The 57,671-nt window shown below is 37.1% G+C and carries 47 protein-coding genes, 1 rRNA gene and 1 other RNA gene (1 of these 49 running past the window's edge); 20 read left to right on the top strand and 29 right to left on the bottom strand.

Annotation, left to right across the window (positions count from 1 at the left end):
• The 6 genes from C8J95_RS15290 to C8J95_RS18800 all read right to left on the bottom strand — a co-directional run.
• Nucleotides 1-142 carry the start of a toxin-antitoxin system YwqK family antitoxin gene (locus C8J95_RS15290; protein ID WP_107809612.1) on the bottom strand. 179 nt of this gene lie to the left of the window's left edge, so only the first 142 of its 321 coding nucleotides appear in the window; the start codon lies at nucleotides 140-142; its stop codon lies beyond the left edge, outside the window.
• Nucleotides 143-186: 44 nt separating this feature from the next.
• A complete protein-coding gene (locus tag C8J95_RS15285; RefSeq protein WP_107809611.1) occupies nucleotides 187-519 on the bottom strand; it encodes a hypothetical protein in 333 nt (110 codons plus the stop codon).
• A 1-nt stretch (nucleotide 520) separates the two neighbouring features.
• A complete protein-coding gene (locus C8J95_RS15280) occupies nucleotides 521-2,779 on the bottom strand; it encodes a zincin-like metallopeptidase toxin domain-containing protein (protein ID WP_107809610.1) in 2,259 nt (752 codons plus the stop codon).
• A gap of 69 nt (nucleotides 2,780-2,848) precedes the next feature.
• Entirely contained in the window at nucleotides 2,849-6,886 is a 4,038-nt protein-coding gene (locus tag C8J95_RS15275; RefSeq protein WP_107809609.1) for a hypothetical protein, read from the bottom strand.
• A gap of 169 nt (nucleotides 6,887-7,055) precedes the next feature.
• Complete coding sequence (locus C8J95_RS15270; protein ID WP_107809608.1) at nucleotides 7,056-8,810, bottom strand: hypothetical protein; 1,755 nt, start codon at nucleotides 8,808-8,810, stop codon at nucleotides 7,056-7,058.
• Nucleotides 8,811-8,946: 136 nt separating this feature from the next.
• On the bottom strand, nucleotides 8,947-9,123 hold the full coding sequence (locus C8J95_RS18800; protein WP_185124625.1) for a hypothetical protein: 177 nt from the start codon (nucleotides 9,121-9,123) through the stop codon (nucleotides 8,947-8,949).
• Between the two features lie 312 nt (nucleotides 9,124-9,435).
• Between C8J95_RS18800 and C8J95_RS15265 the strand changes: the two genes are divergently transcribed.
• The 6 genes from C8J95_RS15265 to C8J95_RS15240 all read left to right on the top strand — a co-directional run bounded on the left by C8J95_RS15265 (nucleotide 9,436) and on the right by C8J95_RS15240 (nucleotide 14,082).
• A complete protein-coding gene (locus C8J95_RS15265; protein WP_255412834.1) occupies nucleotides 9,436-9,804 on the top strand; it encodes a hypothetical protein in 369 nt (122 codons plus the stop codon).
• Between the two features lie 192 nt (nucleotides 9,805-9,996).
• Nucleotides 9,997-10,356 carry a hypothetical protein gene (locus tag C8J95_RS15260; protein WP_107809607.1) on the top strand — a complete coding sequence of 120 codons (360 nt, stop codon included), beginning with the start codon at nucleotides 9,997-9,999 and terminating at the stop codon, nucleotides 10,354-10,356.
• A 129-nt stretch (nucleotides 10,357-10,485) separates the two neighbouring features.
• Nucleotides 10,486-11,313: an MbnP family protein gene (locus C8J95_RS15255; protein WP_107809606.1), complete on the top strand. Its 828-nt coding sequence runs from the start codon at nucleotides 10,486-10,488 to the stop codon at nucleotides 11,311-11,313.
• Complete coding sequence (locus C8J95_RS15250; RefSeq protein WP_107809605.1) at nucleotides 11,297-12,382, top strand: cytochrome-c peroxidase; 1,086 nt, start codon at nucleotides 11,297-11,299, stop codon at nucleotides 12,380-12,382. Before C8J95_RS15255 ends, C8J95_RS15250 begins: the two co-directional genes overlap by 17 nt.
• Nucleotides 12,383-12,397: 15 nt before the next feature.
• Nucleotides 12,398-13,354, top strand: coding sequence for a hypothetical protein (locus C8J95_RS15245; RefSeq protein WP_107809604.1), 957 nt, complete (start codon nucleotides 12,398-12,400; stop codon nucleotides 13,352-13,354).
• Nucleotides 13,355-13,515: 161 nt separating this feature from the next.
• Nucleotides 13,516-14,082, top strand: a complete 567-nt coding sequence (locus C8J95_RS15240) for a DUF3575 domain-containing protein (RefSeq protein WP_185124624.1) — start codon at nucleotides 13,516-13,518, stop codon at nucleotides 14,080-14,082.
• An 87-nt stretch (nucleotides 14,083-14,169) separates the two neighbouring features.
• Here C8J95_RS15240 and ssrA read toward each other — a convergent pair.
• Nucleotides 14,170-14,569, bottom strand: a transfer-messenger RNA (tmRNA) gene (ssrA, locus tag C8J95_RS15235).
• Nucleotides 14,570-14,818: 249 nt separating this feature from the next.
• On the opposite strand from ssrA, the gene C8J95_RS15230 reads away from it, so the two are divergent.
• Genes C8J95_RS15230 through C8J95_RS15210 form a run of 5 tightly spaced genes read left to right on the top strand, consistent with a single transcriptional unit; the run spans nucleotide 14,819 to nucleotide 18,580 of the window.
• Nucleotides 14,819-15,559 (top strand): carboxypeptidase regulatory-like domain-containing protein, encoded by a 741-nt coding sequence (locus C8J95_RS15230; protein WP_255412833.1) that lies wholly within the window; start codon nucleotides 14,819-14,821, stop codon nucleotides 15,557-15,559.
• A complete protein-coding gene (locus C8J95_RS15225; protein ID WP_107809602.1) occupies nucleotides 15,546-16,319 on the top strand; it encodes a hypothetical protein in 774 nt (257 codons plus the stop codon). Before C8J95_RS15230 ends, C8J95_RS15225 begins: the two co-directional genes overlap by 14 nt.
• The gene (locus C8J95_RS15220) at nucleotides 16,316-17,041 is read left to right on the top strand and encodes a hypothetical protein (protein WP_107809601.1); all 726 of its coding nucleotides are present in this window, start codon (nucleotides 16,316-16,318) and stop codon (nucleotides 17,039-17,041) included. Before C8J95_RS15225 ends, C8J95_RS15220 begins: the two co-directional genes overlap by 4 nt.
• Nucleotide 17,042: 1 nt before the next feature.
• Nucleotides 17,043-17,828, top strand: a complete 786-nt coding sequence (locus tag C8J95_RS15215) for a hypothetical protein (RefSeq protein ID WP_107809600.1) — start codon at nucleotides 17,043-17,045, stop codon at nucleotides 17,826-17,828.
• Between the two features lie 20 nt (nucleotides 17,829-17,848).
• A complete protein-coding gene (locus C8J95_RS15210; RefSeq protein WP_107809599.1) occupies nucleotides 17,849-18,580 on the top strand; it encodes an SIMPL domain-containing protein in 732 nt (243 codons plus the stop codon).
• Nucleotides 18,581-18,641: 61 nt separating this feature from the next.
• Here C8J95_RS15210 and C8J95_RS15205 read toward each other — a convergent pair whose 3' ends face one another.
• From C8J95_RS15205 to C8J95_RS15180, 6 genes are all read right to left on the bottom strand, one after another.
• On the bottom strand, nucleotides 18,642-19,616 hold the full coding sequence (locus tag C8J95_RS15205; protein ID WP_107809598.1) for a ribonucleotide-diphosphate reductase subunit beta: 975 nt from the start codon (nucleotides 19,614-19,616) through the stop codon (nucleotides 18,642-18,644).
• 478 nt (nucleotides 19,617-20,094) lie between these two features.
• Entirely contained in the window at nucleotides 20,095-20,715 is a 621-nt protein-coding gene (locus C8J95_RS15200) for a hypothetical protein (protein WP_255412832.1), read from the bottom strand.
• A gap of 66 nt (nucleotides 20,716-20,781) precedes the next feature.
• Nucleotides 20,782-21,375: a Crp/Fnr family transcriptional regulator gene (locus C8J95_RS15195; protein WP_059325039.1), complete on the bottom strand. Its 594-nt coding sequence runs from the start codon at nucleotides 21,373-21,375 to the stop codon at nucleotides 20,782-20,784.
• 253 nt (nucleotides 21,376-21,628) lie between these two features.
• Nucleotides 21,629-22,573 carry a ketopantoate reductase family protein gene (locus C8J95_RS15190; RefSeq protein WP_107809685.1) on the bottom strand — a complete coding sequence of 315 codons (945 nt, stop codon included), beginning with the start codon at nucleotides 22,571-22,573 and terminating at the stop codon, nucleotides 21,629-21,631.
• Between the two features lie 66 nt (nucleotides 22,574-22,639).
• The gene (locus tag C8J95_RS15185; RefSeq protein ID WP_107809597.1) at nucleotides 22,640-23,215 is read right to left on the bottom strand and encodes a Crp/Fnr family transcriptional regulator; all 576 of its coding nucleotides are present in this window, start codon (nucleotides 23,213-23,215) and stop codon (nucleotides 22,640-22,642) included.
• Between the two features lie 50 nt (nucleotides 23,216-23,265).
• A complete protein-coding gene (locus C8J95_RS15180; RefSeq protein WP_107809596.1) occupies nucleotides 23,266-24,684 on the bottom strand; it encodes a PLP-dependent aminotransferase family protein in 1,419 nt (472 codons plus the stop codon).
• Between the two features lie 101 nt (nucleotides 24,685-24,785).
• On the opposite strand from C8J95_RS15180, the gene C8J95_RS15175 reads away from it, so the two are divergent.
• The 3 genes from C8J95_RS15175 to C8J95_RS15165 all read left to right on the top strand — a co-directional run bounded on the left by C8J95_RS15175 (nucleotide 24,786) and on the right by C8J95_RS15165 (nucleotide 26,524).
• Nucleotides 24,786-25,253 carry a cupin domain-containing protein gene (locus C8J95_RS15175; protein ID WP_107809595.1) on the top strand — a complete coding sequence of 156 codons (468 nt, stop codon included), beginning with the start codon at nucleotides 24,786-24,788 and terminating at the stop codon, nucleotides 25,251-25,253.
• A gap of 18 nt (nucleotides 25,254-25,271) precedes the next feature.
• On the top strand, nucleotides 25,272-26,183 hold the full coding sequence (locus C8J95_RS15170; RefSeq protein WP_107809594.1) for a dihydrodipicolinate synthase family protein: 912 nt from the start codon (nucleotides 25,272-25,274) through the stop codon (nucleotides 26,181-26,183).
• A 146-nt stretch (nucleotides 26,184-26,329) separates the two neighbouring features.
• On the top strand, nucleotides 26,330-26,524 hold the full coding sequence (locus C8J95_RS15165; RefSeq protein WP_107809593.1) for a hypothetical protein: 195 nt from the start codon (nucleotides 26,330-26,332) through the stop codon (nucleotides 26,522-26,524).
• A gap of 56 nt (nucleotides 26,525-26,580) precedes the next feature.
• On the opposite strand, the gene C8J95_RS15160 is transcribed toward C8J95_RS15165, so the two are convergent.
• A complete protein-coding gene (locus tag C8J95_RS15160) occupies nucleotides 26,581-28,908 on the bottom strand; it encodes a glycoside hydrolase family 95-like protein (RefSeq protein WP_107809592.1) in 2,328 nt (775 codons plus the stop codon).
• A gap of 139 nt (nucleotides 28,909-29,047) precedes the next feature.
• Here C8J95_RS15160 and C8J95_RS15155 point away from each other — a divergent pair, with 139 nt between their 5' ends.
• On the top strand, nucleotides 29,048-31,402 hold the full coding sequence (locus C8J95_RS15155; RefSeq protein ID WP_107809591.1) for a PDZ domain-containing protein: 2,355 nt from the start codon (nucleotides 29,048-29,050) through the stop codon (nucleotides 31,400-31,402).
• Between the two features lie 81 nt (nucleotides 31,403-31,483).
• On the opposite strand, the gene C8J95_RS15150 is transcribed toward C8J95_RS15155, so the two are convergent.
• The 5 genes from C8J95_RS15150 to C8J95_RS15135 all read right to left on the bottom strand — a co-directional run bounded on the left by C8J95_RS15150 (nucleotide 31,484) and on the right by C8J95_RS15135 (nucleotide 32,951).
• Complete coding sequence (locus C8J95_RS15150) at nucleotides 31,484-31,696, bottom strand: hypothetical protein (protein ID WP_107809590.1); 213 nt, start codon at nucleotides 31,694-31,696, stop codon at nucleotides 31,484-31,486.
• A 132-nt stretch (nucleotides 31,697-31,828) separates the two neighbouring features.
• A complete protein-coding gene (locus tag C8J95_RS15145) occupies nucleotides 31,829-32,068 on the bottom strand; it encodes a hypothetical protein (RefSeq protein ID WP_107809589.1) in 240 nt (79 codons plus the stop codon).
• Between the two features lie 23 nt (nucleotides 32,069-32,091).
• On the bottom strand, nucleotides 32,092-32,280 hold the full coding sequence (locus C8J95_RS15140; RefSeq protein WP_107809588.1) for a hypothetical protein: 189 nt from the start codon (nucleotides 32,278-32,280) through the stop codon (nucleotides 32,092-32,094).
• A gap of 44 nt (nucleotides 32,281-32,324) precedes the next feature.
• Entirely contained in the window at nucleotides 32,325-32,486 is a 162-nt protein-coding gene (locus C8J95_RS18795) for a hypothetical protein (RefSeq protein WP_185124623.1), read from the bottom strand.
• A gap of 18 nt (nucleotides 32,487-32,504) precedes the next feature.
• The gene (locus tag C8J95_RS15135) at nucleotides 32,505-32,951 is read right to left on the bottom strand and encodes a hypothetical protein (protein WP_107809587.1); all 447 of its coding nucleotides are present in this window, start codon (nucleotides 32,949-32,951) and stop codon (nucleotides 32,505-32,507) included.
• Nucleotides 32,952-33,120: 169 nt separating this feature from the next.
• Between C8J95_RS15135 and C8J95_RS15130 the strand changes: the two genes are divergently transcribed.
• Nucleotides 33,121-33,462, top strand: coding sequence for a helix-turn-helix transcriptional regulator (locus tag C8J95_RS15130; RefSeq protein WP_107809586.1), 342 nt, complete (start codon nucleotides 33,121-33,123; stop codon nucleotides 33,460-33,462).
• Here C8J95_RS15130 and C8J95_RS15125 read toward each other — a convergent pair.
• Nucleotides 33,459-36,872 carry a glycoside hydrolase family 2 TIM barrel-domain containing protein gene (locus C8J95_RS15125; RefSeq protein WP_107809585.1) on the bottom strand — a complete coding sequence of 1,138 codons (3,414 nt, stop codon included), beginning with the start codon at nucleotides 36,870-36,872 and terminating at the stop codon, nucleotides 33,459-33,461. The two genes, C8J95_RS15130 and C8J95_RS15125, sit on opposite strands and share 4 nt — an antisense overlap.
• 416 nt (nucleotides 36,873-37,288) lie before the next feature.
• Between C8J95_RS15125 and rpoB the strand changes: the two genes are divergently transcribed.
• From rpoB to C8J95_RS15105, 4 genes are all read left to right on the top strand, one after another.
• The gene (rpoB, locus tag C8J95_RS15120; protein WP_034870625.1) at nucleotides 37,289-41,113 is read left to right on the top strand and encodes a DNA-directed RNA polymerase subunit beta; all 3,825 of its coding nucleotides are present in this window, start codon (nucleotides 37,289-37,291) and stop codon (nucleotides 41,111-41,113) included.
• A 114-nt stretch (nucleotides 41,114-41,227) separates the two neighbouring features.
• Complete coding sequence (gene rpoC, locus C8J95_RS15115) at nucleotides 41,228-45,490, top strand: DNA-directed RNA polymerase subunit beta' (RefSeq protein WP_107809684.1); 4,263 nt, start codon at nucleotides 41,228-41,230, stop codon at nucleotides 45,488-45,490.
• Nucleotides 45,491-45,579: 89 nt separating this feature from the next.
• Nucleotides 45,580-45,885, top strand: a complete 306-nt coding sequence (locus C8J95_RS15110) for a DUF3467 domain-containing protein (RefSeq protein ID WP_009091273.1) — start codon at nucleotides 45,580-45,582, stop codon at nucleotides 45,883-45,885.
• Nucleotides 45,886-46,011: 126 nt separating this feature from the next.
• Complete coding sequence (locus C8J95_RS15105) at nucleotides 46,012-47,286, top strand: ectonucleotide pyrophosphatase/phosphodiesterase (protein ID WP_107809584.1); 1,275 nt, start codon at nucleotides 46,012-46,014, stop codon at nucleotides 47,284-47,286.
• A 144-nt stretch (nucleotides 47,287-47,430) separates the two neighbouring features.
• Here the strand turns inward: C8J95_RS15105 and C8J95_RS15100 are convergent, their stop codons facing one another.
• The 9 genes from C8J95_RS15100 to rrf all read right to left on the bottom strand — a co-directional run bounded on the left by C8J95_RS15100 (nucleotide 47,431) and on the right by rrf (nucleotide 57,501).
• Nucleotides 47,431-50,187, bottom strand: coding sequence for a hypothetical protein (locus tag C8J95_RS15100; protein ID WP_107809683.1), 2,757 nt, complete (start codon nucleotides 50,185-50,187; stop codon nucleotides 47,431-47,433).
• A 41-nt stretch (nucleotides 50,188-50,228) separates the two neighbouring features.
• Nucleotides 50,229-51,254, bottom strand: coding sequence for a hypothetical protein (locus C8J95_RS15095; protein ID WP_107809583.1), 1,026 nt, complete (start codon nucleotides 51,252-51,254; stop codon nucleotides 50,229-50,231).
• Entirely contained in the window at nucleotides 51,247-52,050 is an 804-nt protein-coding gene (locus C8J95_RS15090) for a molecular chaperone (protein WP_107809582.1), read from the bottom strand. Before C8J95_RS15090 ends, C8J95_RS15095 begins: the two co-directional genes overlap by 8 nt.
• A 68-nt stretch (nucleotides 52,051-52,118) precedes the next feature.
• On the bottom strand, nucleotides 52,119-52,667 hold the full coding sequence (locus C8J95_RS15085) for a hypothetical protein (RefSeq protein WP_009091284.1): 549 nt from the start codon (nucleotides 52,665-52,667) through the stop codon (nucleotides 52,119-52,121).
• A 254-nt stretch (nucleotides 52,668-52,921) separates the two neighbouring features.
• Nucleotides 52,922-53,773: an AraC family transcriptional regulator gene (locus tag C8J95_RS15080; protein WP_255412831.1), complete on the bottom strand. Its 852-nt coding sequence runs from the start codon at nucleotides 53,771-53,773 to the stop codon at nucleotides 52,922-52,924.
• Between the two features lie 179 nt (nucleotides 53,774-53,952).
• Nucleotides 53,953-55,428: an alpha-amylase gene (gene amyA / locus C8J95_RS15075; protein ID WP_107809581.1), complete on the bottom strand. Its 1,476-nt coding sequence runs from the start codon at nucleotides 55,426-55,428 to the stop codon at nucleotides 53,953-53,955.
• A gap of 82 nt (nucleotides 55,429-55,510) precedes the next feature.
• A complete protein-coding gene (gene dinB / locus C8J95_RS15070) occupies nucleotides 55,511-56,602 on the bottom strand; it encodes a DNA polymerase IV (RefSeq protein WP_107809580.1) in 1,092 nt (363 codons plus the stop codon).
• Nucleotides 56,603-56,648: 46 nt separating this feature from the next.
• Nucleotides 56,649-57,107 (bottom strand): GNAT family N-acetyltransferase, encoded by a 459-nt coding sequence (locus tag C8J95_RS15065; protein WP_107809579.1) that lies wholly within the window; start codon nucleotides 57,105-57,107, stop codon nucleotides 56,649-56,651.
• 286 nt (nucleotides 57,108-57,393) lie between these two features.
• Nucleotides 57,394-57,501: ribosomal RNA gene (rrf, locus tag C8J95_RS15060) — 5S ribosomal RNA — on the bottom strand.
• Nucleotides 57,502-57,671: the final 170 nt, after the last annotated feature.

Here is a 57,671-nt window from a genome sequence, read left to right as displayed (position 1 = left end):
CTCCAGCAATAATATTGGTTCCAAAAAAATAATCAACAATTATTCCTGTAAATAGTTTCCCTTGATAATGATAGATAGGTATTCCCCCTCCATCTATATCAATAAACTCTAAATCTTCTTCTTTCACTCTTAATGTTTTCATAATTAAAACTCTAAAAAGCAGCCATTTCTGACTGCTTCTATTATTTATTCATTTTTCCATTCATCCCCAATAACATATTTTCCATTCTTTTTTAGGATTTCTAAATCAGGAACCCTTCCTGGAGCTCCACCGTCATGAAATTTAAAAGGCTCCATTGTTTCATCTTTAAAGTATATCGAAAATACTCCTGTACCACCGAACTGTTCTTGAGGAACACGGATTAATATTTCCCAAACATCATAGGGATAAGTCCTGCTAAATTTTCTATTTTTTATTTCTTCAGGCTTAAAAATAGTAAATGAATCTTCTTCATATTCTCTATTAAAATCTTTCAATATTTTTTTTGAAATTTCTATTATTTTTTTTGTTTTATCCATTTTATTTAAATTTTAATAATTCTTGTTGTAAATTCCATTTTTTAAAATATTCCAATTCAACTGTTGGAAGATTATTTTCTCTTCTTAAGCTATTTATGTTTTCCAAATCATTTAATAAATCAGCTTCACTCCATTTATTTGGGTTTTTCATAAACTCCGCTAATACATATTCTTCATGAAACAAAACATTTTCTCTACCCAAAGTCTTTTGAAAAAGCGGTTGTAACTCCGAAAATTCCTTTGTCATTTTGTACCATAACTTCATGTGGAACATTTCGTGCTGTACAGTATAAGCTGTTACACTTTTTCGCAGATACATTTTGCCTTCTAGCATATTAAAGGAACCGGCAACCCTCCTTGCTGTCCAATCTTTTAGCTTTGCTTTCAAAGCAGGGTTTTGATCTACAAATTCTAAAGCTACACCAAACGTTTCTTTTAATAATCTTCTTAATGTTTTAATATCATTAGCAGATAATATTTCCTGCCCTGCAAGATTAAATTTCTTTTCAATCTTTCTGAAAAACTCTTCTGTTTTTCCCTCTTTGGACAAATATTGTTTTATTTTACTCGCCCATCCTTCAACTAATTCTTTATTCTTCAAAAGCCATTCTGCAATCTCTTTCCAAAGCTTCTCTACAAAATCCTGTAGTTTCTTGCCACCCTTGGCAAACATTTCCAGCAGTTCCTGTAATACCTTGCCAGCTTTTTGGTAACCTTCAGCAGTTTTGTTTTTAACAAAGTTAGTTGTTTGAAAAATAGCCTCGCTCACTTCTTTATTTAATTTTGCTAAAATGTCGCCCACATTTCCTACTTCAGAAAATTTCGCAACATCGGCTATCGGAATAAAGAAGGTGCCTATAAAGGATATGGTAAATCCTGCAATATAATAAACCCTTACCCAGTTGACATCTTCTGAATTTTTTTCTTTAAGATTGGCCATTATGTTCTTCACAGCTTCGGAGGCTGCATTATCTACATTCTCCCATAACTTTTCATCGTTTAGTAATGCTAAAAAGTTATCAACCAGCTCCAATGTGTACTGGAAATCTTTACTGATATCGAAAGGTGCCTCCAGTAAACTGCCCAGGAATTTAAAAATTGAGGACACAAAATCTACCAATCCGTTCCAGAGGCCACAGACAAGTGCAATTCTTTCTGCCAGGTCCTCGGTTTGCTGCTGGGTATGTGGATTTTCTATGTCTTTAAAAATACCTTCTATCTTAGCCTTCACATAGCTGTTATAGTTCCCAATGAATGCTTCTATTGTCGCTATTTGTTTAAGGATAATATCATCCACCAATTGTGGCGTTATGTCGGTAAGGTTAAAGCCTTTTTTGTCTGTAAACAGATTCTTGAGTGTATTGAGCTTATCTGTAGGAATGCTGAGATTCTCAATTAGCGTATCTTTCTGGAAATAATAACCTTCACTTTCTGTATCCCAGAACTTATCCGGTATTTTTAAGAAATCTATCCCATCGCCTATTTTGTTCGATACCCAACCCAATGCTTTTGCAGGTGCTGAAACGCCCATCATTACATATCTCAGAAATATGAAAAAACCTTTGGTAATGATTTCATCCTCAATATACCCGTTTTTCATCAGTTCCGTTATAACCTCCTGGTTGATGTCGGCATGCATTCGTACGCTCTTCATAATCTCATTGTCAAACAGGTTACTTTTCAGGTTTCCGTTTTTATCGGTAAACTGTTTCCGGATCTTATCCGACATTCTTCCATAGAGGGCATCCCGGCTAAAGGTATCCTTATCACTTTCCAAAAACAGGATCACTTCATCATCGGCAGGCTTTACCACTTCGTAGCATTCTTTCACTTTATTACCATCATCCGAGACGAAAAGCAGCAAACGAAAAGCCATCGTATCTCCCTGATCACCATAGATTCCGTTATGATTATTGTCAAAGTAATAGTTATACGAGTTGAATTTGTATCCATTTTTTATGGTAATGCTAATATCTTCTATTATATTGGTATTCCCTTTCCTTTCATCATTCCCATCTGGAAAATACTTACTGAAAATCTGGTCTGCGGTTTGATTGAAAAACTTCATTTCTGCCAACGGGCTTACGTTTTGCATGCCGCGGATCGTTTCCCCAAGTCTCACCTTGTCAACCATAACATCGCGAAGATTTCCATAATTCCTTTGCTGTAATTTTTGAATAGGAATAATACTCCTGGCAGAAGCCATTAATATTTCTTTACTGTTCTCATCAAAATCATCTAAATATTCTTTGTAAATCATGTTCTTACATTTTAAAAATTAATAAAGAGGGCGGCAGTACACCGCCCTATCTGATTATTATTACAAAGCTTATTGAAGAGCTTCTTTCAGATTATCCAGAGACAACTGTGCAACAACTTGTTTAGGGTCATCTTTTGTAGTCAGCTGGATATAATCATTATTGATTTCCATATTCCCGACCATTTTACTGTCCGGAGCCTGCATGGTGGCATCATTCTTTTCGAAATTACTTTCTGTAATCAATGCCTTAGGATCTTCAAAATCTTTAGAGTCTTCCTGTGTAAACGGCAGAGCATGTTCTACTTTCAGTCCTATGCTTTCCGCCTGAAGAATGGTAAGTGAAGTAGGTATACGGGTAATCCACGCTTTTCCATATTTCTCGCCCATTGGCTCACGCATCTCATTTACAATAGACAGATATAAAGGATCTCCAATTACAGGAACTTCACCGCCACTCCATATCTTACCAGTAGACATATAGAACTGTACAGCATCTTCAAAGCCAGGACGTACTGTTGCTACTACTCTTGCCATACCACTCTGTAAGAAAGAACGGAATAACGGATCTATACTTTCGGACTGATAAAGGGTTTTCCAATCGGCCTTATTTCCCCAGAAGTATGGGTAGAAATTATATGACATAATATCCCACTCAAAAGCTTGTTCCATGAACTTAACCAAAGCAGCATAATCGTCCAGTATTTTCTTCTTGATCACTTCATAGGTCTCTAAACTTTTTTCGTTCACATCAAAGAGTTTGGTTCCCAATAAGTTTGGATCTACCATATAAGCTATGCAGTTATGCTTCAATACATCCTGTTCAATCTGACGGTAGAAATTGGCATTCGTTTCTTTAATATTTATAGCTCTGGCTTCTTCTTCAGCAATTGCCTGATTATAGGCAACCATAGCTTCTTCATAGGCTCCGATAATTGCATTGTAAGCTTTTATTTTCCCCAAATTGGTAATTCGACATTTCACATCGATATTAATACTCCCTGTATGATAGCCCATTTGTGAGTAAGAAACAGGAACGGCATCTACAAAGCTTCCAATATTCTGATATTGAGAATTAGAGGAGGTATCAAACTTATAATTCCCTACAATAGTGTGGATACCCACTACCTGTTCTCCTTTATACATTGGACCGAAAGCATATACTTTTGCCATATAAGCCTCAAAGCCTTCCGGTATTGGCAGCATGACATTCTCAGATTTTATTTCATCCCATTCAGCATCTTCATTGGAGTCTCCAATGACTTCAAAAGAGAAGGCTTTACCTATACTGATTTCTTCCGATAAATTCATCAGGTCTACGCTATACATAGAGCCCCAGAAACTTATAGTTGTCGCATTGATTTTCTCGTAGCTGTCCAACTTTTTACCCAAATCGGCTTCATAGGTTCTCGGATCTATAGGTTTTGAGATCACTCTTGCTGTTTTGATAGAGGATGAAGCAAGATTATGAATATTAGATGGTTGTGGCACCATAAATTCAAACATCATCCGTTTCCCGTAGTTAAAAATCTGATTTTTCATCAGTTTATCTACCCATCTGTAAACCCCTACCACATGTTTGTCCCCTTTACGGTTATCAAAACCATGAGAATTGTTTTCTTCAAACTCTTCAACAATTTTTTCAATACGCTCTTCACGTACCTTGCTTACGACCCTGTCCATTGCCCGTTGTGTAATATCCTGCGCCTGGGTAGTTGCCTGTCGGGTACTCTCTTCTTTGGAACGGTGATTGGCATAGGCCGATGCGATATTAAAATTCGCCCCCCATTTTGAAAATCCGGAAGATGTACTTACTGAAGAATCATTGGATTCCTGTAACATTCTGGCAATTTCCGTTTGCATTTCAAAACGGGTCGCTGTAGTTGTATCCGTTAGCTTTTCCTGTTCGGTTTCTTTAGAAGTCGTTGTTGTATTTTCACTTCTGCGTAACCTTCTGGTAGATTTATCACGATATTCCCGAGCCATAATATTTTCGATATTCGCCACTTCTCCTTCTACATAAGCATGTGTACTTTGCTCTACTTTTAAATAATCAGCAATTCCCAGTCTTCTGATTCCAAACCCTTTTGGAATAAAGACTTGTCCATCAGAATCTTCATTTGATTTCTGAGCATCTTTAAATATACCTGTAGCACATTTCAGGGTATTAAAATTTTCTAAAACCAATTGCTGAAATTTTCCGCTAATAGAGGCATCAAAAACAAATTTGGTTGATTGTTGCAATTCATGTAGAGTAAGTGTATTGTCAAATAAATCATGCAGCTGTATTACATTATTGACTGTTACATACCAATCCTGAACATGACCTGACTTCACAACCTCACCTCCATTCATCAATCTATATTCACCAAGATTAACAAGTGTCGTAGATGGTATTTTTAAATAAGCACTGACTGCTACGATATTTTGTCCCGATGGATGATTAGATGCGCAAACCTCTCCTTCATATACTTTTTGTTCCGGAGTTTCTTCAATAATGTATAGACCTCCACTACCAGTATAAGGGAAAGCATTTGTTATATAATCTTTATCTCCGTATGAACTAATTATCATCGTAAAATTAAGCTGATATACCTTATTATCTGACAATACTACTTCACCCTGAATAGTAAATCCATTACTTCCCGAATTATTGACAGGAATAGCATTATTACCAAATAGTTTATAAATTCCATCCTGTACAAATACAGCCGAAGAATCCGATACAGGAGCAATTCCCACAGAAGCCTGATAATTAGCACTTATAACGGATAATGTTTTATCGCTAAACTCTAATAAAACTGACCACTCTGTATTATTTTTGGCCACGGTTGTCGCCGTAAAGCTTTTTGTATCTCCAGTACTTGCAACCAAATTACCAGCAACCGGAACCAATACTCCTCCAATGCTGGTGTATTCTTCTCGTATAACTACTGTATTATCGTTAATTTGCTTATTATAACTGTGGATTTGCTCATCTACAACAGCTATAATTCCGTCCAAATTCTCATACTCTTCTGATACCAGTCCTAAGTCTGAATTGATAGTATCAGACTCCCTTAAACCCATCGCAGATATTTCCACAGAGTCGTCATTATCCATAAGCATTACCAATGCCTGTAGGGAGCTCTCGGATAGCTTAGTAGAAAGGAAAGATGTATCTGTTGGTGATACCCCATACTCAAAACTGAAATTTTCGGGCGCCGAAGCTTGTAATAAACGGTCAGAGTTCTGCAAAGCCGCCTGGTGTTCTTTTAAAGCAGTTTTATACGCTTTATGATAACCTGCATCATAACTTTTTTTCGCTTTCTCCAGATCTTTTTTAAGGCTTCTTAGATTCTCTTTGTAATAATTAGCTGCTAAAGCATTTGCTTTTCGAGCTGTATCGGCATTAACAAGTTCTATATTCTCTGATGAAACACGAACAGCTTTAACCGTATTTTTTGCAGAGATATAGCTTTCTCCTATATTACTAACATTAACCTGAAATGCATGATCCTGCTCCACAGGATATTCATCCAGGAAAAGTACTGGTGGTAGTACGACTTTTGCATCTAGAGCCTGCTTTAATACCTCTTCTTTATTGACTCCCTCATGAATAATATTTTTAATATAATTATAGGCTTTAAGTACCTGTGACAAAGCTTCTTTAACATAGAAACTTTCCTGAGTCACAACCTGATAAATAAAATTGTCCCAGATATTGACTAAATTAAGCGGAGCCGTTGATATCAATTCTGTTTCTCCATTAGCGTTTATACTAAAGTAAGCTTTCAGCTCGGCTTCTAATTCTGACGAGATTTTACTTTCAACAGCCAATTGCTTTCCGGCTTTATAAAAGCTACCTGCTGCAACTGCAACCTCATCGGCTTTTGTAAATAATTGAATTTGTTGTGTTTGCTTTAATTCTTTTGCTTTAGCTGTCAAAGCATCGAGCTTCGTAACACCCAGAGACTTCTGGTTAGCCCATTGAATAATTGCCTGATCAAAGACACTCTTTATAGTTTTTGGATAATTAATAAATGTAATCTTCTCTTCTGATTCTATAAGTTGTGCATTTCTCTGGCTCACAAATCTGAATAATGTTTGTGATGATTGATTGTTGTTCATAATATTAATATTTATTGATTTTTAGACATAGTTTTCCCTGTCGACCTTTTTCAGATCAATGTTTAAGGGATCTTTAAAATTTTATTGATTAGTTCTATTTGATAAGTAATGAGCAATGTGGAATAAGTAATAGATAATTCGCCTGTTGACTCATTGACTTATTGATTCACTAGTATGGAATCGCGTTATTGAAAACTAATGATGGAACTGTAGCTTTGTCTGTAATTCTGGCATCTTGATCCAGCATATAGAACACACCATTTCTGCCATCGGATTTATCTATTTCCGAGCCTCCGGACTGTCCTAACATCGATTGGGTATAGGTATCTACACTTCCGGCTTTAGAATTCGGGAATTTACTCAGAAAATCTGCCGCGCTCAGGCCTAAATCCAGTTTTGCTGCTACACCGTTCGGGGTATAGTCGATGCTATGGTTAAATCCATAATTGCCACCTGTTGCTGCTACTGTAAAAGCTCCGTTTAGGGTCAGTATACTCGGATAAGAAGCTTCCGGGAACATTACTCTCAGATCGAATGTCAATCCTTTTCCTGCTACCGCGGTAGCGGTATATTCTCCTGCATTTTCTGCAAATTGATAAATCGCTGTTTCGCTTGCCGCTACAGGAATCATCGTTGCCCATCCCACGGTATGCTGTGTCTGGTTGGTCTGTGTGAATATTCCGCCAATATGTTTCATATTCGGAGTATGTTTCAATAAATTAGGTTCGCAAAGGATTCTGTTGTTCTTCGCAAAAGCATAGAAAGCATTTTCAATAGTACCCGCTGTATTCCCTACAGATTTTCCATTCCAGAATAACTCTCTTCTGATCACATGATAGGCAAGGTAGCCACTGGAAAGATTTCCGAACCAGCCTTCACCTATATAATTAAAACAATGGGAAATATTCTTTAGCTTAGGGTTCTTCCAAAACAATGAAACCGGAATGAAGTCATTGGTAGCATTAATAGCCATGTCCGGGTATGCTCCTGCATTCAGATCATTGTAATAACCTTTTCCCAGTTTAGAATTTTTAAAACATTCCCAAACGGATTCCAGATCTGCAAAACTATCAAGGAATCCTGGCAAGATCTTTTTAAGCCCTGCTCTGAAGAAAGTTCCGTTTAGTATCGTAGGCTTAGTAATCTGGGCAAGCATATCTGCAGGAAAGGCTTCAAATTCTTTACCTTCTCCAAAACCGTAGAAAGTTGAGTTCATTGTGGTTACCTCTGGTGTTTCCAATTTAAAATCAGCCGATGGTATCGCAACCGTTAGACCTGCAAAAGTATAATCCAGATTGGTTAAAGAATTTGATTTGAATTTGGAAAGCTCTACAACATAATTGTTTGTAGTAGGTTCAAAATAACCCTGTGAGTTCTTTGTAAGTCCCTCACAGAATCTTGCATAGCTTACATTAGCTTCCGCATTAATGGTAATTTCATAATCGCCTGCGGTTTCAAATACATGGTAAAATGTATTTCCAACATCAATGTAATGGGTATTTCCATCACCATCTGTCCAGGACTCTGAACCATTATAAGTTGGCACTACTACCATTTCTTCTTTTCCGTCGCCATAATTTACTTTGGCCTGTGCAACCTCTGCAGCTGTTCTTAGCATAGCAACCGGTACTCTTTCATTAGCCTGAGTCGTCTTGATTTTGAATTTAATCTCGGTACTGGATAAGTCTACTTTACCATAGAAAATATAGTCCAATACTTCTTTTATTGGCATTTTATCGAAAGTAGCTCCGGCTGGAACTCCACCTACTTTATATACTGTAGGCTGTGAATTGGTATACTGCACTGCATTTAGATCTATAGCTTCTTCTTTATGCCAGTAGCTGTCCATCCATGTCCAAAACTGTTCTTGGTTAGGGATATCCCCATTTTCGAAATAACTTTTTAATTCTGTTTTTGATGTCATAATTGTAATTTTTTAATTGGATTGTTAATGTTCTTTTGTATTTTCGTGATTTTGTCTTTTTGTACTGGATTTTCCGGATTGTACATCATAATTGGCGGGTCTTTCATAATTTGTGTTTTTAGGGGTTATACTTACTTTAATATATTGGAGGATCATCCTCTGGGATTTCTGTTTCTTCGAAGTCGTTCATAAAGAACTCTTCTAATTCGTTCAGGTAAAATTCGAAATCCAGTTCGGCTTTTTCCTGCTCGCTGAGTATCTGAGAAATATTCTGAGACAGCTCCTCTTTTGTAGTTAATAGTTCTGGTTTCATAATTTGTAATCGGTGGTTTTCTATTCTCTGACAAAGATCAGCGCCCGTGGCGTCAAAACTTGTCGTGTTATATTTTAATTGAATTATTTTTTAAATTTTATGTTTTGTGTTTTTGTCTTATGATTGTGAGGCAAATGTAAATGGGCATGGCGTCAAAACTTGACGCATTAAAATTTATCCGAAAATAATTTTTGTTTTTTTATACAAACACCTGCTACAAGGGTAAGCTCCAGCTTTTCTAAAAAATATGACATTTCACAGTTTGTGTATTGATAAGTGTTATTTACTTATTTTTGCAGCAAAATAATTTCATTGAAATTCATATTACCTGCATTTATAATATTAGTGCTTACAATACGTCCTGTATTGCCATTAATAGATTATGCAGTAAACTATGAGTATATTTCTGAAAAACTTTGTGAAAACAAAGACAAGCCACAACTGCTTTGTAATGGGAAATGCTATCTGGCAAAAGAACTGGCAAAAACTTCAGAAAACACACCAAAACAAAACAATCTAAAGATTAGTTCCGATTTTACAGATGCTTTTGTAGCAGATCAGATATTTAAATTTGACTTTTCCACAGAATATTTCGCAGAAAAAGATAAACTGAACTCATTCTACAGCTCATTTTATCAGTTCTTAGCAGGCTCGGATGTCTTTCATCCTCCTTTAGCCTGATTTCACCTGTATTTTTATTCTTTCTCTTCAGAAGAAAGCAAACCTCGCTTTGTATTTATAATACAATAGATATGGAAACCTCAGAAATTCCATTAACAGTTGAATAGTTATATACAATCTTAGAATTTATTATTCAAATCTCCTAAAAGTCTGTTCTGCCTGGCCAGAACAGGAAATCATATTATAGAATAGATGAAATTTATTCTCAACATATTTTTTGTTTTTTATCTCGTCTTTAAGCCATTAATGCCGGTGCTGGATTATGTTGTGAACTATAGTTATATATCAGAGGTGCTTTGCATTAACAAAAACAATCCGGAACTGCATTGTAATGGAAAATGTTACCTGGAAAAAGAACTGGCAAAAAATACACAGGAAGACTCCTCAAAAACAAAAAGCCAGAGTCAGAAAATAACAGACCTCTGTCTTCCTGTTGAAATTTCGAAAATCCAGACCGGAAGTAATACGCCTCTTATACAGAATAAAAACATTTACAAAGAGAATTATCATTACCTCTTTCTAAAACACATTTTCAGACCTCCCGTTTTTTAATGTTTGCTTTTAAATATTAAGAGGAATTTCATCAAAAATTCTTCTGATAACATGTTCCGGACATAAGACCGGAGCATATACCCTATCGCTTTATGTAGCATTAAATGAAAACTTTAAAATCGGAAACAAATGAAAATTTATAAACTTTTATCACTACTATTTATTGGTCTAACCCTATTCACCTTATTTTCCTGCAGAAATAGCGACAATGCAGAGGTTGAAGATACCACACCTGGAAAACTTCAGATAAAATTTGAAAACGGCTTTAATAATCTTGGCAATATTGTACTGGGTCAAACAGTCCAGACTTCATCCAGCGGACAGAAGCATAATTTCAACACTTTAAAATATATCGTAAGTAATATTGTATTGATTGATGAAAACGGAAAAGAATTTAAATACAATTACAACAATCCGGACAAAGGAGCTTTTATCGTAGATCAGTCCGAGGCCAAAGCTGGAATCCTCTATATTGAACTCGCGGATATTCCCCGAAATAATTATAAAAAAATCAGATTCGGGCTAGGCATTAATCAGTCCGCGTATCTCCTTGGTCAGAACGGACAGGGAATTTTCTGGCAGAAAGCAAAAACTGCAGGGATGGCATGGTCATGGGCTGCCGGCTATATTTTCTCGAAACTGGAAGGAAACTACGGATCGACAACTGCTGACACCAGATTTATGAATCATTGTGGAAATATGGGAAATGTATCCGAAAACAATACGCCAGATCTATACAGGGAGATTACACTGGACCTACCTATGACGGCAAGAGTTACTAAAAGTATTAAGCCATCTATTCATATCCTGGCAGATCTTAATCAGTACCTGAGTGGCCAAACTGCCCTGACCCTAAGTAAAGACAATAGTATGGCAATGGGATCTAACCAGCATCTGGTAAATGTAACTAATAATCTAACCAAAATGTTCAGGGTAGATCATGTTCATAACGATTAATCTTATACGACAATTCGGAAGAGGGTTCTTTACCCCTCTCCGAATTATTCTGTCTCTTGTTTTATTAACATTCATATCTTGTAAAAATGAGTACGAAGGATTCTCCGTGAATAAAGATGAAGCTTATCAACTGAGTGTTCCTGATGGTTTTCCCAAGATGACATTTGATATTCTTGGAAATCCGGTTACCGTAAATGGAGTTGCTCTGGGTAAAAAGCTTTTCTATGAAGGGAAATTGTCCCGAAATAATACAATCTCCTGTGGATTTTGTCATATTCAGGAATATGCCTTTACCCATCATGGACATACCGTTAGCCATGGTATTGATGACAGACTTGGAATAAGAAATGCACCTCCCATTCAGAATATGGCTTTTCTCAAAAATTATACATGGGATGGTGTAAGTCATAATTTGGATGAAAGATCATTAGTTCCTATAACAACGGATTTCGAGATGGACAGTTCTATGCCTGAAGTATTGGGGAAGCTAAATGCAGATTCTAATTACAAAAAAATGTTCAGAGCAGCATTTGGAGATGATAATATTACAGGTGAAAGAATACTGAAAGCTTTGTCCCAATTTATGGTAACTATGGTCTCTGCAGATTCAAAATATGATCAGTATAAAAAGGGGCAGGTCCCTTTTAGTCAGGAAGAATCAAAAGGTTTGTCACTATTTCAGCAAAAATGCTCGTCCTGTCATTCGGGAGAATTATTTACCGATGAAAGCTACAGAAATACAGGAATGTATTATAATGCCCAGTTCGATGATAAAGGAAGATACAGGGTAACACTTAATATAGCCGATTATATGAAGTTTCGGGTGCCCAGCCTCAGGAATATAGAGTACACAGCACCTTATATGCACGACGGTAGGTTTTATTCATTGGAAGCTGTACTTAACTTTTACTCAGATAATGTAGAAGATCAACCCAATCTGGATCCGCTTCTGAAGCAAAACGGACACATCGGAATTCCCATGACAAGTATTGAAAAGCAATATATCATTGCATTTCTAAAGACTTTAAGTGATAAAAACTTTATAACAAATCCGAAGTTTTCGGAATAAAATGAAATCTTAAAAATGAAAAAAATAATTTTGATATTCATCGGATTGATTAGTATCACCAATATCTATGCTGAATCCGGTAAGGACAGCATTGCTTTAGCTTCCAATCTCCGATACGAACATTTTGTCCTAATGGATGACGACTGCGACGCTTGCGGATGCGCTGCCGGAAATGGTTCTTCCGGGTTCGAATCTCTCCTGAACCCCCAGTTTGTTGGTATAAAATATTTTTCCCAGCATTATCTTGCAAAAGAAAACCTGTTTACAGATAAGTTTACACAGGATCAGTATTTTAATACAATCCAGCTATGGGGAAAAATACCTGTAACAAAAAAGTTAAGTATATACGGAAGTATCCCTTATCATTTTCACAATAAAAAAACAATGCAGGGCGATATCAGAATCAACGGGATAGGTGATGCTAATGTAGTGGGAATATATCAGATACTAGCGTCAAAAGACTCTTATCACCAGCTGAACGGCGGAATAGGAATAAAAATTCCTCTGGGTAGGTTTGACGAAAAAGGACTTACCGGAGTTAATCCTAGCTTCCAGTTAGGTACCGGCAGTTGGGATTATCAGATGGCTCTTAGTTACAAATATCAGAAAAATCTGTTTGCTTTACTTATAAACACTGACTATACGATTAAAACTGAAAACAAAAAACATTATCAGTTTGGTAATCAATGGAATTATGCAGTAACCGGATTTTACAGATTATGGCGTAATGAAAGCAGTATTTTCTCTGGTAAACTAGGATTACAAGGCGAGGTTTACGACCGAAACAAGCAATTTGGCGAGAATATGCCCAATACCGCCGGGAGTGCATTATATGGTAAACTGGGCTTTGAAATTTCTTATCAGAAGTGGAGCCTGGGTTCTGAATTCATGTTACCTGCTTATACCCACCTTGCTGGTGGAGATATTGAGGCGAAATCACGTTTCAGCATTTTTGTGAATTTTGGCTTATAAAACTTTGGTAAAAGAAAATCAGATTATATTTTAATATTAAGACTCAGGCCAGGAACCTGAGTCTTTTCTTTTATAAAACACCATATTAGAATTGCATTAGAAATAGCCTGTACCATTGCCAGAAAGGTCAGAATTTCACTCCTTTGCATCAAAATTTAGAATTGAAAAAAATACTTAGCATTTTTATACTGGCAATCATAAGCAATACAGTATACGCCCAGGAATATAAAAATCAGATCAAAGGAAATGCACTTTTTGCTCCCATTGGGATGATCAATATAGGCTATGAGCATGCTTTCAGTCAGCATTGGACAGGACAGGCAGATTTGTTCTTCTCTCCATGGAAATCTTTTGCCGGAAGGCATTTACAAATCTATATGGGGCATTTGGAAACGCGTTATTATTTTTCGAAAGCTATGGAAAAATGGTATGTTGGTGCTAATATGGGTATGGCTGTTTATGATATGCAAAAGTGGAATTACTGGAACTCTAGTTTATATCAGAAAGGATTCAATGTTATGCTCGGTGCCAGTGTCGGATATCAGTTTAAAATAAATGATCACTGGAATCTCGATTTGTACTTAGGTGGTGGAAATTCACAAGGCTTCTATCATGGCTGGGATGGTTCCAAATCTCCACATGAACGATATGATGATGCCGACAACTGGAATAAAAGTGGCGAATGGATACCTTATCGTGGCGGGGTAATGGTGGCTTATAAATTTTAAGATTTGCTCGGAGATAGGAATTAAGAAAATTGTATTTGAAGAGTTTGGATACAAAAACAAAAAAGAGAATCATCAGATTCTCTTTTTTAGTGGAGCTGGAGGGATTCGAACCCTCGTCCAAACAGGCAATACATAAGCCTTCTACATGCTTAGTTTTCTATTAATTGTCGGGAAAAAGCAGTGAGAAAACGCACAACTTTTGCCTTATCTTCTGAAATTTTCGTGTACAAGCCGAAGCTTCCTGTACCTTATTTCCGCATTACTATATCCCGGAATCCAACGTCGCAGAACGAGACGATGGCGAGACATCTTGCTTCCTTACTATCTTCGGGAAACGCTTGAATCTACTAAACTTCGATTATTAAGCTGCAAGAGCGAACTCTTCGTTGCCAGTTAAAATTCTGTAGCAAGGGATTAAAGAGATCGCGCTACGGTTCTCTGCATGCTTACTTACCCATTGGTCCTGCTGTCGAAACCAGTCAGCCCCGTGATAAGGATTGCAAAGATAAGAAAAATACTCCATAGTACAGAGTTTGTCCACATTATACTGTTTTTGTTACTCTAAATTTTGCGGGTTAGATTTCCTACATTCTTTTCTTGTTATTATTCTAGCTTTCTTAATTTCTGTCAAACTCTGTTAATTCGGGTTAAAATACTTTTAGAATTCCTTTTTTAGAATAGTTTTGGATAAAACTTATTGCGGGTGAGGCTAACTTTATTCTTTATCTTTATTTTTTTGTCGTTTTTTAATATTGTATACGCTCAGCAGCGCATTAACGGGTATATTTATGATGAAACAGGAAAGAGCCTTTCAGGAATCCGGGTTTATAATATAACCACAGGAAATGAAATAATATCGGGAGAACAGGGCAATTTTAGTATTATTGCCGGCCCCGGAGATGAGTTGAGGTTTACTTCTGTTCATTTTGAAAGAGCTTTCATAGTCATTTCATATGAGGATTTTGGCAAAAACTTAACAATAAAACTTACTTCTGTAGTACGGGAAATAGAGAAAGTAGAATTAGGATTTAGGCCTACAGGAGATTTTTTGAAAGATATAAACAGGCTGCCCCGAAATAAGAAAAAAGAAAGGATGGATGAACACATAAAAGAATCCATAGCTTTGGGCGAAAATAAGATGATAACAAAACCTGTAGCAAAAATACCTGAATCATTTGACTATACAGGAATAGTAAAAGGAGGCTTTCCGGTTGGTAGTATACGGGACAGAACAGATAAATACCACCTGATGAATTGGATAAGAGAAAGTCTGGGAGAAGATTATTTTACCTCCATGCAAATTCCGCAGTCCAGAGTCGACAGGTTTATTACTTATTCGCTGGTAGGATTTGATATTTCAAAATTATTAAAGTACGGAATATATACCGACCAGGATCTAACAAATATAAAAGTACAGATGGAGAAAAAAAAGGATGATTTTATAAAGGCAATTAAAAAAACAAATGAAACAAAATAAAACTATTGAAAAACAAATGAAAAAGTTATTGTTGTTTCTATCTGTTTTCTTATTCGTCTGGGGAAAAAGCCAGATGAACTTTTCTGGCAAAACCATAAATGATGAAGGGCAGAATCAGGGCGGAATACAGGTATATAATATGAGAACCGGAATTTCTGTTGTTTCTAATTCCGACGGGGATTTTAATATAGATGCCCGCCCGGGGGATGAGGTACGACTTGTTTCCACACATTTTGTTCGCACAAATATGATACTGACTGAGGAAAGTTTCAAGAATAAACAAACCATACAACTGGCTCCGTTTGTAAAAGAAATTGCCGGAGTACAGCTCGATAAAATATCTATGAAGGAGCGTGTTGCAATAATGCAGAACAACATAGGCCTTCCTCCCCCACCTAAAAAGCCAAGAGAAGTACCCCCACCAACAGCAAAACAGGTGGGATCTTTAAGATATGCTCTGAGTAACCTTAACCTCAACAATCTCTACAAAAATTTGTCCGGAGATGCCCGCCGTATGCGGTCTCTCTATCGTTATGAAGATGCTGAAGAAAATCTTACATGGGTAACAGAAAGTCTGGGTAACGATTATTTTGAAGAGAATAAAATACCTAAAGACAGACAAAAAGAATTTGTCCAGTTCGTTATGGGAAAAGAAAACCTGCTTACTTCTATTAAAGCAAGGAATATTGCAGCTGTAGAATTTGCACTTTCGCGCTATGCTCCCGATTTCATAAAACTTCTTGATCAGAAAGGCCCGTGAAGCAAAAACTACTTTTTATACTCTTTTTTATCAGTTATAGTTGTATTACAGCACAAACCTTTGTTTCAGGAAAAATACTGAATGAAGAAGATTTTCCCTTGCCGGGTGTTCAGATTTTCAATATGCAGAACAAAAAAGCAGTTTATACAGATGCAGAAGGTGGGTTCAGGATTGAAGCTTCTATAGGAGATGAATTAAGAATACTAACAAATCAATACAATCGTAGAGAAATAATTGTATCTGAATCTACTCTGAAACAGGAGCAAAAAATAAAAATGAATCTCTCTGTACGGGAAATCGCCGGGGTAAATATTTTCTCTAAATCACAGATAGAGAATATGAAGAATAAAATTGGCGTTCCCGGACCACCTGAAAAGCCGAGAGAAGAAGTTCCTACTCTAAAAAATTCTGTGAAAATTCCTATAATCCCAATTGCTGTTGCCATAGATCTTAATAAGATTTACAAACTTGTTTCCGGAGATGCCCGGAGAATGAAAGCCTTATATAAATATGAAGACCAGCAGGAATACCTTACGAAACTGGCAATGCTGCCAGGGGATGACTTCTGGGAACAAAGTGGAATTCCTTTGGAAAAGCGTACAGAGTTTATACAATATCTTATAGGCAAAAAAATCATCAGCGGAAAGCCTTCCAAAGAACAGCTGGAACTGGCAGCTTTGCCTTTTACAGAAGAATTCAGAAAACCAAAATCCAATCCATAATATGAGGTCAATTCTATTTTTTATTCTTATTGCTATTCCATGGAGCATCCATTCACAAAGTCTTCTGATAGGTAAAGTTATGGATGAAAACGGAAATGCAATTCCCAATGCATTTATTATTAATATGAGAACCAATCAAAACCTGCTTGCTGATGACTATGGTGTCTTTAGTATCAATGCTAAAGAGGGAGATGAAATAAGGGTGCTTGCAAACAGATTTGAAAGACAAAGCAAAATACTAATAGCTGATGACTTCAAAGGAAAATTCATGATCAGCTTACTACCTCGCATTCAAACCATAGAAGAAGTAAAAATTGGGTACAAACCAACAGGACATTTGGAAACTGATTTAGGAAAATTATACAGGGATAAAGAGTTAGAAGATCTCAAAAAAAAGCTGACAATGGCCCTCAATATGGCTCCTGACCCTAACGAAATTATGCCCACCCTGCGCATCCCTTCTACTTTTAACAATCAAATTCCCCTTAGCGGAGCCAGCATAGTCATTGACATTTTTGGAAAAAGAAACAAACCTAGAAAAGTGAAGAATGATCCAGCAATGCGTATGATAAATAATGTCGGAACTATTTACAGCACCATAGGTACTCAGTTTTTTGAAAGTCTTGGTATTCCTAAAGATAAGGTAACTGGCTTTATTGTTTTCGTACTGAAAAAGAACAATCTGGAAAAAGAGCTTAAAGAAAACAATTACAATATTATCCGTAATGCCATGAGCGAGAATGCTGCATTTTTTTTAAAAGGATTACAACAAAAATCTGTAAATTAGACAGATATAACACCAAACCAATGAAAAGTTACATCACCGTAGGCATTGCAGCATTAGGTCTTATTATTGCCGCAGCATTTCTGGGAAATGCAATTAAGAACAGAAATAAATCTCAAAACACCATATCTGTAACCGGGTTAGGAGCAAAGAAATTTACTTCCGATCTTATCACATGGAGTGCTTCTTTTTCCAAAAGTGGCTATCAGCTACAGGAAGCATATAATAATCTGGCAGCAGACCGTCAAATGATTCTGGATTACCTGAAATCAAAAGGCGTGAAGTCAGAAGAAATTGTATTTTCTGCTGTAGACATTCAGAAACAATATGCGCAGGTTACAGATGCTAACGGCAGTTACCGACAAGGAGAATTTGCAGGCTATAACCTTACCCAGTCTGTTTCTATAGAATCTAAAGAGGTTGGTAAAATAGAAAACCTGTCCAGAACAGTTACCGAAATTATTAATAAAGGGATAGAACTTACTTCTTCCCAACCGATGTATTTTTATACCAAGCTTGCCGATGTAAAGCAACAAATGATTGCCGATGCAACCAAAGATGCCAGAGAGCGGGCCAAGAAAATTGCAGAAAATGCAGGTTCCAGCCTCGGCAGTCTGAAAAAAGCCAGCATGGGGGTTATACAGATTACTGCACCTAATTCCGGAGAAGACTATTCATGGGGCGGAGCATTCAATACATCTTCCAAAGAAAAAGAAGCCAGCATTACCATAAAATTAGAATATCAGGTAGATTAAATAACAAAGAGATCCGAACATAAAATTCGGATCTCTTTGTTATATCATTCATTTAATTAAATCAGAATAAATCAACAGCGGTAATACTCTTATCGTGTTTGGTATAGTCAACGGGTCTTTTTGCAAAGAAATCATCCATAGCATTGGCGAAAACTTCTTCTTCAAACCAGATCATTGGTTTGTATTCTTCAGAAGTAATATTATATCGGGTTGCCATATTAATCTTTTTCAGGCTGTCATCTACTCTGTACTTCATAAAGTTCAGTAAATCATTCTTTGAGAATGCAGTTAATTCTCCCTGCTCAAAAATCCAGTCAAGAATTTCACTTTCCAACATTACCGAATCATCTACCAATTTATAAATATCTTCAATATCCGAATCTGTTAACAGATCTGGCTGCTCCTCCCGTATTTTATTAATCAGGAATATTCCTGCGTTTGCATGTACCTGTTCATCCACAGATGTCCATGCAATAATATTGGAAACATTTTTCAGATGTCCTCTAAACCTTGTAAAAGATAAAATAATAGCAAACTGTGAGAATAGTGATACATTCTCAATCAGAATACTAAACAGAAGGAGTGAAGAAACATATTCCTTCGGCGTTGTAGAATTAGCATGTTTCAGAACACCTGACAAAAAATCAATCCGTTTTTTTATTACCGGTACTTTTACCAGATCCAAAAAATTATCATTATACCCTAGCACTTCTAATAATCGGGAATAAGCTTCGGAATGTCTAAATTCACATTCTGCAAAAGTTGCTCCAAGGCCGTTTAGTTCAGGCTTCGGAAGGTGATTGTAAAGATTTCCCCAAAAAGTTTTAACCGAAACCTCTATCTGGGCAATTGCTAAAAGTGCATTTTTCACTGCATTTTTCTCATGTGTCTCTAGCTGAGAATGGAAGTCTTGAATATCGGCCGTAAAATCGACTTCGGAATGCACCCAGTAGGATTTATTGATGGCTTCAATAAACTGAAGTACTTCAGGATAATCAAAAGGTTTATAACTTACTTTTTTATCAAAAATTCCCATGTAAATATATTTTTAAAATGAATAAATTATGTTTTGGTAATCGGATCAGAATACACCTGTACTTTGGATTATTATTACAACAATCATTATTCTGTTCTGAATGTGTTTTACAAAATTCGAAAAAAACAACCTCCGCAAAAAGGAACTTTTCACAGCCCTATTTATGAAGTTATCCACAAACATCGAGGATATATAACGAACCCAACTTTAATACATTTTTTATTGGGAAAGCCTAAAGAAACGTCACCCAGTTGTTAAACGAAAAACAACAACTACTTGCTAACAAAAGCACTAAAACATAAACAACAAGGTTACAGGAAAGATTTATTGATGCTTTTAAATGTTTTTAATTACAGTTATAGGCCTCTGAAAACTATAATTTGTCCTGTAAAAAATGTGAGCTCAATTTCAAAACAGGCAAAAGCTTATAGAAGTATCTGTAAATTATTTTCCCACTTCCTTTTCTATAGCGTATATCCTAAAAGTTATATTTAGTAAAAATACCCACATTTTCCAACGTTTTTTTAGTGTTATTCCATTGATCTAAATTAATAGCAACACCGTAACTCAACTTTTTTTGCTTCAGTCCCAGTCGAAAGAACTGCAGCCCTCTCTGATAACCATCAAAATTAAGATTGGCAATAGCTAAAACATTAAAATAAGCCTGTAAATCATCATTCAGATAAGGTGCATATTCTGCGGAGATTGATTGTTCCAAGGTAAATCCTTTTTGATAAGTGGCACCCACAGAATAGGAAAACGAATAAGTTGGTTTTGCAATCCGGTACTGAGCAAAGGCTGTAAAAAAAGCTCCCGGATTTTTCATCCCAAATCCTGCATGAAACGAAACTTTCTTTGTCAGATTATAGGATACTGTATTTCTGATGAAAAATATATTTTCCTTGTCCTTGGTATATTCTGTATCGAATAGGGTGAGATTATTGATTTTTAGTTTATCATTAACCTGATAACTTATATTATGCAGATATGTGTATGATCGATGCCCCAAAACAATATCGGGTGTATATGTTAATTGCTGTGCTTTTACCTGAAATAAAGGCAATGCAAATAGTGCTATTGCCATATGTTTAATCGTCATTATTTTGCTCTCTTTATTTACGGGAGCAAAACTAGATCGAACATAAATGATAAAAATTAAGATATCTTAAGAACGGTCTGCAATATGTTTTTTACGTAAAGCACTTAGATATTCTATCGTAATTCCAAGATAAGACGCTATCATATATTGTGGAAAACGCTGCTCTATATCCGGATAACTGTTTACAAATGTCCGATATCGGGTATAAGCATCAAACCTCATATTTTCAAACGTTCTTTCCTGCAGAATAAGATAAGCACCTTGCATCTTCAATCTCCAGAACTCAGATATTTTAGGGACTTCTTTATATAACAATTCAAGATTATTCTTATGAATCTGAACAAGTGTAGTATTCTCAACTGCCTGAATATACATTCGAGAGGCACTTTCACTCAGGTAACTGTACAAATCATTAATCCACCAGTTTTCAATTCCGAGTTGTGCCGTATGCTCACGGCCATCTTCATCAGTATAGTAAGAATGCAGGCTTCCTTTTGCAATAAAGCGCATATGTCTGGAAACCTGTCCCGGCTGGATCAGATAATCCTTTTTATCCAGTTCTTTTATTTCCAATTTGGGGATAATAGCATTAATATCCGTTTCATCCAGAGGAACAATCTCTTTAAAATGTGCTATTAACTGTCCAATAATTTTATCCATTCAGAAAATTCTCAAAATTAAAAGAGTAAATTTAAGTAAATATTGTAGTCATTAGGCAGCTAAAAATATTTAATAGCCCATCCTTATTACGTTTCAGAGTAATCTACAAAAATAACAGATCGTTTTTCAGATTTGCTATTTCTTATATTTACATATAAAAGCTTAGGCTTTACTACAATTTGCCCGGGAGTTCTCGGAGAATTCTTCGGAAAACACATTGATTTCCCGAAGGTCTATCCAATATGTTAGCAAATTATTTAATCATATTTGCTTTTATTTCCCCATATATTTTTAGTGTTACAGGCGTATCTACTCCCAGTTCTTTACCATAATTAATAACTGCTCCGCCAAATAATTCCAGCTCATTATTCCCTTTATCTGAATGAACATCAAGCTGTAAAGAAGTAGGCGTCTCCGGAGGGAATCCAGCTGCTTTTTCCATTGTTTTAGCAACAATATCTTCTGGCAAGTAAATACTTTTAGCTTTGACAATCAGTTTTATCTCTTTCATAATTTCTACTGCTTGTTGATTCTGATCTTTATTGGTACAAACCGACCCTATTGAAGAATTATGCCAGGCTGTGACTAGCCCAAAACTGGCAATAAAAATAAATTTTTCCCAAATATCTGTCAGCGGATTATCTTTAAAATTATATTTAATATTACTTTCCTCCAATAAACTAATTATCCAGTCAATATCTGCAGATGTATGTTGAGGATCACGTCCAAATATAAGAGTTCCGGATTTACCTTTATGCTCTACAATTCCTTTTTCCTTAATGTGTGACGCTACATAAATACAAGATGGTAAAATCACATGATCCGGAATAATTTTTCGTATTCTGTCGTATATATCCGCACCATTCATCATTGGAAACAGAATCGTATCCGGTGTAATTACCCGAATAAGCTGCTGACAGATATTTTCCAGATCATATTCTTTTACACAAATAAATATCAGATCCGGATTTTTGATATCAGCAATATTCTGCAATACAGCATTTGGCCTGGTAACAGCATTATCATGCTCCGGAGAAAGTAATGTAAGTCCTTTTTCTTTTACTACATTGTAAGTTGCTCCTCTGGCAACAAATGTTATTTCATGTTTTTCCGTCGTTTCATTTATCTGATTCATTTTAAAACCAAAGTAGCCTCCAACACCTCCCAGACCTATTACAACGATATTTTTCTTACTCATATTTTTTTGATAAATATCTGTATTATGTAGCATAGTATTACTTGACAAATGCAAAGAAATTACTGGTTACACACTTTCCCGCCTGATCCGGCTAAGTGAGCTGTCTTTAATTCCCAGATAAGAAGCAATAATTTTTAACGGAACATGCTGAAAGATATTAGGTTTCTGCTGTAATAAATTCATGTATCTGGTTTTCGCTTTCTGACTGGACATCGCAATAAGCCTGTCATTAATAGCATAATAATTAATCACAAACAAAAGCCTGCTAAACTCTCTGAATTCGGGAATATTATGAAAATTAGACTGCACATTCTCCAGTCCGGTTTCCCAGAAGGTACATGGTGTCACCGTCTGATATATTTCTTTTGTAGGCTGTTGCCTGAAAAATGATAAAAAATCGTTAACAAAGCAAGGAGCTTCATATATATTTGTGGTAACTTCTTCATTATCCTCATTCAGAATATAAGAGCGTACATATCCCTTCTCCAGAAAATAAGTCTTGGTACTGATACTGTCTTTGCCCAGTAAAATTAAATTCTTGTCCAGCTCAAAATGATTAAATGTCTCCGTTATCTTCTCGACAACCTCTTTTTTTATAGTGAACAATGAATGGAAATAATCATTGATAACCGATTTACTCATAAATTTCAAATAAATAAAAATAGTTTGGATAAAATACCTTTAAGAATGAATCAGAGGAACTTTGCCAATTCTTTTATACCTTCTTCCAGCTGCTCTTCCGAAACGGCTCCGTAGCTGAGGCGTATACCTCTGTCACGCGGATCCTGCTGATAATGGTCCAGTGCTACAATACGAATACCTTTCTTCTTCAGTACTTCCGACACGGTCTCCCAGTCGACCTGTTTTTTAGGCATTATCCAGAATGCCAGTCCACCTTCCGGAATATGATAGTCTGCTTTACTTTTCAAATGTTTTGTAAGCAATTCAGCTGCGAAATCTCTTTTCGCTTTATAAAAATGGGTTGCCTTTTTCAGATGACGCTTAATTGTACCATCATTAATCAATTGCAATACGGCCTGCTCCATAATTGTATCTCCCTGTACATCTATAATCTTTCTCAGAGCTCCCACCCGTTCCAGAAGTTCTTTATTGTTACTGATCAAATAACCTATTCTTAGCGCCGGTGCAACAACCTTACTCATTGTCCCTATGTACACATAGTTTTTGAGTTCTGTATAACTGGACAAAGGTAAAACTGGGCGATAGCCAAAATGGAATTCATTATCATAATCGTCTTCGATGATACTAAATCCAAATTTATTTGAAAGACGTATTAGTTCAAGTCTTCTTTGTAAGCTCAACGTTACTGTTGTAGGGTACTGGTGATGCGGAGTTGTATAAATTGCCCTAATCTTCTTACCCGACTGTAGATGCTTTGCTACCTCATCGGTAATAAGTCCGTCTTTATCCACATTAACAGGCAATATTCTGGCCCCTGCACTTTCAAAAGCTTTCCATGCCGGTTTATATCCAGGTTCTTCAACAATTACATAATCTCCTTTTTCAAACAATGAATGCGCAGTAAGATACATCGCCATCTGACTTCCCCGCGTAATACATACTTCATGCTCACTAGCCTGCATCCCACGCTGATGATTAGCCATCTGTACAATAGCCTTTCGAAATTCAGCATCTCCGAATTCATCCCCATAGCCCATCATCTGCCATCTTCCCTTTCTGCTAAAAATTTGTCTGTAAGCCCTTGCCAACTCTGCAACAGGAGCAATTTTACTATCTGGGTGCCCGTCATCAAAATTAATCCTGAATATATTTTTCTCGCTTTTCTCAATTACAGAATCATGCTTTGGTTTTGCGGTGTTAGATAAAACCGGGAGAATATCCGATACAAAGGTTCCCCGCCGTTCTTTAGAAACCAGCCATTCTTCATTCAACAGAACATTCAAAGCTTCTACTACTGTATTCCGATTTACTTTCAGATCCTGCGCCAGTTTACGACTGCCTGGCAAAGCTGTTCCCTGTTTCAGCCTTCCGGATTGTATATCTTCTATTATCGCATCAGCAATCTGAAGATATATCGCTTTATCAGACTGATGGTCTAATTGTATTTCTAATTTCCATGGTCTCAACATCTGGACTATCTTATTTTATAAAAACTGTATCATTTCAATAGTCCAAATCTACAATACTTTTGTTAAGCAATAATGCAAAAACACAATTAATATTATCAATCATGTCAAAATCAGAAGAAACAAAACAATTCAGCTCCAAAGACTTTCACCAGACTTTTGCAAGACCAGTCTATGTAAAGCCAACACATGTTATCCACAAGAATGTGGAAAATGAAGGGGTTCACAATCAGTTTTCTACAGAAAGAAAACATCCTGTATTTTTCGTAGACCTTCCCAGTAAAAATGTAAGCATGACTATTGGAGGTTTGTTACCTGGTCAATTGACCAATCGTCACCGTCATACTTATGAAACTGTACTTTATGTAATAGAAGGAAAAGGATGGACAGAAATAGAAGGTGAGCGGGTGGAATGGGAAGCCGGAGATGCTGTCTATATCCCATCATGGGCTTGGCACAGACACCAGAACACGAGCGATACAGAATCTGCAAAGTACATTGCCTGTGAAAATGCTCCACAACTACAAAATCTTGGTGTAGCTCTTCGTGAGGAAGAAGGAAGAGATTTATAATCCACATAAAAAAACGAAATGAAAAATACTTTATTCAAAGGTGTTATAGCATACCCTATAACTCCGTTTGACGAAAATGAAAAGGTGAATATTCCGTTATTCAGAAAATTAACCGAACGCCTTGTAACATCAGGATCTCATGCTATTGCCCCATTAGGAAGTACAGGAGTATTACCTTATTTGTCCGATGAAGAGAAAGAAGCCGTAACTGAAGCTACTATTCAGCAGGTTGCCGGACGTGTTCCTACATTGGTTGGTGTATCTAATCTGACAACAGAGAAAACTGTATATCATGCACAATTTGCAGAAAAATCCGGAGCTACAGCTGTAATGATTATCCCTATGAGCTACTGGAAACTCACCGATGACGAAATTGTAGAACATTACGATGCTGTGGCCTCTAAAATATCTATTCCTATTATGGCCTATAATAATCCGGCAACTAGTGGTGTAGACATGTCTCCTGCTCTATTAAAGCGATTACTGGAAATCCCAAATGTTACCATGATCAAAGAAAGTACGGGAGACGTACAACGCATGCATTATTTAAGAAAAGAACTGGGCGAGGAAGTTGCTTTTTACAACGGCTCCAATCCTCTGGCTCTGGCTGCATTTTCTGCAGGCGCCAATGGCTGGTGTACAGCTGCCCCCAATCTTATCCCCGAACTGAATGTGGAACTGTATAATGCTATACAAAATAATGATTTGAAAAGTGCACAGCAGCTCTTCTATCAGCAACTGGATCTACTGAAATTTATAGTAGCCAAAGGTTTACCAAGAGCTATTAAAGCCGGACTTCATATTCTGGGTGAAGATGGCGGAACCCTAAGAAGTCCGCTAAAACCTTTGACAGAAACAGAAACAGAGGAACTCAGACTTATTCTTTCCCATATCCAGACCCCTGTTACAACTGCTGAAAAAGCCTTATAGGAAGCACTTTTCGCCTTTTATCATTTTTTAAGAAGCGCTAAACTATTCTTAAAAGTGTTAATTTACAGTTAAACAGCGGGTTAAGCGCATACAGGTAATAAAAATTCTTTGTAGGTTCGCAGTACTAACATTAAAACAATAGTACAATGAAAAACACGTTAATGGCATTATCACTAGTTCTTGGACTAGGTTATGCAACTGCACAACAAACAACTCCAGCACAGAAAAAGTCTGAACCTGCTAAAAAGGAAATGAAAGGACATGAATCGGCTAAAAAGGCTGAAAAGAAGGCTGAAAAAACAGCTCCTGTGAAGCAGGAAAAAGCTCCCGTAAAGAAGTAAGAACAGTTTAATTAATGATAAGTCCCGGAATATCCGGGACTTATTTTTTATAAATATTATCTGTAGATCTGTAAACTTACCCAACCACCAGGCTTAAAGCTGATAACCGTTTTGTCTGTATTCAGAATCTCTGCTTTTGCATTTTGGCTATCTGCAAGTTGTATTTTTCCATTTGGCAGCTTAACATTCATGATTCCACCTTTTTCAGAAAATAACTTCACAGTAATAAGTTTTTCGTTATCGATTTTGCCACTTACCAACACCGCACCTTCCGCACGCAAATTAGTAAAACTTACATTTTTCCAGTCTTTGGGGATTGCCGGAAAAACTTCTATATATCCCTGTCGGCTCTGTAATAATAATTCGTGTACTCCCTGAGCAAATGCAAAATTCCCTTCCAATGTGAACGGACGGTACGTAAATCCGGAATATTGTCCTCCTTTCTGGTCTCCATTCAGGTGAAAACTATTAGGGGAACAAAAATTAGAGGCAAATATCTGTAATTGTTTTACCGCTTTCTCTGCCTGATAAGCTCGTGCATACAATGTAGACATCCATGTAAAAGAATAACCTACCCAGGCACGAGTTCCCAGCTTTTCAATATGCTGAATGGACTTATCCACAATTTCTTTGTCTTTAGACCTATTTACGTCCAGTAAGGCCAAAGGATAAACAGCCATATAAGGAGAGAAATGTCTGTGAGATGATTCCATACTCTGTCCGGGTGCTACTGTAAGCCCCGTTTCATTTATATTATAATCAGGCAGCTCTCCTAATATTTTTTTCCAGTGCACAGCTTCATCCTCTTTACCGGAAGCTTTTGCTATTTCCGAAGCCGCAGAAAACAGAAATCGTGCTAACGAAAGGTCATAATTGGTCCAGTCTTTAAACCATGCATTAACAGAATTATCATTGTATTCCGGGCTCGAGCTTAACGGTAATTTTCTCACACCATCTTTCAGGCGGGTAATATTCTCCATATAAATGGCTGCATCGTGAACATAGGGGTAAGCTTTTTGCTGAAGAAAACGATTGTCCATAGAATATTTCCACTGCCAGTAAAAGTACTGGGCACACCATGCACTTACTGTAGGAGAAAGCGAGTATTGAATCCATCCGCCCATAGGATCACCGTTTAATGTAACAACTCCCGGAACATTCAGTCCATCTACGCCGAAATACTGTTTAGTATATTGTAAGCTTACCGGTCTTATCTTCCATAACCAGTCTGTAAAAGATACTGCTTCCTGCAAGTGATTCCCTGTATAGGCAGGCCAATAACTAAGCTGAGTATTTAAATCGTTATGAAAATCACCCTTCCATGGTGGCAAACTTCCATTATCCGCTGTCCACACCGCCTGTAATGTAATCGCTGGTGCTCCCTTACGACTTATGCTTCCCAGTTTGTATAATTCCAGATAATATTGCTTTTCAATCAATTCATCCGGAAGTTTTACTGAAGATTTACTCCAGAAATCCTTCCACCATTTTGCATGACTTTTCCATTCACCGGAATTCGTTATTGATTGCTGAGGTAAAGAAAGCGTGGCAGACTGGTTATCGGAAATTGTCCAACTCCCCGTTAGTTTATCTTTTCCTATTTTCTTCCACCTTACCAAAACTTCGAAAAACCTTCCGTTATAAGTAGGCTGATGATAACGTATTGTATGCTCTTCTTCCGTCACGTTTCCTTTGGTATAGCCTAACTTACCAAGACCTTCACCAGCATGACTGTTATCACTCTCTGCTGCTGCACCTGAATTATAATTATGCACATCAAGTTTTGGTAACAGATCATTCATTAAGTTTTCATCAGTAATGTGATCAAAGCTAAAATATCCTGCCTGCTGCGTTGCGTGTATATAACTCTGGAAAACTACTCCGGAACTAAATTTGACGCTATGCAATGCCGTTGCAATCTCCAACTGATTTGAGATCACTGTTCCTAAACCCTTTATATCAAATTGTAAAGCTGCGGCAGGTAATTTTGTGGGATATGGCGTATTATCGTATGGCCAGTCCCCTATCTTCTGAACAGGCTTATAGTCATTCTTCAGAACCTGCTGCTCAACCCACTTAAAATTTAGCTTGGAAATATCCAGGGCTTTTCGTTCATCCCACAAATCTGCTCTGTCTAAAGAAAGTCTTAGCTTTCCGTTTTTCTCCCAGGCCAGAGAACCCAGCATTCCATTGCCTAAAGGAATACCTTCATCCCAGCGGGTCGCCAGTTTTGTAAACTCAAGCCGATGCTGAGGTAAAGCTTGAGCTTTGATATTCGGGGCTATAAAAAAAATAAAAATAAGGGTACTAAACAGAAAAAGACTCTTTTCTGCGGTTACAGAAAGCAACATTCTGCCACCAGAATCGGAGGGCGGTTTTCGCATGGTTAATAATGGTATAAAAGTTTTTACTAAACTATGAAATTATTTTTAGCGCATCATTATTAAAACACTAAATGAAAAGCATAAAGTCCTGTGAATTAATTTTTTAAATTATATTTACAAAAAAACAATATAACCAACCATGAAAAACACACTAACCTTATTATTATTTTGCCTGCTGGGAACTCTATTCCCCTACGCCCAGACCAAAGTATATGTTTCTTCCGGCGGAAGTGATAATAACCCCGGAACTATAACCAAGCCTTTCAAAAGCCCGGAACGCGCTGTACAGGAAATTGAAAAAGCAAACGGAAAAGCATTTATTATTTATTTAAGAAAAGGTATTTATTATCTTCAGAAGCCCATTGTACTGGATAATAAAACATTAAAAACTAAGTCTCTTTTAATAAGCTCCTATCCCGGAGAGCAGGCATTTATAAGTGCCGGACAATTATTAAAGACTGATTGGAAGCCTTATAAAAATGGTATTTATGCTACAAGTATTCCACAAGACATAAACTTTGAAAGACTTTATGCTGATGAAAAACTGCAAATACTGGCCCGCTATCCTAACTTTGACCCCAATGCCAAGATATTCAACGGAACCTCAGCAGATGCTATAGCACCAGAACGTGTGCAGCAATGGAAGAATCCTGCAGGAGGCTATGTACACGGACTTCATTCCGGAGAATGGGGTGGATTTCATTATCGGATAACCGGTGTTGATGAAAAAGGCAATCTAAAACTGGAAGGTGGCTGGCAAAATAACCGGCCTTCACCTTTGCACAAACAATTCCGTTTTGTGGAAAATATCTTTGAAGAACTAAATGCTCCCGGAGAATGGTTTGCTGATAAAGAAAAAGGAATGCTTTATTATTATCCACCTAAAGGAATAAACCTTTCCCAAACTAACATAACAGTTTCCCGATTAAAAAACAGCATCGAAATAAAAGGCACAGAAGGATCACCATTATCGGGTATAGAAATAAAGAACATTGGTTTCTTGCATAATGAGCGAAGCTTTATGGATACCAAAGAGCCTCTTTTGCGAAGCGACTGGACCATCTACAGAGGTGGAGTTATATTTATGGAAAATACCCGGAATATAAAAGTAACCGACTGTCAGTTCACAGATGTAGGTGGCAATGCTATTATGCTAAGTGGTTATAATAAGAACAACATCATCAGCGGTAATCATATTAGCGGAGCTGGCGCCAGCGGAATTGCCTTTGTAGGAGAAACAGATGCCGTACGTTCCCCTTCTTTCCGGTATGAAGATTATGTACCTTATGGACAACTGGATAAAACATCCGGCCCTAAGGCCAATCATTATCCACAGCAATGTATTGCGGAAAATAATCTTATCCATGATATAGGCAAGATTGAAAAACAGGCCACAGGTATACAAATTGATATTGCGGCTAATATCACAGTGAGACATAACAGTATATACAATACGCCAAGAGCTGGTATTAATATTGGCGACGGTGCTTTTGGCGGACATATTCTGGAATTTAATGACGTATTCAATACAGTACTGGAAACCGGAGATCATGGCGCTTTTAATTCCTGGGGAAGAGATCGCTTCTGGAGCCCTGACAGAAAATATATGGACAGCATTACCACTGTTCACCCAGAATTGATCTTACTGGATGCCATTCAAACTACTGTTATCCGAAACAACAGATTCCGCTGTGATCATGGTTGGGATATCGATTTGGACGACGGATCTTCCAATTACCATATTTACAACAATGTGATGCTGAATGGCGGACTCAAATTCCGCGAAGGTTTTAAGCGTAAAGCCGAGAACAACATTATGATCAACAATAGCTTTCATCCGCATGTATGGTTTAAAAACAGTGATGATTATTTCACTCGTAATATCGTAATGACACCTTATGCTCCAATTGGGATGAATGACTGGGGCAAAAATATAGACTACAACCTTTTCCCGGACTCAAAAGCCTTACAAGCTGCACAAAAAAGAAATACTGACCAACATAGTATCTCAGGAAATCCTGATTTTATCAATCCACAAATTGGCGATTACAGAGTAAAGAACAATTCCCCAGCTCTTCAAGTTGGCTTTAAAAATTTCCCAATGGATCAATTTGGTGTACAGATTCCGCGATTAAAGCAAATTGCTGCCAAGCCAGAGTTGCCAAAACTGATAAGCAGTACTGAGAACAATAAAAGCATAGCAAGCATTGATTTTCTAAATGCTACAATAAAGTCGGTAGAAGGTCTTGGTGAAAGATCTGCTTTTGGCCTGCCTGATGAAAACGGTGGAATCATTGTAAAACTGGACGCAAATAGCCCGCTAAAAAAAGCAGGGTTACAGGAAAAAGACGTAATAAGAACGATGGACGGCACCGAAATAAAAAAAGCAAGTGATTTGCTGAACGTTTATCAGGCTTCTAAATGGAAAGGACAGGTAAAAGTAGAGGCAATGCGCAATCAGCAAACACTACAAGTCAATCTGTTATTGAAATAAGAAAGCACTACCCAACTTTTTGAAAAATAAGATGGCCGGATATTTCTTCCGGCCATTATCTATTATATACTACATTTCTTATTACAATGACTTGCAGTTTTGAGCATATTGTCCTGATTGTACACATGCACTTAGCTTTTCACACCACAACAGTGTTCTGCACCCGCAGTTATAAGGCATTCCTTCACCAGGAGCCTCGTCTACAGTAACAAGATGAGCATTACATCCACCTGTAAAAGTTCCGCCGTGAATTTCTTTAAGATTATTTCTTGAAAGTTTTTTTAGATTTTTCATATTGTTTTATTTTATTTGGTATTAAATATTTTATTGTGTGAATTGATTATTTTGCTCTTTAAATTTGATGAGCTTTATCTAATTGATTTCTAAAATAAAAACCGATTCAAAAGTATTGAGTCAGCTTCTTTTCTACAGACCAGTTTCGCATTGTGCCTTAGGAATCTGATTCGAGTGAACACAAGCTCCCATTCCTGGACACCATCTCAGTCCTCTGCATCCGCAATCATATGGCATACCAGGTTCCGGCAGCTGATCTCCGGGAACCCAATGAGCTTCGCAGCCACCTATACCACTTCCGCCGCCGCCAATAATAGCACCGCCATGAATTTCTTTAAGATTTGTTCTTGAAAGTTTTTTTAGATTTTTCATATTGTTTTATTTTATTTGGTATTTTACTGATTATTTGTTCCCGGGTCCATCCATGCACAAGTAGGCTGCATTTTGTTCGGGCATAATTGATCACACGGGGTTGGAACTTGCTCTCCTTTTACATAGCAAACTCCCCATCCATCTGGTAAAGGCTCTCCTCCTCCGATAATAGCTTTAAGCTCTGTCCTTTTAATTTTTTTAAGGTTTTTCATAATATTTTATTTGGTATTCTACTGATTATTTGCTCCCTGGTCTATTATGCACAAAAAGGCTGCGTTCTGTCCGGACATAACTGGTCGCATGGAGTAGAAACTGGCTCTCCATTTACAAAGCAAACTCCCCAACCGTCTGGTAAAGGCTCCCCTCCTCCAATAATAGCTTTAAGCTCTGTTCTTTTAATTCTTTTAAGGTTTTTCATAATGTTTTATTTGGTATTTTATTGATTAACAAGTGTAAATGGCAGTTTAACAAGATCTATAACATTTTCACCCTGCCTGTTCTTTCCGGCAGTCCATTTTGTTGTTCCGATTTTCTTTGCTGCATTCTCAACTTCTTTATTAAAAATTTCGTTCTCTCCGTATGCAGAAACATTTAGTACCGTCCCATCATCATCAACTTTAATAATAATTTTGGTTTCAAGTTTCTTAGGTTGTCCTTTCAGAGATTCTTTATTCACATTTTTTTCCACAAGCTGAAGAAAAGCTCTGTTTCCTTTGGGATACTGAGCCGGAAAACTATTTACCGGTGGTGGAGGTACAGAAGGATCCTGAGGCTGTCTCGCTTCCATTTTATTTTTCACATTCATCTCACTCTGTTTTTTAGCATTCTGAGCAAAACAAATGTTGACAGCAAATAATAAGAAAAAGGGTATTATTTTTTCCATTTATACATACAAATACTATTATCGCTTTAAATCAGTATATAATATTTTCACAAATATGTGAATTATTCTTGAAATAAAAAATGTACATTAGTTTTATTTTTAATTAACTAATGTTTTACACAACTATTTAAACATATGATTAACACAAGCCTTATAATATAAAAATAAGATGAAACTAAACACCAAATTGCGAAAATTAAGAAATTCTGTAAAGCTAAGTCAGGCTGAATTGGCCGAGGCTTTACAAATATCACAGACAGCTTATAACAAATGGGAATCCGGTGCAACAAAACCCTCATTGGATAATATTCTGAAGCTATCACAGTTTTACAATATCTATATTGAAGAACTTATAAATGAAAGCCCCCTCCGTACAGCTGATACTTCAGAAAAAGAAATCAGAATAACGGAAGGGGCTATCTCGGCAATTATCCAAAATCAGAATGAACTAATTGGACTTATCAGGCAGCAGAATGAATTACTTATCCTGCTCTCAAAAGCCTTAAATTAATATTTCAGGTTTGCTTTTTCAGCAATCTCCTGAGTGTTTTTAACAGGAACTATTGTAAAGCCCCATTTATAATTCCTATCAGACGGAATACTGTATTCCGGAAGAGGTTTAGCTCCCCAGCTATTATAACCAGCAACACCCATCTGTTTCATATCCACACATACTTCTATGAAATTTCTTGGTACAATATCATTAATATGGGTCTGGCGCGGACGCAAATCTTTCGCTTTTTCATCAGAATTAGCAGCACGCTCTTCTGAACTAAAATTATTGAATTGATAAGGTCTGTTTTTAGCTTCCTCAGAATCAAAATCTTCTACAGAATTTCTTAAAGCATTAAAGCCTACTGTATCATCAGCAATAATTAACAATCCTGCATTCTTGGTATCTGTAAGAGAAAACCAACGGTTAAATGTTCTGTGCCCATTTTCTTGCGGACGCACATAAGGGAAATACATATCCTCTGCTGTTGTACTATAGATACCGATTCTGGCTCCGGACTGACGATCTGTATAGTTTTCCACAGGGCCATTTCCATAGTACTGAACTTTATTCATAGACTGTGGTAATCTGAAACGCACCCCAATTCGTGGTACTTCCAGTTTGGACGAATTCTCTCTGGCCTTTTTCATTTCCGGAGTAAAGGTTGCCATCTGTGTAGCTTCCGATGTTTCTACATTATTAGCCTCCATCGAAGTTGAGGTAAACTCCACGTTTACCTTCACCACACCATCCGGATAGATCTTATACTGTACTTTATACAGATTACCGGCAGGTAACAGATAAGTTACATTTAGCAGTGCATTATCATTTTCCTTTACAGCATTAACCTCCATTACTTTAAAGTCTTTACTCGACTGTTTCCAAATCTGAAGACGCTTCGGCATCGAACTTCCGTAATCGTTATCATTGGGACCTCTCCAAAAGTTAGGCTGAATCCCAAATCCATTCTGAAAATATTCTTTACCATTAACCTTATAAGAGCTTACAATACCTTTTGCTTTATCAAAAGTTATCACAGCTTTCCCGGCGGTTACAACAGTTATATTTCCTCTTTGGTCCGTTTTTATATTCTGTGATGCAATCCCTGGCTTATAAGATTCTTTTACAATTTCGGAAGGCAATTTGAACTGCCTATGTGCAATATTAAAGTTAGCCGGAACTACTGTGGTTGAAGTTTTTGAATAAACATCAAAATTCACAAAATATTCCTTCCCTTTCTTCAGTAAACTTACCGGAATCTGAACATCCATACTCTGCTGCGCTCCAAGATTCATCGGAACCGTTTTTTCAGCTACATTTTTACCATTTTCAATAATACTATATTTCAGAACATAGTTCTGAGCATTCGTGAAATAGAAACGATTTTTCACACTGAACAATCCTTTGGAAAGGTCCTTTGTCTCAAACCCGAAATTCTGATATACAAACTTAACTTCTTGCATAGCAGGATGCGGAGTCCTATCCGGATGTACAATGCCGTCAGCAACAAAATTTCCGTCACTTGGCATATCTTTACCAAAGTCACCTCCATAAGCCCAGAAATCTTTTCCGTCATTATCTTTTTTAGAAAGTCCATGATCCACCCATTCCCAAATATAACCACCCTGAAGATTTGGATATTTATAAATAGCATCCCATTGCAGATCCAGATTACCACTGGAGTTACCCATTGCATGCGAATATTCTGAAGGAATCACCGGGCGGTCAGACCCCTCTTTCCCGATCTTTTCCAACCAGGCGGCACTTGGATATTGTGGTACATACATGTCCGAGTTATAACCCCAGATCGCTCTTTCATAATTTACCGGACGATTCATAAAATCTTTCTCCCGCTCTTTCAACCATCTGTAGGTTACATCGAAGTTGACTCCATTTCCGGCTTCATTTCCTAATGACCAAAAGCTTACTGAAGGATGATTTTTATTACGCTCAAACATATTGATGGTTCTGTCCAAATGGGCATTCTGCCATTCCGGATGCTTAGCCAGAGATTCTTTCCCATAATACATTCCGTGACTTTCAATATTAGCTTCATCATATACGTAAAGCCCTAATTCGTTACATAATTCGTAAAATTTTCGGGACTGCGGATAGTGGGCTAAACGGACAGAGTTGAGGTTATTCTGCTTCATCAATGTAAAATCCTTCAGCATGATATCTTCTGTTACATAATGTCCGGTTGCCGGGTTGTGTTCATGGATATTGGTCCCTTTAAATTTTATAGGTTGTCCGTTCACCAGAAACAGGCGATCTTTTCTCCCGTTACCTTCTACCTCCTTTATTTCAAATCTTCTGAATCCTACAGTAAACGGGATTACTTCGGTTTGCGTACTCCCCTGCTTCTGTACCGTCATTACCAGTTTATACAGGTTCGGAGATTCTGAAGTCCATGTTGAAACACCCGGAATTTTTATTTCAGGGAATTTATAATCGTTCTCCCCTCTTCCTTTTACACTTACTGTTGCCGAAGCCGAAGCTACAACCTTACCTTTAGCATCAAGCAGCTCATAACCCAGCACAGGGCTAACCGACTTAATCGGTGTATAGTTTGCCTTCTCTATAAGATCCCCATTCCCGTAATTCGCTACAGACATTTCCAACTGAAAGACTCCGTTCTTATAAGTATCATCTAAAGTAGATTTCACTCTGAAATCACGCAGAGATACATTGGGCTGAGACCACAGATAAACATCTCTTTCAATACCACTCATCCTCCAGAAATCCTGTGCTTCCAGATAAGAACCGGTACTCCATCTGAATATTTTAACTGCAAGCTTATTGATACCGGGCTTCACATATTCATTAATCCTGAATTCTGCCGGGTTTTTAGAATCCTCACTATAACCAACTTCTTTACCATTGATATAAACATAAGTACCGGACTTTGCACCACCAATATTCAGAAAAATAGTCCTGTCTTTCAACCATTCTGCAGGAATATCAATATCTCTGCGGTAAACTCCTACAGGATTTTCTTCCGGCATATAAGGTGGAGCCTGTTTGGGCAACCTTGTTTTAGGATCTCTTTCTACAAATTCATAAGGATGGTTAATATATATAGGTGTTCCGAATCCCTGCATCTCCCAATTGCCTGGGACTTTTATATCTTTCCATCCGGAGGTACTGGTAGCAGAATCAGTAATATTTTCAGGTAATTGCTTATAAGCATCAGCAAAATGAAATTTCCAGGTACCATTAAGCGATTTATAATATTTACTATTTTCGAATTTAATATTTAGAGCTTCACCTTTGGAATCATAAGTCATAAAGAGCGTCCGTGGATATTCTTTATTAACCTTTACAATACTGGCATTCTTCCAGTAAGGTAGTTCCTGAGCCTGAATAACGACCGTAACTAATGTGAGGACTCCGACCAGGAGTTCCCTAGAAAAAAAATAATGTCTCATTACATGGTTATTTGAAAGGCTAAAGTATTAATTTCCAATCATAAAATCCAGAAAAAAGACACTTAAATTTTTATTTATTTAAAATAAAATCGTATATTTGCATTTCGTTTTGGGCTTATTTTATTTTTTATAAATCAGATTTTTGATAACTCTTGCGCTATCGCGTGAGGGATTTCTGCGTTTATATACAATATCTAATTTCTCAAAACTTAAAAAAGTATTTTGCATTACGCTGTGAAAAGATATACCAGCGTTGCAGTTAGAAAAATAGACATTCGGAACAAGAAAAAAGATCGACAGGCTATTCTGATGAGCCCAAAAATCAAAGTCTTTCATCTTCAACCTTTCCCATTTGTCTTTCTTTCTGATATTTTTTACAAATCAAAATATTTTTTAACCCTTTTCTAAAACGTTTTATGAGCAAGACACAGACGCCAAAAACTCGGGAAAACCAAAGAATTAACTTCTCCTCTTCCAAAGGGAAAGTTATAACTCCTGATTTTCTGGACATTCAGATCCAGTCTTTCAAGGAGTTTTTCCAGCTTGATACACTGCCGGAAGCTAGATTGGATGAAACTCTTTACAAAACTTTCCAGGAAAACTTTCCTATTACAGACTCAAGAAACCAGTTTGTATTAGAATTCCTTGACTATTTAGTAGATGCACCTCGTTATTCTATCGATGAGTGTGTAGAAAGAGGTCTAACCTACAGTGTACCATTAAAAGCAAGACTTAAATTGTATTGTACTGACCCGGAACACGAAGATTTCCAAACGGTAGTACAAGATGTATATTTAGGTCCGGTACCATACATGACTCCTAGTGGTTCATTTATCATCAACGGAGCAGAGCGTGTTATCGTAACTCAGTTACACCGTTCACCGGGGGTTTTCTTCGGACAAACTTACCACGCAAACGGTACCAAGTTGTATTATTCCAGAATTATTCCTTTCAAAGGTTCTTGGATGGAATTTACAACGGATATCAACAGCGTAATGTACGCTTACATCGATCGTAAGAAAAAATTACCTTTAACTACACTTTTAAGAGCTATCGGTTACGAATCTGATAAGGATATCCTTCAGATCTTCGACCTTGCTGAAGAAGTAAAAGTTTCTAAAGCTGCACTTAAAAAAGTAGAAGGAAGAACATTAGCTGCGAGAGTTTTGAACACATGGTTCGAAGACTTCGTAGATGAGGATACAGGTGAAGTAGTTTCTATCGAAAGAAACGAAATCATCTTGGACAGAGAGACTGTTCTTGAAAAAGAGCACTTGGATCTTATCCTTGAATCTGGTGTAAAAACAATTCTTATCCACAAAGAAAATGGAAACGAATTCTCTATTATCCAGAACACTTTACAAAAAGACCCTACCAACTCCGAAAAAGAAGCGGTAGAATATATCTACAGACAGTTACGTAACGCAGATCCACCAGATGAGGAAACTGCAAGAGGAATTATCGAAAAATTATTCTTCTCTGAGCAGCGTTATTCTCTTGGTGAAGTAGGCCGTTACCGTCTGAACAAAAAATTAGGGTTAAATATCCCAATCGATACTGAAGTTTTAACAAAAGAAGATATCATCGCTATTGTTAGACACCTTATCGAATTGGTAAACTCTAAAGCTGAGGTTGATGATATCGACCACCTTTCTAACAGAAGAATTAAAACTGTTGGAGAACAGCTATCAGGACAGTTTGGTGTAGGTCTTTCCAGAATTGCAAGAACAATTAAGGAAAGAATGAACGTTAGAGATAACGAAATCTTTACACCAATAGACCTTGTTAATGCAAAAACATTAACATCAGTAATTAACTCATTCTTTGGTACCAACCAGCTTTCTCAGTTCATGGACCAAACCAACCCATTATCAGAGATCACTCACAAGAGAAGATTATCTGCACTAGGGCCTGGTGGTTTATCAAGAGAAAGAGCAGGTTTCGAGGTTCGAGATGTTCACCATACTCACTATGGTAGAATTTGTCCGATCGAAACTCCGGAAGGACCAAACATTGGTTTGATTTCTTCTCTAGGTATCTATGCTAAGATCAATAACCTTGGTTTCATCGAAACTCCATATAGAAAAGTAGAAAACGGTAAAGTAGACTTAAATGCTGATCCAATCTACCTAAATGCAGAGGATGAAGAAGCTAAAGTAATTGCTCAGGCGAACGTGGAACTAAGCGACAGTGGAGACTTCGAAACAGACAGAATTATTGCTCGTCTGGACGGTGACTACCCTGTAGTAGAGCCAGGTCAGGTAGACCTTATCGACGTTGCACCAAACCAGATTTCTGGTATTTCTGCATCATTGATTCCATTCTTGGAGCATGATGATGCGAACCGTGCGTTGATGGGATCTAACATGATGCGTCAGGCCGTTCCATTATTAAGACCACAAGCTCCAATTGTAGGTACAGGTTTGGAAAAACAAGTAGCTACTGACTCCAGAATTTTGATTAATGCTGAAGGAACTGGTGTTGTAGAGTATGTGGATGCTGATAAAATTACAATTAAGTACGAAAGAAGCGAGGATGAAGATTTAGTAAACTTCGAATCTGCGACCAAGTCTTATAAATTAACTAAGTTCAGAAAAACCAACCAGAGTACAACCATTACATTGAAGCCTATCGTAAGAGTAGGTGACACTGTAGCAAAAGGACAAGTACTTTGTGAAGGTTATGCAACTGAAAAAGGAGAACTAGCACTAGGTAGAAACTTAGTAGTAGCCTTCATGCCTTGGAAAGGGTACAACTTCGAGGATGCGATTGTAATCAACGAGAAAGTTGTTCGTGAAGACTGGTTTACTTCTATCCACGTAGATGAATATTCACTAGAAGTTCGTGATACCAAACTAGGTATGGAAGAACTAACAGCTGATATTCCAAACGTATCTGAAGAAGCTACTAAAGATCTTGATGAGAACGGTATGATCCGTATCGGTGCTGAGGTGAAGCCTGGTGATATCCTTATCGGGAAAATCACACCAAAAGGTGAATCTGATCCAACTCCGGAGGAAAAACTTTTACGTGCAATCTTTGGTGACAAAGCTGGTGATGTAAAAGATGCTTCATTGAAAGCTGACTCTTCATTAAGAGGTGTAGTTATCAACAAGAAGTTATTCTCCAGAAACATTAAAGACAAAAAGAAAAGAACTGAAGAGAAACTTAAGCTTGAAGAAGTTGAAAACAGATACAAAGAGAAATTCGATGATCTGAGAAATACACTTCTTGAAAAACTTAACATTCTTGTTAGTGGTAAAACTTCTCAGGGTGTGAAAAATGACCTTGACGAAGAACTTATCGGTAAAGGTGTGAAGTTTACTCAAAAGTTACTTTCTAGTGTTGAAGATTACGTAAACGTAAGCGGATCTGACTGGACGGTTGATGCAGATAAAAATGAATTAATCAAACAGTTAATCCACAACTATAAGATTAAGTACAACGACCTTCAGGGTGTTAAGAACCGTGAGAAATTTGCAATCTCTATCGGTGACGAATTACCAGCAGGTATCATGAAGTTAGCAAAAGTTTACATCGCTAAGAAACGTAAACTGAATGTAGGGGATAAAATGGCAGGACGTCACGGTAACAAAGGTATTGTTTCCAGAATCGTTCGTGAAGAAGATATGCCGTTCCTTGAAGATGGTACAGCTGTAGACATCGTTCTTAACCCACTAGGGGTACCTTCCCGTATGAACATCGGTCAGATTTATGAGACCGTATTAGGATGGGCTGGTAAAAAACTAGGATTGAAGTTTGCTACACCAATCTTCGATGGTGCTGAGCTAGATCAGATCACTGAGTACACTGAAAAAGCAGAACTTCCGGCTTACGGAAATACCTACTTATATGACGGTGGTACAGGTGAGAGATTTACACAGCCTGCGACAGTTGGGGTAATCTACATGTTGAAACTAGGACACATGGTTGATGATAAAATGCACGCACGTTCAATCGGACCATACTCATTGATTACGCAGCAGCCGTTAGGAGGTAAAGCTCAGTTCGGTGGTCAGCGTTTCGGAGAGATGGAGGTTTGGGCACTAGAAGCATTTGGTGCATCTAACATCTTGAGAGAAATCTTAACTGTGAAGTCTGATGACGTAATCGGTAGAGCAAAAACTTATGAAGCTATCGCGAAAGGAGAAGCGATGCCTGAACCAGGTATCCCTGAATCTTTCAACGTATTACTTCACGAGTTACAAGGTCTAGGACTAGATGTAAGATTGGAGGAGTAAATTAAAAGATTTAATTATTTAAAAAATTAAGTAACTCCAAATTTGAGAGCGAAAGCTATTTCAAAACTAATTTTTGAATCTTTCAATCTTTTAATCTTTAAATCAAAAAAAACAATGTCAAAAAATAAAACAAGTAGATTTAGTAAAATCACGATTGGTTTAGCTTCTCCAGAGTCTATTCTTCAGGAATCAAGAGGAGAGGTTCTAAAACCAGAAACGATTAACTATCGTACACACAAGCCTGAAAGAGATGGTTTGTTCTGCGAAAAAATATTCGGTCCTGTAAAGGATTACGAATGTGCTTGTGGTAAATATAAAAGAATCCGTTACAAGGGGATCGTTTGCGACCGTTGTGGGGTTGAAGTAACTGAGAAAAAAGTAAGACGTGAGCGTATCGGACACATCAGTTTGGTTGTTCCTGTTGCACACATCTGGTATTTCCGTTCTTTACCTAACAAAATTGGTTACTTACTAGGTTTACCTTCCAAGAAATTGGATATGATTATCTACTACGAAAGATATGTAGTAATCCAACAAGGTATCGCTAGAAAAGCAGATGGTTCCGATTTCGACGAAATGGAATTCTTAACTGAAGAAGAATATCTTGATACTTTAGATACTCTTCCACAAGAAAACCAATACCTGGATGATTCAGACCCTAACAAATTCGTTGCGAAGATGGGTGCTGAGGCTATCGAGGAAATGTTGAGAAGAATCGATCTTGATGCGCTTTCTTATGACCTAAGACACAGAGCACACAACGAATCTTCAAAACAAAGAAGAACTGAAGCATTAAAGAGACTTTCTGTTGTAGAAGCATTGAGAGGTGCTAATACAAGAATGATCAACCGCCCTGAGTGGATGGTAATGCGTGTTCTTCCGGTTATACCACCAGAATTAAGACCACTAGTTCCATTGGATGGTGGACGTTTCGCTACTTCCGACTTAAATGACCTTTACAGAAGAGTTATCATTAGAAATAACCGTCTGAAGAGACTTTTAGAGATTAAAGCTCCGGAAGTAATCCTAAGAAACGAGAAGCGTATGCTTCAGGAAGCAGTAGATTCATTATTCGATAACACCAGAAAATCTTCTGCTGTTAAGTCTGAATCTAACAGACCATTGAAATCTCTTTCTGATTCATTGAAAGGTAAGCAAGGTCGTTTCCGTCAGAACTTATTAGGTAAAAGGGTTGACTACTCTGCTCGTTCGGTAATTGTTGTAGGTCCAAGCTTGCAACTACACGAGTGTGGTCTTCCAAAAGATATGGCAGCTGAGCTTTACAAACCATTTATCATTAGAAAACTAATTGAAAGAGGTATTGTAAAAACTGTAAAATCTGCTAAGAGAATCATCGACAGAAAAGAACCTGTTGTTTATGATATCTTAGAAAACGTAATGAAAGGACACCCGGTTCTTCTGAACAGGGCACCTACCCTTCACCGTTTAGGTATCCAGGCATTCCAGCCTAAGATGATCGAAGGTAAGGCTATCCAACTTCACCCATTAGTAACAACGGCATTCAACGCCGATTTCGATGGTGACCAGATGGCAGTACACTTACCACTAGGTCCTGAAGCGATCCTGGAAGCTCAGTTATTGATGTTAGGTTCCCAAAACATCCTAAACCCTGCGAATGGTTCTCCAATTACGGTACCTTCTCAGGACATGGTATTGGGTCTTTACTTCATGACCAAAGAAGCGCATTCAACAGATACAAACAAAGTAAAAGGAGAAGGCTTAGCATTCTACTCACCTGAAGAGGTAGAGATTGCTTATTCAGAAGGACAGGTATCGTTGAACGCTAAAGTAAAATGCCGTTTACCAGTTAAAGAAAACGGTGAATTAGTAACAAGACTGACTCCTACAACTGTTGGTAGAATTCTTTTCAACCAGATTGTACCAAAACAAGTAGGTTATATTGATGAGTTATTGACTAAGAAATCATTAAGAAACGTTATCGGTAGAATTTTAGATGAAACTGATTTCCCTACTACTGTGAAGTTCCTTGATGATATGAAAGATCTTGGTTACACCAACGCATTCAAAGGAGGTCTTTCATTTAGCCTTGGAGATATCGTTGTTCCTGCTGAAAAGAAAACCATGATTGCTAGTGCTGTTGAAAATGTAGACGAGATTAAGGCGAACTATAACATGGGTCTTATCACCGATACTGAACGTTACAACCAGGTAATCGATGTTTGGACAAATACCAATGCGAAGCTTACTGAAATGATTATGGACAGAATGAAATCTGACCAAGGTGGTTTCAACTCAGTATTTATGATGCTTGACTCTGGGGCGAGGGGTTCTAAGGAACAGATTCGTCAGTTATCCGGTATGAGAGGTCTAATGGCAAAACCACAAAAAGCTGGTTCAGTTGGGGCTGAGATTATCGAAAACCCGATTGTAGCTAACTTTAAGGAAGGTCTTTCCATCTTAGAGTACTTTATCTCTACCCACGGTGCACGTAAGGGTCTTGCGGATACCGCTCTTAAGACTGCCGATGCGGGTTACCTAACTCGTCGTTTGGTAGATGTTGCTCAGGATGTTATCGTTACTGTTGACGACTGTGGTACATTAAGAGGTGTGGAGATTACGCCATTGAAGAAAAATGACGAAATTGTTGAGAAAATCTCTGAAAGGGTATTAGGTAGAGTTTCTCTTCACAATATCTACGATCCTGAAACTGATGAATTATTGGTAGAAGCAGATCAACTTATTGACGAGAAATTAGCGAAGAAAATTGAAGCTGCAGGTATTGAATCTGTAGAAGCTCGTTCTCCGTTAACTTGTGAAACTAAGAGAGGTATCTGTGCGAAGTGTTATGGTAGAAACCTGGCAACAGGTAAGATGATCCACATGGGTGAAGCTGTAGGGGTAATCGCTGCACAATCCATTGGTGAACCTGGTACACAGTTAACATTGAGAACCTTCCACCAAGGGGGTACTGCGGGTAACATTTCTGAAAACCCATCTATCGTTGCAAAACGTGATGGTATCGTAGAAATGGACGAAGTAAGAACCATTAAGAGTGAAGGTGAAAATGGTAACACAACAGATATCGTTGTTTCCCGTTCTACTGAATTCCGTTTGGTAATGGATAACGAAACCAGAACAGTAATTATGACGGCGAACGTACCTTATGGTGCTGAGCTTGCTGTAAAACCTGGTGACAAAGTAAGTAAAGGAGATCTTATCTGTAAGTGGGATCCGTATAACGCGGTAATCATTGCTGAAACATCAGGTAAGGTTGAATACGAAGATATTATTCAAGGGGTTTCTTTCCAATTGGAAATTGACGAACAAACCGGTTTCGAGGAAAAAGTAATCTCTGATTCCAGAAATAAAAAAGCAGTACCTACTCTTAGAGTGGTAGATGCTAAAGGTATTGAGCAGAAATCATACAACCTTCCGGTTGGTGCCCACTTGATGGTTAACGATGGTGAGAAAATTAAGGCTGGTAAAGTCTTAATCAAAATCCCAAGAAAATCTGCTAAAGCAGGGGATATCACCGGGGGTCTTCCAAGAGTTACCGAATTATTCGAAGCTCGTAACCCATCTAACCCAGCGGTTGTTACTGAAATCGATGGTGTAGTATCTTACGGTAAAATCAAGAGAGGTAACCGTGAACTTGTTGTTGAAGCTAAAACTGGTGAGATCAAGAAATATCTTGTAAAATTATCTAACCAGATCCTTGTTCAGGAAAATGACTTCGTACGTGCAGGTTCTCCACTTTCTGATGGATCCGTTACTCCGGATGACATCCTAAGCATTAAAGGACCAACTGCGGTTCAGGAATACTTAGTAAATGAGATTCAGGAAGTTTACCGTCTACAGGGGGTAAAAATTGATGATAAGCACTTCGAGATCATCGTTCGTCAGATGATGACTAAAGTAGAAATCGTTGATGGTGGTGATACTCAATTCCTTGAAGGCAGCCTTGAGCACAAGAATGACTTCATCGAAGAAAACGAAAGAGTATTTGGTCTTAAAGTAGTTATTAACCCAGGAGATTCTAAAGAATTCAAATCTGGTCAGATGATTACTGCAAGAGAACTAAGAGATGAGAACTCTAAGTTGAAGCGTGAAGATCAGGAATTAGTTGAAGTAAGAGAAGCTTTACCAGCTACAGCACAGCCTGTATTACAAGGTATTACAAGAGCAGCTCTTCAAACTAAATCCTTCATGTCTGCAGCTTCCTTCCAGGAAACTACAAAAGTACTTAACGAGGCAGCAGTGTCTGGTAAAGTAGATGATCTGAACGGTCTTAAAGAAAATGTAATTGTAGGTCACAGAATCCCTGCAGGTACAGGTCTTAAGCAATATCAGAATATCATTGTAGGTTCTACAAAGGAATTTGAGGATATAAATTAAAATTAATAATTTGAAATTTGAGATTTGAATTTATTTTTATACTTTCACAATCTCAAATTTTAAATTTTAAACAAAAATAATTAACAAAAATGGACAACAACCAAAATCCACAAGACGGAAACATCAACATTGAACTGAATGAAATGGTAGCAGCTGGTGTTTACGCAAATCTTGCTTTAGTTAATCACTCTCCATCTGAATTTATCTTGGATTTCATCCAACTAATGCCAGGTGTACAGCAAGCTAAAGTTAGATCAAGAGTTATCTTAGCTCCATTACATGCTAAGAGAGTTCTTAATGCGCTTCAGCAAAACATCGCTTCTTACGAACAACAATTCGGAGAAATCAAAGAAGTTGAGCCTTTCGTATTAGGACAAAACACTCCTCAAGCTTAATTAAAGTAACTACTTTAATATATAGGTCCCCGTCTTTCGACGGGGATTTTTATTTGATGAAAATTTAATCCACCAAGCCTTTGGCAAAGCTTTTATATGTTTTACCTTTGATAAAATTTTATGTTAATGAAGAAGTTTCTTGTTATAGGCTGTTTAATGTTAGCTGTTTTAGGCTACTCGCAAAAGCCTGCAGTGGATACAACACAGGTTGTAATATCCGGAAGAACAAACGCTCCTGAAACCCTGCAAAAACCTTATGTAATTCTTATTTCTGCAGACGGATTCCGATACGATTATATGCAGAAGTATAATACTAAGAACTTATTAAACCTGGCTGAAAACGGTATATGGGCAAAAAATGGTATGTACCCGTCCTATCCTTCTATTACTTTTCCAAACCACTATAGTATTGTAACAGGATTATATCCTTCTCACCATGGTCTTGTGGATAACATTTTCTATGATCCAAACAGAAAGGAAATGTACAAGATAGGCAGTAAAACAGTTACAGATGGTAGCTGGTACGGTGGATTACCACTATGGGGATTGGCTGAAAAGCAGGGAATGGTAGCTGCTAGTTTATTCTGGGTGGGCTCCGAGAGCGAAGCCGGAGGAACAAGACCTTCTTACTACTACCCATATCACGAAAAATTTTCGGATGATGATAAAGTAAGAATTATTAAAAATTGGTTACAGCTTCCTGAAGAGAAAAGGCCACACTTCATTACTTTATACTTTCCTGAAGTAGATCATGAAGGCCACCATTACGGACCGGATGCAAAACAAACAGAAGATGCTGTACATTATATAGATGGTGCTATTAAGAAACTGGTAGATGGATTGAAGCCACTTAATCTTCCTATCAATTTTGTATTTGTTTCCGATCACGGTATGATAAAAGTAGATCCTAAAGATTATATTACAGTTCCTTCCATTATCGACAGAAATAAATTTGTAGTAGTCAACAGTAATACCTTTGTAAGGATTACTGCAAAAGACGAAGCAGATATCTTACCTCTTTATAAAGCGCTAAGAAAAGAAAAGCACGAAGGCTATAAAATATATTTGGCGAAGAACTTCCCGGGAAGATTACATTATAGTAAATCAGATGATAAAAACAGAAGAATAGGTGATATTATCCTGGTACCTAACAGAACAAAAGCTATGGTAGATCCGGGTAGAAATCCTCCGGTAGGAAAGCATGGTTACAATCCGTATAAAGTACCGGAAATGAAAGCTACTTACTTTGCCTGGGGTCCTGCATTTAAACAACACCAGCAAATAAGACCTTTTGTAAATGTTAATATCTATCCTGCTATCGCTGAGATTCTGGACCTGAAAATTACAGCACCTATAGATGGGAACATCAAAGTATTAGGAAAAACATTAAATAAAAAATAACAAAAACCGGCATAAGCCGGTTTTTTGTTTATATATGCTAGCATAAATGAAGCCTAAAGAAACACTTAAACAATTGGGCTTCGACTCCACTCAGCCTGACAGCTCCTAAGTTTTAAAAGCTGGGAATTTGTAAAAAGTAAATCATCACTTAATTCCGAATCGCTTCACTTCTACCTTTCTATCTTTAACTTTTAGAATAAAAGGATTCAGTTCCGATGTATTTCCCTCAGTGATATCTGCGGTCTGATTAGCTTCTACATAGACATTCTTCTGCAATGCATTACCATCTATAAATACTTTATAATGGCCTACTGGCAGATATGCAGAATATTCACCCCTTTCATTGGTATAGAAAACAAAGTTTTTAAACTGATTATTCTGGAATACTACAGGAAGTCCCGATAAAACTTCTACTACTTCAAATTGTGTTTTAGTAGCTTCCTGATATTGCACCTTCCCTTTTACAATACTTGTTTTCTGTAGCGGAATTGTAAGAAATATATCTTTCCTGTCTACGATAACTCTCATATCATCGGCATACCATTTATCTTCCATCGCCTTAATCATGTAGGTTCCATAGGGTACTTTCTTGTACTTTATATTTCCATTCTTTGGCGTGATAAACAGGGTATTGTTAATCTTAGTTTTCAGATCCTGTGCCGGCAGATCTACAGAAGGATCATATTGCCCGTTATTATTAAGATCATAATAGAAAAACAGTTCAATATTTCCTGTTTTGCCACTACTTTTTTCTTCTCCAAAACTTGGCAGATCCTGGATAATACCTACCTGATAATAATTATTAGCAGATCTGTATACTCCGTTCAGATATTTATTCAGATTATAGCTGGCAAACAACTTAGTTCCGGATAAAATCCGGTAATCGAGATTGGTATTAAAAGAGAAACTTTTTCCAATAAATTTATCGGAGTTGAATATGGAACCGAATAACAAATTGAGACGTTTGTTAAACAGGCTTATTTTATAATTGGCAATGGCAGAAATTCTCTCCGTATTGTCGCTAAGACTATTGTTATAATTGCCTTCATATAACATAAAGTTGCCTTTCTGGTAATTGGCACTCAGCATAAAATTTTTATAATACCAGTTAGCCTGCAACTTGTAAATAAAACTATTAGAGGTAAATCCAACATATCTGGAATAACCATTTGAAAGAACAAGGTTAATGCTGCTTTTATAATCCGGACTGGTATAGTTAAGTGCAGTATTGATAAAAGCGGTATTAAAGTCCACATTTACACTCTGAAAGCTGCTGTTAACAAATACATTGGATCGTTCCGTGCTCCATTGCGGAATAATACTAAGTTTTGTATTTCTGGCAATCGTAAAGCTGGTTCCCATTTCAACCTTGCTCCGGTTAGCAACTGTATTATATTGGTATTGCGGATCTATGCTTTTAGGGTTATAATTATTCAGACTATACCCTACCCAAATATTGAATTTATCAAAATTTCTGAATAAGCGCTCCTCAAAAACCGTATTCCCCTTTCGAATTCCCGGATAATAACTGCTGCTATAATAATTATTAGAACTGAAAGTATATTTGTTAAATGATGTATTCAGATTTAGTCCCGCAGCTACAGAAGATGCCGTATGTGATACTTCACCTTTTGTAGATGTGTAACCGTATCCCAATCTCAGATCATAATACGTCTGTTTGCTATTATTGTAATGGTACTCATTCATCAGGATAAAACTTCGCTGATACGGGTCATTATCCAGAATAACCGAATTATCCAAAGACTCTTTTTCATTGAGACTAATGGATGATTTCGCATAGGTAGAATATCCTCTCGAAGAATTATTAAGATCCAACGGATCAATCAGGTTATAGCTTTTTTCAACAGCTCCAACACGAATCACGGATCTTTTGTTGGTAAATGGATTAACGGAAACTTCAGCCCCACGCCCCACAAGGTTTATTTCCAGGTCGCTTGCATTCAGGTTACCCAATTGCACACCTACTCCTTTTCCTTCTAATCTTACCCAAGTGTTTGTAAATAGAGGCTTTGTACTGTTATTACTCCAATAGGTTCCGTTTACATTGACAATACCTTTTATACCACCGGCATAAAATTCGGTATGCAAATCGAGATTATAAGAGGAATCATAATTAAGAAAAGCGTTCCGGCTGCTAAGGCTTATGTGATTGACCTGATATGCCGGTCTGTAAAAATTGATAAAAGCAGGGTCTACGTATTTTCTGCTCCCTAAGGCATTCTGTACGATAATAATAGCATTGCCAAAGAATTCTTTATCCGAATTTAGTCCTGCTACATTTACGGTAAAAAGCTCCATTTTCAGGAGATCTTTATCCACAATTTTAGAGAAACTGACTTCTTTATTAACAAACGGTTCCAATTTTATTTTCTTACTAAAACTAAGATCCCGCCCATCGGCTTGTGGAAAACTGGCAATTACTTCTACATTCTCCTCCCTGTTTCCGCTGTTATAGACCTGTGTGGAAATCTTTATAGAATCGCCCACTTTATACATCAGTACCTGAGGCTCGTTGGCTACAATTTTCAAACCGCGTTTAGACTGTACTGTCATACTGGTTTCAGCAGTTGCCAAAGTTAGGCTACTCTCCGTTATAGCATATTTTATAGTTGCCGTTCCTGCAGGCTGATTCTTTTCTACAAATATCTTTACAGGTAGAAAAGCTTTTTCATTAGCCTTTAAATGTATAGAGGAGATATTGTTAATAACTCTTAGTCCCTTTACCGTCTGTATATCTACATCCAGGTTTCTTTCGATCTCTGTATTATTACTGATCTTAAGGAGTACACTTACCATGTCCTCATTGAAGACACTAAGTTTCTGATCTGTCTCTATACTAACAGCACTTTTCTGGGCATAACACATGGTTATCCCCGCCACAAATATGGTTAATATAATTTTTTTGAAAAAGTTCAAAATTTTTACTGTGGAATAAGACTGAAAATAAGGGTTCTCGAATACTGTTCCTGAGCTTGATTAAAAAATCTGATGTCTCCCGCCTGTGTAGAATAGATAAGATCAAAATACTTTTCTGTCTTCGCAGGAATCATACTTGTAATAATATTCTGCTTACTGCTGGATAATTTCACACTACCCGTTACAGTCTGCGACTGGCTGTCCTTCACATTTAGGTTTATTGCATTTACAGGAAGACTCTGGTTAGATGTACTGGTAAGGTCGTTATTCAGACTATTCACCTGTACTGCATAACCTGTAGTAGAGATCACAGACAATGCTCTGCTGTATGTTCTGGATACTCCGTTGGCATAGTCACCGGGAGTTTTAAATTCCAATAAAACATTTTTAGCAGATGGATCCAGCAAAATAGCGTATTCTTCTGCGGGCTTCGGTGGTGAATCGTCCGGGTGAACCTGCATCTGAAAAGATACTGGCTCAGAATCTATAATTTCCCCTTTACTGTTCCTTATCTCTATGATAATATTTACCGTATAATTATTCCATGAAGAATATTCCTCCAAATACGCTCCCCCGTCTATCATCACATCATATCCAAGCGTCATCATAAAATACCTGTTAACAATCTGCAGGTTATAAGGTGAATTGTTGACAAAATACAAGTTGGTGTACTGAAAAGGAATAGGATTGGTATTCAATCCTAAGTTTCCGGCATTAGGACTACTTCCCTGGTCGTTCACACCATTGCTAGACACACTATTGAAGCGAAACTTCAACCGCTCAACAGGAAAATATTTAGGACCACCGTTGCTAATAGTACCTACAACTCTGTAACTCATAGACCAGTTCTGCATCTGAAGTCCCTGACTACCATTGGCATGAACCTGAATCTGAACAAGACTACTAATTATAGCCCCGTTATAACTTCTTACCGGAGCATATCCGGTATTAAATGGAGTTATCCACAATCTCTGAGCCGAGACTTGTATAAAGCTAAGCAGAAAGAATATACAGATAAAAAGTCTATTCATTGATGAAGGTTAGTTCGGCCATTTTAATTACATTATCATCGCCATAAGTAAATGTAGAGGTCACAATATACTTTCCACGCTCCAGACCTTTCGGTAGCGGAATGTTTACAATACGCTTATCAGACGGAAGTGTATAGATAATCTCATCTTCCAGATTATATTTTGCTCCGTTTTGCTGATTAATCATCTCTGTATGAATGGTACCATCTGTCCATACATTTCCCTGATTTATAATTTCTAAAACCAGACTTTTACTATCCTTTTCATATTTATAATCGGTGAAATCCATATTAGGTTCACGCTGAGAAGAATAACGATGATAGATCTTGATTCCTGTTCTTACACTTACCTTTACCAAAGCACCTTTCTCGTTAATAGCATCAACGGGATTGGTTTGGGTAATGTACATAAGACAGGTATGAACAGCTAATATATCTTTCCGTACTGCCGGAGGTGTAACGGTAATTTCCAGTTCTTTTGTTTCTCCGGGATTCAGACTAAAATACGACTGGGGCTTTATGTTAACCCAATTTACTGCCGAATTTTCTAAAGTTCCGGGTTCCGATATAACATTATTACCTTTCTCATCGTATTTCCAGTCATTAAGAGAGACCGTTAACTCCAATGTGGTTGTTTTGCTCGGATTAGTTACCAGAACTTTTTTCGTACTACTCTCTCCTGCATTAGAGGTAAAATAATTGCGCGGAGGACTCACAGTAATTCCTGCTTGTCCCTTTGCAATAATACCCGCCAGGAAAAATAACAAAAAGCTTAAACTTGCCAGAATTCTTTTCATATAGTGTAAAAAGGCAACCTAGGATTAATATCCTAAGTGCCTTAAATATTGTTATAAAAAAAATAATGTTATTTAGCTACAATAGTGTAGGTTACAACAGTCGTATAAGTCGTAGGATTTTCCACGTTAAAATACTTGTTCAGGTAGCTGTCTGCACCAGCAGCAGAGTATTTTACGTTAAAGGTCTTGTCAACACCACCGATGTTACTGGAAATTAATTCAGTCGGGGTTGTAGATAATGTTACGGTACTAAGCTTTGAACCTGATAATGGGTTAGTTGTACCTGCAGTCGGCGTTAATTTAATATCCGCTGCATTAATCTTTTCTGTGATGCTTGTGTTTACACTGGACAACTGAGCATCTTTTGACTGTACATTTACAGCGAATGCACCGGTACTGTATACCGTAAGGTGATCTGCTTCATCTAAAGCTACACCTTTCTTGTAATCGTCTGATGTTCTGTAGTCAAGGTTTACATTTTTCTGTGAACCATTTACTACAATCGTCTGGATTGGATAAAGTCTAACATTAACCGTAGCATCGCCAGTTTTCTGTGCAGCTACGTTAATTGATGTAAGGCCGAAAGTAAGGCCTAACAGGTAATAAAATTTTCTCATACTTTTAATAAAATCTTCTTCTTTTTAAAAAAAATGCATTTTATGCAAACGCATTCATACTACCTTTGATAGCGGGTGCAAAATTAGAGTGGAAATCCTATCTATTAGTTATGAAAAACAACAAAAAAACTATGTAAAACGACAAAAATTAATTTTCATAAACACCATCTATAAGCCTACTTACGAGGTAGTTATAGTATATTTTCTAGTTTTATGAGGCATTAATAAAAGTATATGTACTGAAAATATAACACTTAGCTCAGGGCCGTATTTTCCCCAAAAATAATTGCATTAGCATTTATTCTGTATTGCATAGGTGTCATTCCTATATGAAGTTTAAAGAAATTATTGAAATTTGACTCTTGTGAAAATCCTAATTCCAGGCTGATATTTTTAACAGGTATTGAAGTTGACCTTAACATTGCTTTCGCTTTATCCAAGGCTCTTCCCGTAACAAGACTCTTTGCAGAACAACCATAAATAATTTGTGTTGCTTTGTCTAATCTCCGTTTTGTAATATTAAGTTTATCCGCATAGTAGCTTACCACAAGATTGAAGGTTATCTCCTCATCAAGCAGCTTACTAAATTTGTTTGCTATTTCCTGGTCATAGACATTCTTAGAACCACTTTCAAAACCCGGATCAAAGTCCAGCTGCGCTCTTATGAGAATAAATTCTATAAAATTAGCCAGCAAATTTCTTTTAATCAAAGGATTAGCTCCTGGAGTCTGAAGAGGTCTTGCATAGTTTTTAATAATGAATTTATAAGGTATAAAGCTATTTTTTGCGGCAACACCCAAAGGATTCTGAAAGAAAAAACAATTTGTAATATAATACAGAAATTTCAACCGGTCCATAAAGACTTCCGGCTTAAACCAGATAAGTACAGCTTTCTTATATTTCTCTATAACGGAAAAGGAACTTCTAGGAGGCAGGAAATAGAAAGTTTCCGGATCTATGCTTATGCTTTTATCCTTAATAATAATGTTTAAATGGTCTGTTGCAGTATACAGAATGGAGTATGCCAATGGATGAATACTAACATCCAGGTCATCAGCATCTTTTAGTCGATAAATCCCCCAGTCCTTTTGCATTTCCCTATTCATAAAAGCTAAATACAGATGCAAATATAACCGTATTTATTTATTTCATATAATAATTACATATATATGATTAATTTTTAACAATTTTTGAAGATTATTTATTTTTTTTAGAAGAAAATATACTAAAAGCTGATGTACAAAAGAGTGTACAAACCCGCTATATATTTAGTACATAACATTTTTCACAGCATAATCCATACACTAACACCATTTTCCGATACTGAAAATTTTCCGCAGCCATTTTTATCAATTTCAATATGATCATTTACTATTCCCAGGGCATCACAAAAGAATTTGCCGGTATATTTTGTACCAATTTCCATTATTTTCTCCCCCGGACCATTATTACTGATCACAACAGCACAGCCTGATAGATCCTCATTCCCTTCAAGGGTCCAGCCTATACAATCTGGATAATCAAAATAATCACGCTGTACACCACAGACATTATTCTGACGAATATTCAGTAAAATTTCCAGCTCTTCTACCTTCTCAAGAAAAATTTCACAATCATTACCTTCTTTATCTTTATCCACATAATGTGCTCCAAATAAGTCCGGATAGAATATACAGGGATATCCTTCTGTACGTAATAAAATCAATGCATAAGCTAAAGGTTTAAACCAATGTTCAACCGGAGCTTCCAATTGTTGTAACGGTTGGGTATCGTGATTGTCTACCAGTGTAACAGCTTTATCCGGCTGACTTTGTACTAATGTACCGTCGAATATTTTACTAAGGTCATAATCTGATCCCTGTACAGATGCTAAATGAAAATGATGTTGCAATACAGGATCAAAAAGATTCATACAGCCCTCTGTTACTTCTATATACTTTTCAAGGAGCGGCAGATCATTCGGAGCCCAGTATTCACCTACAGCAAATATATTCTCTTCCGTGGCTTCACGAAGTTTATACAACCAGTTTTTAAAAAAAGCCGGTGTAATATGCTTTATAGCATCCAGTCTTACACCACTGTAACCAATCTGTTCATAATACCATCTTCCCCAATAATCCAGTTCGCCTACAACATTTGGATTCCGGAAATTAATATCATTATTCATCAGATAATCATAGTTACCCTTTTCATCACTCAGCAATTCATCCCAGCCATCTCCATATTCATTGATAACCCGGTATACATGCATACCATCAATTCCTTCAGCATATTCAACACCAGAAAAACAGGTGAAATCCCAGATAAATTCCGAATACTGCTTATTTCTTTCAGGAAAATTAAACTTTGTATAAGACTTAATATTAAAAGGTTCTGATGTTACTTCATTTCGGTTTTCGGTATTTACTTCCACTACCTGAAATTCTTCAAGTTCATCACCGCCAGCTTTATGATTCAGTACAATATCTGCAATAATCTGAATATCTTTACTTTTAAGGCTATTTATAGCGGCCAAATAATCCTCTTTGGTTCCATATTTAGTTGCTATACTCCCTTTCTGATTAAACTCTCCTAAATCAAATAAATCGTAAGGGTCATAACCTACAGAATAATTACCGCTTGCACATTTATATGCAGGAGGAAGCCATACTGCGGTTATCCCTATATGCTTTAGATATTCTGCTGTTTCTTTAAGGTTTTTCCACAGAAAAGAATCTCCGTCCGTATACCAGTGAAAATATTGAAGCATCGTTCCATTCATAATATGTGCTTTTTGAATAATAAAAGTACATTAAAAAGAACTGATTATCTTACGATTACAAAAAATTAAAATGTGAAGAGTATTATAAAAATTCAGGAAAAGGAATTTTAAGCTGTACAGAAACCTGCTTTTTTTCTTCAGTATTAAGGTTAGACAGGGATAATCCCAGAAGACGTATCGGTTTATCAAACGGACGGCTATTCCACAGTTGTTTAGCCAAATCGGTAAGAGAAAATTTATGCTCAAGATACTGGCTTTCAGTCTTACTACGGGTAAATAGAGTAAAGTCCTGGTATTTTATTTTTAGAGTCAGCGTTTTACCTTTAATTCCGGATTTTTCAAGACGTCGAAATAATTCATCTGCAATTTCATTCAGTTTTTCAAAGACAGTATCTTCATCCAGAAGATCTTCCCAGAATGTTTCCTCTACAGCAACACTCTTTGCAATCCTGTGGGGCTTTACCTCAGAATACTGAATACCACGCACAACATTGTAATAATGTTTTCCGGATTTACCAAACAGTAAAACCAGTTCCTCGAGACTCTTATTTTTAAGATCTTTACCCTTGTAGATACTAAGGGTATTCATTTTATTAGCGGTAACTTTGCCTATTCCGTAAAACTTCTCAATAGGAAGCTCTTCCAGAAAGCTGAGAACATTTTGCGGATGTATTGTCTTTTGACCGTTTGGCTTATTAATATCCGAAGCTACTTTTGCCAGGAACTTATTAACAGAGATTCCTGCAGAGGCTGTTAATCCTGTCTTTTCGAATATTTTCTTACGGATTTCCAGAGCTATCTGATTGGCTGATTCAATTCCTTTCTTATTCTCAGTGACATCAAGATAAGCCTCGTCCAAAGACAGGGGCTCTACCAAATCCGTATATTCATGAAAGATCTGTCTTATCTGTTGGGAAATTTCTTTATATCGTGGAAACCTGGGTCTTACAAAAATTAAATTAGGGCATTTCTGCTGAGCGGTCTTGCTGGGCATAGCCGAGCGTACACCATACTGGCGGGCTTCATAACTCGCTGCAGCAACAACTCCACGATGAACACCTCCTACAGCAATAGGTTTCCCTTTTAATTCAGGGTTATCATGCTGCTCCACAGAAGCATAAAATGCGTCCATATCTACATGTATAATCTTACGAAGCGGAAAAGGGAAATCCATATTACAAAGATATGGATTAGTTTATTTTTCTGAAGATCTAAACAATTTATATCTTCTTTCTCATTAATAGAATAAGTGGTTCAAACTCTGCTTTTTCATAGGCTTTTACTGCGGGTACATTATCACTGTACACTTCCAGTCGTATTTCAGAAACTTCCTGATCTCGCGACCAATTTGTTAACTCATCAAGGATCAACTTATTAACACCTTTTCCTCTGTACTCAGGTCTCACATACATAAACCCTAAATATGCATAACGGTCAAAATTATAATAATCCTTTTCGGTATTTTTGATAAGAGCATAGCCCGAAGCTATAATATTCTCCTCATCTTCAGCAACAATAAGAGCTGCGTTCTCCGAATCAATTAGTGAATTCAGATTATAATAATGAATTTCTCCTTCTATAAGTGTTGGATTGTATGGTCGTTCTGCTGTTACCACTCCTTGTTCGAATTCCAGAAGAACAGGAAGATCTCCTTCAGTAGCATGTCTCAGTTTTATCATACTATAAAAATAGGTAAAAGTGGAGACTTAAAAGCTAAAATAGTTATAAGTTAATAGTACTTATTAATCATATCTTAATGCTATTAGGATTTATAAACTTATCTTCCAGGCAGAAGAGGAATGGGAACATAATGTATTATGTAAAATGTTAGGGACTGGTTAGCTATTAGGTCTTACGTTTAAAGTATAAAGCGTTAGGTATAAAAAGTCATAAGTGTTAAGTAGTGACAGGTATTAAAAACGAAAAAGCCTCTGCATTACTATGCAAAGGCTTTTCAAAAATAAAAACTGGCGGCGACCTACTCTCCCGCGTTAGCAGTACCATCGGCGCTGGTGGGCTTAACTTCTGTGTTCGGAATGGGAACAGGTGAGCCCCACCGCTATAACCACCCTAAAGTTTGTTATATATTTTAGAATTTAGTTAGATAGTCATTAGTCATTAGTTATTTCTAACTTCTAATCTCTATCCTCTAACTTCTTTTTCGGTAGTTTCAACATCACAAAGGCATAACCTTTAGCGCACTCCTTAAGTATTTTTGCAAAGCTTACTTATTGCTTTTAGCT

The organism is Elizabethkingia sp. YR214 (assembly GCF_003058195.1).
Lineage (GTDB): Bacteria > Bacteroidota > Bacteroidia > Flavobacteriales > Weeksellaceae > Elizabethkingia.
This window is presented reverse-complemented; position numbering and strand designations above follow the sequence as displayed.

Bases quoted from the DNA above. Each gene is read 5' to 3' on its own strand.
- C8J95_RS15285 (WP_107809611.1), bottom strand. From the start codon at position 519: ATGGATAAAACAAAAAAAATAATAGAAATTTCAAAAAAAATATTGAAA.
- C8J95_RS15280 (WP_107809610.1), bottom strand. From the start codon at position 2,779: ATGATTTACAAAGAATATTTAGATGATTTTGATGAGAACAGTAAAGAA.
- C8J95_RS15275 (WP_107809609.1), bottom strand. From the start codon at position 6,886: ATGAACAACAATCAATCATCACAAACATTATTCAGATTTGTGAGCCAG.
- C8J95_RS15270 (WP_107809608.1), bottom strand. From the start codon at position 8,810: ATGACATCAAAAACAGAATTAAAAAGTTATTTCGAAAATGGGGATATC.
- C8J95_RS18800 (WP_185124625.1), bottom strand. From the start codon at position 9,123: ATGAAACCAGAACTATTAACTACAAAAGAGGAGCTGTCTCAGAATATT.
- C8J95_RS15260 (WP_107809607.1), top strand. From the start codon at position 9,997: ATGAAATTTATTCTCAACATATTTTTTGTTTTTTATCTCGTCTTTAAG.
- C8J95_RS15255 (WP_107809606.1), top strand. From the start codon at position 10,486: ATGAAAATTTATAAACTTTTATCACTACTATTTATTGGTCTAACCCTA.
- C8J95_RS15250 (WP_107809605.1), top strand. From the start codon at position 11,297: ATGTTCATAACGATTAATCTTATACGACAATTCGGAAGAGGGTTCTTT.
- C8J95_RS15245 (WP_107809604.1), top strand. From the start codon at position 12,398: ATGAAAAAAATAATTTTGATATTCATCGGATTGATTAGTATCACCAAT.
- C8J95_RS15225 (WP_107809602.1), top strand. From the start codon at position 15,546: ATGAAACAAAATAAAACTATTGAAAAACAAATGAAAAAGTTATTGTTG.
- C8J95_RS15215 (WP_107809600.1), top strand. From the start codon at position 17,043: ATGAGGTCAATTCTATTTTTTATTCTTATTGCTATTCCATGGAGCATC.
- C8J95_RS15210 (WP_107809599.1), top strand. From the start codon at position 17,849: ATGAAAAGTTACATCACCGTAGGCATTGCAGCATTAGGTCTTATTATT.
- C8J95_RS15205 (WP_107809598.1), bottom strand. From the start codon at position 19,616: ATGGGAATTTTTGATAAAAAAGTAAGTTATAAACCTTTTGATTATCCT.
- C8J95_RS15200 (WP_255412832.1), bottom strand. From the start codon at position 20,715: ATGACGATTAAACATATGGCAATAGCACTATTTGCATTGCCTTTATTT.
- C8J95_RS15195 (WP_059325039.1), bottom strand. From the start codon at position 21,375: ATGGATAAAATTATTGGACAGTTAATAGCACATTTTAAAGAGATTGTT.
- C8J95_RS15190 (WP_107809685.1), bottom strand. From the start codon at position 22,573: ATGAGTAAGAAAAATATCGTTGTAATAGGTCTGGGAGGTGTTGGAGGC.
- C8J95_RS15185 (WP_107809597.1), bottom strand. From the start codon at position 23,215: ATGAGTAAATCGGTTATCAATGATTATTTCCATTCATTGTTCACTATA.
- C8J95_RS15180 (WP_107809596.1), bottom strand. From the start codon at position 24,684: ATGTTGAGACCATGGAAATTAGAAATACAATTAGACCATCAGTCTGAT.
- C8J95_RS15175 (WP_107809595.1), top strand. From the start codon at position 24,786: ATGTCAAAATCAGAAGAAACAAAACAATTCAGCTCCAAAGACTTTCAC.
- C8J95_RS15170 (WP_107809594.1), top strand. From the start codon at position 25,272: ATGAAAAATACTTTATTCAAAGGTGTTATAGCATACCCTATAACTCCG.
- C8J95_RS15165 (WP_107809593.1), top strand. From the start codon at position 26,330: ATGAAAAACACGTTAATGGCATTATCACTAGTTCTTGGACTAGGTTAT.
- C8J95_RS15160 (WP_107809592.1), bottom strand. From the start codon at position 28,908: ATGCGAAAACCGCCCTCCGATTCTGGTGGCAGAATGTTGCTTTCTGTA.
- C8J95_RS15155 (WP_107809591.1), top strand. From the start codon at position 29,048: ATGAAAAACACACTAACCTTATTATTATTTTGCCTGCTGGGAACTCTA.
- C8J95_RS15150 (WP_107809590.1), bottom strand. From the start codon at position 31,696: ATGAAAAATCTAAAAAAACTTTCAAGAAATAATCTTAAAGAAATTCAC.
- C8J95_RS15145 (WP_107809589.1), bottom strand. From the start codon at position 32,068: ATGAAAAATCTAAAAAAACTTTCAAGAACAAATCTTAAAGAAATTCAT.
- C8J95_RS15140 (WP_107809588.1), bottom strand. From the start codon at position 32,280: ATGAAAAACCTTAAAAAAATTAAAAGGACAGAGCTTAAAGCTATTATC.
- C8J95_RS18795 (WP_185124623.1), bottom strand. From the start codon at position 32,486: ATGAAAAACCTTAAAAGAATTAAAAGAACAGAGCTTAAAGCTATTATT.
- C8J95_RS15135 (WP_107809587.1), bottom strand. From the start codon at position 32,951: ATGGAAAAAATAATACCCTTTTTCTTATTATTTGCTGTCAACATTTGT.
- C8J95_RS15130 (WP_107809586.1), top strand. From the start codon at position 33,121: ATGAAACTAAACACCAAATTGCGAAAATTAAGAAATTCTGTAAAGCTA.
- C8J95_RS15125 (WP_107809585.1), bottom strand. From the start codon at position 36,872: ATGAGACATTATTTTTTTTCTAGGGAACTCCTGGTCGGAGTCCTCACA.
- rpoB (WP_034870625.1), top strand. From the start codon at position 37,289: ATGAGCAAGACACAGACGCCAAAAACTCGGGAAAACCAAAGAATTAAC.
- rpoC (WP_107809684.1), top strand. From the start codon at position 41,228: ATGTCAAAAAATAAAACAAGTAGATTTAGTAAAATCACGATTGGTTTA.
- C8J95_RS15110 (WP_009091273.1), top strand. From the start codon at position 45,580: ATGGACAACAACCAAAATCCACAAGACGGAAACATCAACATTGAACTG.
- C8J95_RS15105 (WP_107809584.1), top strand. From the start codon at position 46,012: ATGAAGAAGTTTCTTGTTATAGGCTGTTTAATGTTAGCTGTTTTAGGC.
- C8J95_RS15095 (WP_107809583.1), bottom strand. From the start codon at position 51,254: ATGAATAGACTTTTTATCTGTATATTCTTTCTGCTTAGCTTTATACAA.
- C8J95_RS15090 (WP_107809582.1), bottom strand. From the start codon at position 52,050: ATGAAAAGAATTCTGGCAAGTTTAAGCTTTTTGTTATTTTTCCTGGCG.
- C8J95_RS15085 (WP_009091284.1), bottom strand. From the start codon at position 52,667: ATGAGAAAATTTTATTACCTGTTAGGCCTTACTTTCGGCCTTACATCA.
- C8J95_RS15080 (WP_255412831.1), bottom strand. From the start codon at position 53,773: ATGAATAGGGAAATGCAAAAGGACTGGGGGATTTATCGACTAAAAGAT.
- amyA (WP_107809581.1), bottom strand. From the start codon at position 55,428: ATGAATGGAACGATGCTTCAATATTTTCACTGGTATACGGACGGAGAT.
- dinB (WP_107809580.1), bottom strand. From the start codon at position 56,602: ATGGATTTCCCTTTTCCGCTTCGTAAGATTATACATGTAGATATGGAC.
- C8J95_RS15065 (WP_107809579.1), bottom strand. From the start codon at position 57,107: ATGATAAAACTGAGACATGCTACTGAAGGAGATCTTCCTGTTCTTCTG.